This is a genomic window from Methylobacterium goesingense, assembly GCF_022179225.1.
Lineage (GTDB): Bacteria > Pseudomonadota > Alphaproteobacteria > Rhizobiales > Beijerinckiaceae > Methylobacterium > Methylobacterium goesingense.
In genome coordinates this window covers 1-53868 of the sequence record NZ_BPQL01000086.1, presented here as the reverse complement: position 1 = coordinate 53868, position 53868 = coordinate 1, and the positions used below count along the sequence as shown (strand labels likewise).

Annotated in this window: 60 protein-coding genes and 1 riboswitch (1 of these 61 only partly in view); of the genes, 40 read left to right on the top strand and 20 right to left on the bottom strand. The window is 70.0% G+C overall.

Translation table 11 applies throughout. From position 1 onward, the window contains the following. The 21 genes from rpsC to rplQ form a co-directional block, all read left to right on the top strand. Positions 1-492, top strand: partial view of a 30S ribosomal protein S3 gene (gene rpsC, locus MFF30_RS16305; protein WP_056481096.1) — the 3' portion only. The gene continues 249 nt to the left of window position 1, outside the view; 492 of the gene's 741 nt are visible here — the last part of the coding sequence; its start codon lies off the left edge, out of view; its stop codon occupies positions 490-492. Between the two features lie 47 nt (positions 493-539). Next, positions 540-953 (top strand): 50S ribosomal protein L16, encoded by a 414-nt coding sequence (rplP, locus tag MFF30_RS16300; RefSeq protein ID WP_056091591.1) that lies wholly within the window; start codon positions 540-542, stop codon positions 951-953. Between the two features lie 14 nt (positions 954-967). Continuing rightward, a complete protein-coding gene (rpmC, locus tag MFF30_RS16295) occupies positions 968-1183 on the top strand; it encodes a 50S ribosomal protein L29 (RefSeq protein WP_238280533.1) in 216 nt (71 codons plus the stop codon). A gap of 10 nt (positions 1184-1193) precedes the next feature. Continuing rightward, complete coding sequence (gene rpsQ, locus MFF30_RS16290) at positions 1194-1457, top strand: 30S ribosomal protein S17 (protein WP_238280532.1); 264 nt, start codon at positions 1194-1196, stop codon at positions 1455-1457. A gap of 349 nt (positions 1458-1806) precedes the next feature. Further along, complete coding sequence (gene rplN / locus MFF30_RS16285) at positions 1807-2175, top strand: 50S ribosomal protein L14 (protein WP_055949294.1); 369 nt, start codon at positions 1807-1809, stop codon at positions 2173-2175. Continuing rightward, positions 2175-2492, top strand: coding sequence for a 50S ribosomal protein L24 (gene rplX / locus MFF30_RS16280; protein WP_055949297.1), 318 nt, complete (start codon positions 2175-2177; stop codon positions 2490-2492). Before rplN ends, rplX begins: the two co-directional genes overlap by 1 nt. After that, positions 2485-3051 (top strand): 50S ribosomal protein L5, encoded by a 567-nt coding sequence (gene rplE / locus MFF30_RS16275; RefSeq protein WP_238280531.1) that lies wholly within the window; start codon positions 2485-2487, stop codon positions 3049-3051. The genes rplX and rplE overlap by 8 nt, the downstream gene beginning before the upstream one ends. Before the next feature lie 40 nt (positions 3052-3091). Further along, positions 3092-3397: a 30S ribosomal protein S14 gene (rpsN, locus tag MFF30_RS16270; protein WP_056183527.1), complete on the top strand. Its 306-nt coding sequence runs from the start codon at positions 3092-3094 to the stop codon at positions 3395-3397. 12 nt (positions 3398-3409) lie between these two features. Beyond that, positions 3410-3805, top strand: a complete 396-nt coding sequence (gene rpsH / locus MFF30_RS16265) for a 30S ribosomal protein S8 (RefSeq protein WP_055881679.1) — start codon at positions 3410-3412, stop codon at positions 3803-3805. Between the two features lie 24 nt (positions 3806-3829). Continuing rightward, entirely contained in the window at positions 3830-4363 is a 534-nt protein-coding gene (rplF, locus tag MFF30_RS16260) for a 50S ribosomal protein L6 (RefSeq protein ID WP_238280530.1), read from the top strand. Between the two features lie 12 nt (positions 4364-4375). Beyond that, a complete protein-coding gene (rplR, locus tag MFF30_RS16255; RefSeq protein WP_056171336.1) occupies positions 4376-4738 on the top strand; it encodes a 50S ribosomal protein L18 in 363 nt (120 codons plus the stop codon). 93 nt (positions 4739-4831) lie between these two features. Continuing rightward, entirely contained in the window at positions 4832-5419 is a 588-nt protein-coding gene (gene rpsE, locus MFF30_RS16250; RefSeq protein WP_238280529.1) for a 30S ribosomal protein S5, read from the top strand. A 12-nt stretch (positions 5420-5431) separates the two neighbouring features. Beyond that, positions 5432-5623 carry a 50S ribosomal protein L30 gene (rpmD, locus tag MFF30_RS16245; RefSeq protein ID WP_056469605.1) on the top strand — a complete coding sequence of 64 codons (192 nt, stop codon included), beginning with the start codon at positions 5432-5434 and terminating at the stop codon, positions 5621-5623. 11 nt (positions 5624-5634) lie between these two features. Next, the gene (gene rplO, locus MFF30_RS16240) at positions 5635-6138 is read left to right on the top strand and encodes a 50S ribosomal protein L15 (protein ID WP_056183536.1); all 504 of its coding nucleotides are present in this window, start codon (positions 5635-5637) and stop codon (positions 6136-6138) included. Between the two features lie 144 nt (positions 6139-6282). Then, positions 6283-7620: a preprotein translocase subunit SecY gene (secY, locus tag MFF30_RS16235; protein WP_238280528.1), complete on the top strand. Its 1338-nt coding sequence runs from the start codon at positions 6283-6285 to the stop codon at positions 7618-7620. 114 nt (positions 7621-7734) lie between these two features. Then, positions 7735-8334: an adenylate kinase gene (locus tag MFF30_RS16230; RefSeq protein ID WP_238280527.1), complete on the top strand. Its 600-nt coding sequence runs from the start codon at positions 7735-7737 to the stop codon at positions 8332-8334. 267 nt (positions 8335-8601) lie between these two features. Beyond that, positions 8602-8970 (top strand): 30S ribosomal protein S13, encoded by a 369-nt coding sequence (rpsM, locus tag MFF30_RS16225; protein WP_238280526.1) that lies wholly within the window; start codon positions 8602-8604, stop codon positions 8968-8970. A gap of 169 nt (positions 8971-9139) precedes the next feature. Continuing rightward, entirely contained in the window at positions 9140-9529 is a 390-nt protein-coding gene (rpsK, locus tag MFF30_RS16220; protein WP_055949325.1) for a 30S ribosomal protein S11, read from the top strand. A gap of 43 nt (positions 9530-9572) precedes the next feature. Further along, entirely contained in the window at positions 9573-10448 is an 876-nt protein-coding gene (locus MFF30_RS16215; protein WP_238280525.1) for an MBL fold metallo-hydrolase, read from the top strand. Between the two features lie 93 nt (positions 10449-10541). Next, entirely contained in the window at positions 10542-11561 is a 1020-nt protein-coding gene (locus MFF30_RS16210; RefSeq protein WP_238280524.1) for a DNA-directed RNA polymerase subunit alpha, read from the top strand. Positions 11562-11750: 189 nt separating this feature from the next. After that, a complete protein-coding gene (gene rplQ, locus MFF30_RS16205; protein WP_238280523.1) occupies positions 11751-12158 on the top strand; it encodes a 50S ribosomal protein L17 in 408 nt (135 codons plus the stop codon). Positions 12159-12335: 177 nt separating this feature from the next. Here rplQ and MFF30_RS16200 read toward each other — a convergent pair whose 3' ends face one another. The 8 genes from MFF30_RS16200 to MFF30_RS16165 form a co-directional block, all read right to left on the bottom strand. Further along, positions 12336-14189: a response regulator gene (locus tag MFF30_RS16200; protein WP_238280522.1), complete on the bottom strand. Its 1854-nt coding sequence runs from the start codon at positions 14187-14189 to the stop codon at positions 12336-12338. Positions 14190-14191: 2 nt separating this feature from the next. Continuing rightward, the gene (locus MFF30_RS16195; protein ID WP_238280521.1) at positions 14192-15904 is read right to left on the bottom strand and encodes a response regulator; all 1713 of its coding nucleotides are present in this window, start codon (positions 15902-15904) and stop codon (positions 14192-14194) included. Next, a complete protein-coding gene (gene cheB / locus MFF30_RS16190; protein ID WP_238280541.1) occupies positions 15901-16941 on the bottom strand; it encodes a chemotaxis-specific protein-glutamate methyltransferase CheB in 1041 nt (346 codons plus the stop codon). Before cheB ends, MFF30_RS16195 begins: the two co-directional genes overlap by 4 nt. 44 nt (positions 16942-16985) lie before the next feature. Further along, the gene (locus tag MFF30_RS16185) at positions 16986-19334 is read right to left on the bottom strand and encodes a hybrid sensor histidine kinase/response regulator (protein WP_238280512.1); all 2349 of its coding nucleotides are present in this window, start codon (positions 19332-19334) and stop codon (positions 16986-16988) included. 21 nt (positions 19335-19355) lie between these two features. Beyond that, complete coding sequence (locus MFF30_RS16180; RefSeq protein ID WP_238280504.1) at positions 19356-21026, bottom strand: methyl-accepting chemotaxis protein; 1671 nt, start codon at positions 21024-21026, stop codon at positions 19356-19358. Between the two features lie 158 nt (positions 21027-21184). Beyond that, complete coding sequence (locus MFF30_RS16175; protein ID WP_238280502.1) at positions 21185-21730, bottom strand: chemotaxis protein CheW; 546 nt, start codon at positions 21728-21730, stop codon at positions 21185-21187. Next, positions 21727-23253, bottom strand: a complete 1527-nt coding sequence (locus MFF30_RS16170) for a CheR family methyltransferase (protein ID WP_238280500.1) — start codon at positions 23251-23253, stop codon at positions 21727-21729. Before MFF30_RS16170 ends, MFF30_RS16175 begins: the two co-directional genes overlap by 4 nt. 11 nt (positions 23254-23264) lie before the next feature. Next, positions 23265-23888, bottom strand: a complete 624-nt coding sequence (locus MFF30_RS16165; protein ID WP_306424586.1) for a chemotaxis protein CheW — start codon at positions 23886-23888, stop codon at positions 23265-23267. Between the two features lie 148 nt (positions 23889-24036). On the opposite strand from MFF30_RS16165, the gene MFF30_RS16160 reads away from it, so the two are divergent. The 7 genes from MFF30_RS16160 (at position 24037) to MFF30_RS16130 (ending at position 30699) form a co-directional block, all read left to right on the top strand. Then, positions 24037-24330, top strand: coding sequence for a PepSY domain-containing protein (locus MFF30_RS16160; RefSeq protein WP_238280498.1), 294 nt, complete (start codon positions 24037-24039; stop codon positions 24328-24330). 282 nt (positions 24331-24612) lie between these two features. Then, entirely contained in the window at positions 24613-26388 is a 1776-nt protein-coding gene (locus MFF30_RS16155) for an acetolactate synthase 3 large subunit (RefSeq protein WP_238280496.1), read from the top strand. 111 nt (positions 26389-26499) lie between these two features. Further along, a complete protein-coding gene (gene ilvN, locus MFF30_RS16150; protein WP_238280494.1) occupies positions 26500-27042 on the top strand; it encodes an acetolactate synthase small subunit in 543 nt (180 codons plus the stop codon). A gap of 365 nt (positions 27043-27407) precedes the next feature. Next, positions 27408-28046, top strand: coding sequence for a glutathione S-transferase family protein (locus MFF30_RS16145; RefSeq protein ID WP_238280486.1), 639 nt, complete (start codon positions 27408-27410; stop codon positions 28044-28046). Positions 28047-28137: 91 nt separating this feature from the next. Beyond that, entirely contained in the window at positions 28138-28782 is a 645-nt protein-coding gene (locus tag MFF30_RS16140) for a TetR/AcrR family transcriptional regulator C-terminal domain-containing protein (RefSeq protein WP_238280484.1), read from the top strand. A gap of 26 nt (positions 28783-28808) precedes the next feature. Then, a complete protein-coding gene (ilvC, locus tag MFF30_RS16135) occupies positions 28809-29828 on the top strand; it encodes a ketol-acid reductoisomerase (RefSeq protein WP_238280482.1) in 1020 nt (339 codons plus the stop codon). Between the two features lie 217 nt (positions 29829-30045). Then, on the top strand, positions 30046-30699 hold the full coding sequence (locus MFF30_RS16130) for a pyridoxamine 5'-phosphate oxidase family protein (protein ID WP_238280480.1): 654 nt from the start codon (positions 30046-30048) through the stop codon (positions 30697-30699). 10 nt (positions 30700-30709) lie between these two features. Here the strand turns inward: MFF30_RS16130 and tam are convergent, their stop codons facing one another. The 4 genes from tam to MFF30_RS16110 form a co-directional block, all read right to left on the bottom strand. Further along, positions 30710-31492 carry a trans-aconitate 2-methyltransferase gene (gene tam / locus MFF30_RS16125; protein WP_238280478.1) on the bottom strand — a complete coding sequence of 261 codons (783 nt, stop codon included), beginning with the start codon at positions 31490-31492 and terminating at the stop codon, positions 30710-30712. Between the two features lie 25 nt (positions 31493-31517). Then, positions 31518-32216: a haloacid dehalogenase type II gene (locus tag MFF30_RS16120; RefSeq protein WP_238280476.1), complete on the bottom strand. Its 699-nt coding sequence runs from the start codon at positions 32214-32216 to the stop codon at positions 31518-31520. Continuing rightward, positions 32213-33280: a tryptophan--tRNA ligase gene (gene trpS / locus MFF30_RS16115; protein ID WP_238280467.1), complete on the bottom strand. Its 1068-nt coding sequence runs from the start codon at positions 33278-33280 to the stop codon at positions 32213-32215. Before trpS ends, MFF30_RS16120 begins: the two co-directional genes overlap by 4 nt. Before the next feature lie 107 nt (positions 33281-33387). Next, complete coding sequence (locus tag MFF30_RS16110) at positions 33388-34179, bottom strand: endonuclease III domain-containing protein (protein ID WP_238280465.1); 792 nt, start codon at positions 34177-34179, stop codon at positions 33388-33390. A 257-nt stretch (positions 34180-34436) separates the two neighbouring features. Continuing rightward, a riboswitch (glycine riboswitch) is annotated at positions 34437-34545 on the top strand. Positions 34546-34596: 51 nt separating this feature from the next. On the opposite strand from MFF30_RS16110, the gene gcvT reads away from it, so the two are divergent. The 5 genes from gcvT to MFF30_RS16085 all read left to right on the top strand — a co-directional run bounded on the left by gcvT (position 34597) and on the right by MFF30_RS16085 (position 40348). Beyond that, the gene (gene gcvT / locus MFF30_RS16105; RefSeq protein ID WP_238280463.1) at positions 34597-35727 is read left to right on the top strand and encodes a glycine cleavage system aminomethyltransferase GcvT; all 1131 of its coding nucleotides are present in this window, start codon (positions 34597-34599) and stop codon (positions 35725-35727) included. 31 nt (positions 35728-35758) lie between these two features. Next, entirely contained in the window at positions 35759-36121 is a 363-nt protein-coding gene (gene gcvH / locus MFF30_RS16100) for a glycine cleavage system protein GcvH (RefSeq protein WP_108037281.1), read from the top strand. A 196-nt stretch (positions 36122-36317) separates the two neighbouring features. Continuing rightward, positions 36318-39164, top strand: a complete 2847-nt coding sequence (gcvP, locus tag MFF30_RS16095) for an aminomethyl-transferring glycine dehydrogenase (protein WP_238280462.1) — start codon at positions 36318-36320, stop codon at positions 39162-39164. Between the two features lie 129 nt (positions 39165-39293). Beyond that, positions 39294-39728 carry an EamA family transporter gene (locus MFF30_RS16090; protein WP_238280460.1) on the top strand — a complete coding sequence of 145 codons (435 nt, stop codon included), beginning with the start codon at positions 39294-39296 and terminating at the stop codon, positions 39726-39728. Positions 39729-39835: 107 nt separating this feature from the next. Next, positions 39836-40348 carry a methylated-DNA--[protein]-cysteine S-methyltransferase gene (locus MFF30_RS16085; protein ID WP_238280459.1) on the top strand — a complete coding sequence of 171 codons (513 nt, stop codon included), beginning with the start codon at positions 39836-39838 and terminating at the stop codon, positions 40346-40348. Positions 40349-40370: 22 nt separating this feature from the next. Here the strand turns inward: MFF30_RS16085 and MFF30_RS16080 are convergent, their stop codons facing one another. Next, entirely contained in the window at positions 40371-41081 is a 711-nt protein-coding gene (locus MFF30_RS16080; protein ID WP_373320919.1) for a GyrI-like domain-containing protein, read from the bottom strand. A gap of 290 nt (positions 41082-41371) precedes the next feature. Here MFF30_RS16080 and dapF point away from each other — a divergent pair, with 290 nt between their 5' ends. Both dapF and mtaB read left to right on the top strand, forming a co-directional pair. After that, positions 41372-42268 carry a diaminopimelate epimerase gene (gene dapF, locus MFF30_RS16075; protein ID WP_238280457.1) on the top strand — a complete coding sequence of 299 codons (897 nt, stop codon included), beginning with the start codon at positions 41372-41374 and terminating at the stop codon, positions 42266-42268. A gap of 2 nt (positions 42269-42270) precedes the next feature. Further along, complete coding sequence (gene mtaB, locus MFF30_RS16070; RefSeq protein WP_238280452.1) at positions 42271-43515, top strand: tRNA (N(6)-L-threonylcarbamoyladenosine(37)-C(2))-methylthiotransferase MtaB; 1245 nt, start codon at positions 42271-42273, stop codon at positions 43513-43515. 25 nt (positions 43516-43540) lie between these two features. Here the strand turns inward: mtaB and MFF30_RS16065 are convergent, their stop codons facing one another. Beyond that, a complete protein-coding gene (locus MFF30_RS16065) occupies positions 43541-44248 on the bottom strand; it encodes an RluA family pseudouridine synthase (RefSeq protein ID WP_238280447.1) in 708 nt (235 codons plus the stop codon). Positions 44249-44289: 41 nt separating this feature from the next. Here MFF30_RS16065 and ftsY point away from each other — a divergent pair, with 41 nt between their 5' ends. Both ftsY and MFF30_RS16055 read left to right on the top strand, forming a co-directional pair. After that, positions 44290-45771 (top strand): signal recognition particle-docking protein FtsY, encoded by a 1482-nt coding sequence (ftsY, locus tag MFF30_RS16060; protein WP_238280445.1) that lies wholly within the window; start codon positions 44290-44292, stop codon positions 45769-45771. Positions 45772-45842: 71 nt separating this feature from the next. Then, positions 45843-46460, top strand: coding sequence for a septation protein A (locus MFF30_RS16055; RefSeq protein WP_238280441.1), 618 nt, complete (start codon positions 45843-45845; stop codon positions 46458-46460). A 13-nt stretch (positions 46461-46473) separates the two neighbouring features. On the opposite strand, the gene MFF30_RS16050 is transcribed toward MFF30_RS16055, so the two are convergent. Further along, on the bottom strand, positions 46474-47190 hold the full coding sequence (locus MFF30_RS16050; RefSeq protein WP_238280439.1) for a Crp/Fnr family transcriptional regulator: 717 nt from the start codon (positions 47188-47190) through the stop codon (positions 46474-46476). 423 nt (positions 47191-47613) lie between these two features. Between MFF30_RS16050 and MFF30_RS16045 the strand changes: the two genes are divergently transcribed. Both MFF30_RS16045 and MFF30_RS16040 read left to right on the top strand, forming a co-directional pair. Further along, a complete protein-coding gene (locus tag MFF30_RS16045) occupies positions 47614-47844 on the top strand; it encodes a DUF6894 family protein (protein WP_238280438.1) in 231 nt (76 codons plus the stop codon). Positions 47845-48018: 174 nt separating this feature from the next. After that, positions 48019-48735 carry a Crp/Fnr family transcriptional regulator gene (locus tag MFF30_RS16040; RefSeq protein ID WP_238280436.1) on the top strand — a complete coding sequence of 239 codons (717 nt, stop codon included), beginning with the start codon at positions 48019-48021 and terminating at the stop codon, positions 48733-48735. A 40-nt stretch (positions 48736-48775) separates the two neighbouring features. Here the strand turns inward: MFF30_RS16040 and MFF30_RS16035 are convergent, their stop codons facing one another. The 4 genes from MFF30_RS16035 to MFF30_RS16020 all read right to left on the bottom strand — a co-directional run bounded on the left by MFF30_RS16035 (position 48776) and on the right by MFF30_RS16020 (position 51029). Further along, on the bottom strand, positions 48776-49375 hold the full coding sequence (locus MFF30_RS16035; RefSeq protein ID WP_238280434.1) for a DsbE family thiol:disulfide interchange protein: 600 nt from the start codon (positions 49373-49375) through the stop codon (positions 48776-48778). Continuing rightward, positions 49372-49521, bottom strand: coding sequence for a heme exporter protein CcmD (gene ccmD / locus MFF30_RS16030; protein ID WP_373320918.1), 150 nt, complete (start codon positions 49519-49521; stop codon positions 49372-49374). The genes MFF30_RS16035 and ccmD overlap by 4 nt, the downstream gene beginning before the upstream one ends. A 61-nt stretch (positions 49522-49582) precedes the next feature. Next, complete coding sequence (locus MFF30_RS16025; RefSeq protein WP_238280432.1) at positions 49583-50374, bottom strand: heme ABC transporter permease; 792 nt, start codon at positions 50372-50374, stop codon at positions 49583-49585. Between the two features lie 70 nt (positions 50375-50444). Further along, the gene (locus MFF30_RS16020; protein ID WP_238280430.1) at positions 50445-51029 is read right to left on the bottom strand and encodes a DUF2380 domain-containing protein; all 585 of its coding nucleotides are present in this window, start codon (positions 51027-51029) and stop codon (positions 50445-50447) included. Positions 51030-51218: 189 nt separating this feature from the next. Here MFF30_RS16020 and MFF30_RS16015 point away from each other — a divergent pair, with 189 nt between their 5' ends. Next, positions 51219-52208 (top strand): AraC family transcriptional regulator, encoded by a 990-nt coding sequence (locus MFF30_RS16015; RefSeq protein WP_238280429.1) that lies wholly within the window; start codon positions 51219-51221, stop codon positions 52206-52208. A 1-nt stretch (position 52209) separates the two neighbouring features. Here the strand turns inward: MFF30_RS16015 and MFF30_RS16010 are convergent. Continuing rightward, positions 52210-53868 (bottom strand): HWE histidine kinase domain-containing protein (locus MFF30_RS16010; protein ID WP_238280427.1); only part of this gene is annotated, 1659 nt, incomplete at its 5' end.

Here is a 53868-nt window from a genome sequence, read left to right as displayed (position 1 = left end):
ATCGAGAAGCTTCGCAAGCTGGTCGGCACGCTGACCAAGGCCGAGGTGACGATCAACATCGTCGAGGTGCGCAAGCCCGAGATCGACGCCACTCTGGTGGCCGATTCGATCGCCCAGCAGCTCGAGCGCCGCGTCGCCTTCCGTCGTGCCATGAAGCGCGCCGTGCAGTCGGCGATGCGTCTCGGCGCCGAGGGCATCCGTATCAACTGCTCCGGGCGCCTCGGCGGCGCCGAGATCGCCCGCCAGGAGTGGTACCGTGAGGGCCGCGTGCCCCTGCATACCCTCCGCGCCGACGTCGATTACGGCGTCGCCACCGCCTTCACGACCTACGGGACGTGCGGCATCAAGGTGTGGGTGTTCAAGGGCGAGATCCTCGAGCACGACCCGATGGCACAGGACAAGAAGGCGCAGGAAGAGGGTGGCCGTTCGGGCGGCCGTCGCGAGCGCGATGGTGAGGGTGGCCGCGAGCGCGGCCGGCGCGAGCACGCCTAACGGCGTGTTCGTGACCCCGTCACCCAGAAAGGTGTTGAGAGGCTGCCATGTTGCAACCCAAGAAGACCAGGTTCCGTAAGCAGTTCAAGGGTCGCATCCACGGTGCGGCCAAGGGCGGCTTCGACCTCAACTTCGGGACGTTCGGCCTGAAGGCCATCGAGCCCGAGCGCATCACCGCGCGGCAGATCGAGGCGGCCCGCCGCGCGATCACCCGTGAGATGAAGCGCCAGGGCCGCGTCTGGATCCGGATCTTCCCGGACGTTCCGGTTACCGCCAAGCCCACCGAAGTCCGCATGGGCTCCGGTAAGGGTGCACCCGAGTTCTGGGCTGCCCGCGTGCATCCCGGACGTATCATGTTCGAAGTCGACGGCGTGGCCGAGGACGTTGCGAAGGAGGCCCTGCGCCTCGGCGCAGCGAAGCTCCCGATCCGCACGCGCGTCGTTCAGCGTATCGCTGACTAAGGGAGGAGGGGATCATGAAGTCGTCGCAGAGACAGTCGGATCTGGCCGCCCTGTCGCCCGATCAGCTGAACGATGAGCTGTTGAACCTGAAGAAGGAGCAGTTCAACCTGCGCTTCCAGGGCGCCACCGGCCAGCTCGAGAACGTCGCGCGCGTCCGCGAAGTCCGCCGCGATATCGCCCGCGTCCGTACGCTCCAGCGTCGGAAGACGCTGAAGTCCGCGCAGGCCTGAGGAGTACACCATGCCGAAGCGCGTATTGCAGGGCGTCGTCGTCAGCGACAAGGGCGAGAAGACCATCGTCGTCAAGGTGGAGCGTCGCTTCACCCACCCGGTGATGAAGAAGACCGTCCGTCGCTCGAAGAACTACCACGCCCACGACGAAGCCAACGTCGCCAAGGTCGGCCAGACCGTGTCGATCGAGGAGTGTCGTCCGTTCTCGAAGACCAAGACCTGGAAGCTCGTCGAGGGTGCCGCCGCCACCGAGGCTGCTCCGGCCGAGGCCTGAGCTTCATGCACGGACGTTGAAGCGGGTGCTCGTCGGGCGCCCGCTTTTTCGTTGCCCTCTCGGCCCCTGGGCCGAGCGCCACGCCGCGCCCGCGCGTTCCTCGACGAACCCGCGGCGCAGCAAATAGACCTTGCGCGTTGGCGCCGCCCGGTGTAGTGGGCATGCCTTCGCGACAGATGAGAGGGGTGTTCCCACCCTTCGTACGCGGCGACCGCGCCGGGGTCCACGGACACCGATTGCGCGGCGTTTCATATGAGCCGGGGACATCAGATCCCCATCAGGCGTCGTCCGCCGGACAATACCGTCCGCGTGCGGAAACCCGCCTGAAACAATGGAAAGGTCACTGCCCGTGATCCAGATGCAGACGAATCTGGACGTCGCCGACAACTCTGGTGCACGCCGCGTGATGTGCATCAAGGTTCTGGGCGGGTCGAAGCGTAAGTACGCCGGTGTCGGCGACATCATCGTGGTCTCCGTCAAGGAAGCGATTCCCCGGGGCCGCGTGAAGAAGGGCGACGTCATGAAGGCGGTCGTCGTTCGCACGGCGAAGGAAGTGAAGCGTCCCGACGGTTCGGTGATCCGCTTCGACAAGAACGCCGCCGTTCTGATCAACAATCAGAAGGAGCCGATCGGCACCCGCATCTTCGGACCGGTTCCGCGCGAGCTGCGCGCCCGCAACCACATGAAGATCATCTCGCTCGCGCCGGAGGTGCTGTAATGGCCGCCAAGGTCAAGAAAGGCGACAAGGTCGTCGTCCTCACCGGTCGCGACAAGGGTCGCTCCGGCGAGGTCATCCAGGTGCTCCCCAAGGAAGACCGGGCCTTCGTGCGCGGTATCAACCTGGTCAAGAAGCACCAGAAGCAGACGCAGAACCAGGAAGGCGGCATCGTCTCCAAGGAAGCTGCGATTCACCTGTCCAACATCGCCGTCGCCGACCCCAAGGATGGTCAGCCCACGCGCGTTGGTTTCCGCATTCTCGACGACGGCCGCAAAGTCCGGTTCGCCAAGCGCTCGGGGGATCTGATCGATGGCTGAGAAGAACAACGACGGGTACGTCCCGCGCCTGCGCAAGCACTACGACGAAGTGGTGCGCCAGAAGCTGATCGAAGAGTTCGGTTACAAGAACCCCATGCAGGTTCCGGTCATCGAGAAGATCGTGATCAACATGGGTGTCGGCGAGTCCACCGCCGATTCGAAGAAGGCCTCCGTCGCCGCCGGCGATCTGGCCCTCATCGCCGGCCAGAAGCCGGTCATCACCAAGGCCCGCAAGGCCATCGCGACCTTCAAGGTCCGCGAGGGCATGCCGATCGGCTGCAAGGTGACCCTGCGCAAGCAGCGTATGTACGAGTTCATGGACCGCCTCATCACGATCGCGCTCCCGCGCGTCCGCGATTTTCGTGGCCTGAACCCGCGTTCCTTCGACGGCAACGGCAACTACGCACTGGGCCTCAAGGAGCACCTCGTGTTCCCGGAGATCTCGTACGACAAGGCCGAGGCCACCTGGGGCATGGACATCGTCATTCAGACGACGGCCCGCACCGATGCTGAGGCGCGCGCGCTCCTCACGCAGTTCCGATTCCCGTTCCGGCAGTGAGCCCCCGCTAGGGTCTCAGACGCGGACACCGGAGAGAGAAATGGCAAAGAAAAGCTCGATTGAGAAGAACAAGCACCGCGAAGCGCTGGTGAAGCTCTATGCTCCCAAGCGCAAGGCACTGCTTGCCACGGCGAACGACGAGTCCCTCGAGATGGAGGAGCGCTTCGAGGCGCGCCTCAAGCTCGCGGAACTGCCCCGCAACTCGTCCCCCACCCGCATCCGCAACCGCTGCGGCATGACCGGCCGTCCGCGCGCCTTCTATCGCAAGATGGGCATCTCGCGCATCGCGCTGCGCGAACTCGGCAACCAGGGTCTGATCCCCGGTCTCGTCAAGTCGAGCTGGTAAGGAGCAACCACCATGGTCAACGATCCCGTGGGTGATATGCTCACCCGCATCCGCAACGGTCAGCAGCGCCGCCGCAACGTCGTTCAGACGCCCGGCTCCCGCCTGCGCGCCAGCGTGCTCGACGTCCTCAAGTCCGAGGGCTACATCCGCGACTACGCGACCACGGATTACGGCAACGGCCGCACCGAGTTCGCAATCGAGCTGAAGTACTACGACGGCCAGCCCGTCATCCGCTCGATCCAGCGCGTGTCGAAGCCCGGCCGCCGTGTCTACTCGTCGGTTGGCGAGCTGCCGCGCGTCGCCGACGGTCTCGGCGTCACCATCGTGTCCACCCCGCAGGGCGTCATGGCCGACCACGAGGCGCGCGAGCGCAACGTCGGCGGCGAAGTGCTCTGCAAGGTGTTCTGATCTCGGACTTGGAGGAATAAGGCGATGTCTCGCGTAGGCAAGAAGCCCGTTCCCGTCCCGTCCGGCGTGACGGCCACGGTGACCGGTCAAACGGTGAAGATGAAGGGCTCCAAGGGCGAGCTCCAGTACGTCGTTCCCAACGTGGTCGACGTGAAGTTCGAGGACGGCGCCGTCTCGGTGCAGCCCCGGAACCAGACGAAGGAGGCCCGCTCGCTCTGGGGCACCTCCCGCGCTCAGGTGGCGAACCTCGTTGAGGGCGTCTCCAAGGGCTTCGAGAAGAAGCTCGAGATCACCGGCGTGGGTTACCGCGCCGCGATGGCCGGCAAGGCTCTGAAGCTCTCGCTCGGCTACAGCCACGACATCGAGTACGAGATCCCCGCGGGTATCTCGATCGCGGTGCCGAAGCCCACCGAGATCGTCATCACCGGTATCGACCGGCAGGTTGTCGGCCAGGTGGCCGCCGAGATCCGCGACTATCGCGGCCCTGAGCCCTACAAGGGCAAGGGCGTGAAGTACGCGGGCGAGTTCATCTTCCGCAAGGAAGGCAAGAAGAAGTAAGGGCCGCCGAACATGTCACGCAAAATCGATGCACTCGACCGCCGCAAGGCGCGTGTGCGCCGCGCGCTGCGGGCGGCGGCCAATGGACGGCCCCGGCTCTCGGTGTTCCGTTCGTCCAAGCAGATCTACGTTCAGGTCATCGACGACGCGGCGGGCAAGACCCTCGCCGCGGCCTCGAGCCTCGACAAGGATCTGCGCACGGGTCTGAAGACCGGTGCCGACGTCTCTGCCGCTCAGGCAGTGGGCAAGCTTGTCGCCGAGCGCGCCAAGGCCGCCGGCGTCACCCAGGTGATCTTCGATCGCTCGGGCTACCTCTATCACGGGCGCGTCAAGGCGCTCGCCGACGCCGCCCGCGAGGGTGGCCTCGAGTTCTAAGTTTGGCGGAGGCGGGCGACTTCGGGCGCCCGCCATTCCACACGATTCAAGCGAGCGGGTCCGCCACCCGCGCCAGTGAGATGGATAGTCAGTATGGCACGTGAACGTGAAGGCGGGGGCCGCGGCCGCCGCGAAGACCGCGAGGAGCGCGACAGCGAGTTCGTGGACAAGCTCGTCCACATCAACCGTGTCGCCAAGGTTGTGAAGGGCGGCCGTCGCTTTGGTTTCGCCGCGCTCGTCGTCGTCGGCGACCAGAAGGGCCGCGTCGGCTTCGGCCACGGCAAGGCACGCGAAGTGCCTGAGGCGATCCGTAAGGCGACGGAAGCCGCCAAGCGCGGTCTCGTCCGCGTTGCGCTCCGCGAGGGCCGCACCCTGCACCACGACGTCTACGGTCGTCATGGCGCCGGCAAGGTTATCCTGCGCGCCGCCCCCCAGGGCACCGGCATCATCGCGGGCGGCCCCATGCGTGCCGTCTTCGAGACGCTGGGCATGCAGGACGTGGTGGCCAAGAGCCTCGGCTCCTCGAACCCCTACAACCTCGTGCGCGCCACCTTCGAGGCGCTCAAGAACGAAGACAGCCCGCGCGCCGTCGCGGCCCGTCGCGGTCTCAAGGTGTCGGCCCTCCAGGCCCGTCGCCGTGACGCCGATCCGTCCGATATGTCCGAAGCCGCAGTCGCGTAAGGGGAGGGTCCGATGGCACAGAAGACTCTCCGGGTCGAGCAGATCGGCTCGCCCATCCGCCGCGAAGGCGACCAGCGTGCGACGCTGATCGGCCTGAAGCTCAATAAGCTGCACCGTGTTTCCGAGCTGGAGGATACCCCCTCCGTGCGCGGGATGATCCGCAAGGTGCAGCACCTCGTGCGCGTTCTCAGCGACGCGGCCTGAGGGAGGGCATCATGAAACTCAATGAACTCCGCGACAACGACGGCGCCACCAAGAACCGGATGCGCGTCGGCCGGGGCATCGGCTCCGGCAAGGGCAAGACCGCGGGACGCGGCGTGAAGGGCCAGAAGGCCCGCACCGGCGTTTCCATCAAGGGCTTCGAGGGCGGCCAGATGCCGCTGCATCGTCGCCTTCCGAAGCGCGGCTTCAACAACCTGTACTCCACGGACCTGAACGAGGTGAACCTCGGCCGTGTCCAGCAGGCTGTCGATGCCGGCCGCATCGAGGCGGGCGCCACCGTCACCGTCGAGACCCTGATCGCCGCTGGCATCTGCGCCCGCGCCCGTGACGGCGTGAAGCTCCTCGGCGTCGGCGAGCTCACCACCAAGCTGACCTTCGAGGTCACCCGCGCGTCGAAGTCGGCGATCGAGGGTGTCGAGAAGGCCGGCGGCGCGGTGACGGTGACCTACGGCGACGGCGTCTCCACCCGGGGCAAGCCTGCCCGCGTGGTTGCGTAGCCCACCGTCAGACTTTAAGTCGAAGCTCTGAGCGGCGGCCCGTGCGACCTCGCGCGTGGCCGCCGTTCCCGTTTTATCAGGGACCGTCCTCTTCTCGCCCGAGAAGACGATGCCCCGTATGACCCCTCTCCAGGAACCGGTGTCATGGCCTCAGCCGCCGAGCAGCTTGCCGCGAACCTCAATTTCGGGGCCATCGCCAAGGCCGACGAGCTCAAGAAGCGCATCTGGTTCACGCTGGGTGCGCTCATCGTGTTCCGGCTGGGCACCTACATTCCGATCCCGGGCATCGACCCCGACCAGTTCGCGCGGAACTTCCAGCAGCAGGCGGGCGGCGTCCTCGGCCTGTTCAACATGTTCTCCGGCGGTGCCGTCGAGCGCATGGCGATCTTCGCTCTGAACATCATGCCGTACATCTCGGCCTCCATCATCATCCAGCTGCTCACCTCGGTGATCCCGAGCCTCGAGGCGCTGAAGAAGGAGGGCGAATCCGGCCGCAAGGTCATCAACCAGTACACCCGCTACCTGACTGTGGTGCTGGCGCTGGTTCAGTCCTGGGGCATCGCTTTCGGCCTGCAAAGCTCGAGCGCGGCGATCGAGCCCGGCCCGTTCTTCATCCTATCCACGGTGATCACGCTCACCGGCGGCACCCTGTTCCTGATGTGGATCGGCGAGCAGATCACCTCGCGCGGCATCGGCAACGGCTCCTCGCTGATCATCTTCGCCGGCATCGTCGCCCACCTGCCCGTGGCCATCGTGGGCGCCCTGGAACTGAGCCGCACCGGCGCGCTCTCCTCGGCCGTCATCCTCGGCATGGGCGTCGCGGCCATCGCGCTCGTCTACTTCATCGTGTTCATGGAGCGCGCCCAGCGCCGCCTGCTGATCAACTACCCAAAGCGCCAGGTCGGCAACCGCATGTACGAGGGTCAGACCTCGTTCCTGCCGCTGAAGCTCAACACGGCCGGCGTGATCCCGCCGATCTTCGCTTCCTCGCTATTGCTCCTGCCCGCCACCGTGGCGAGCTTCTCGGCCAACAATGGCGGCACTGGTATCCTGGCCACGATCACCACGTATATCGGCCACGGCCGGCCGCTCTATATGGTGCTCTACGCCGCTCTGATCATCTTCTTCGCGTTCTTCTACACCGCCGTGGTGTTCAACCCGCAGGAGACGGCGGACAACCTGAAGAAGCATGGCGGCTTCATTCCTGGCATCCGGCCGGGCGAGCGCACCGCCGCCTTCATCGACAAGGTGCTGACCCGCATCACCCTGATCGGAGCGCTCTACCTGACTTTCGTCTGTCTGGTGCCCGAGATCCTGGCGTCGTATTCCTCGGCCAGCATCGGCTTCGGCGGCACCTCGCTCCTCATCGTCGTCTCGGTGACGATGGACACGGTGGCGCAGATCCACGGGCATCTGATGGCGCATCAGTACGAGGGCCTCGTGAAGAAGGCTAAGCTGCGCGGGGCCACCCGCCGGCGCTGATCGCAGCCCCCTGGCCGCTTTCGGCGGCCGGAGGCCTCGCCTAGACCGTCTCGCGTGCCGGCGTCGCAAGGGGACGCCGGTCTTCCAAGAAACCGGACCTGAGGAAACGACACCATGCGCATCATCCTGCTTGGGCCGCCCGGCGCGGGGAAGGGGACGCAGTCCGAGCGGATCGTGGCGCGCTATGGCATTCCGCAGCTCTCCACCGGCGACATGCTCCGGGCCGCTGTCGCGGCGGGCACGCCGGTCGGGCTCCAGGCCAAGGCCGTGATGGAATCGGGCGGCCTCGTCTCTGACGCCATCGTGGTTGGCATCGTCGCCGACCGCATCGAGGAGGCCGACGCCAAGAACGGCTTCATCCTCGACGGCTTCCCCCGCACCGTCGAGCAGGCCAAGGCCCTCGACGCTATGCTGTCCGAGAAGGGCATCGCCCTCGACAGCGTTGTGGAGTTCGTGGTGGACGAGAACGCCCTGGTCGGGCGCATCGCCAAGCGCGCCGAGGAGACGGCGGCCCGGGGCCAGCCCGTGCGCAAGGACGACACGCCGGACGTCTTCAAGACGCGTCTGGACGCCTATCGCCGGCAGACCGCGCCGCTCTCGGACTATTACGCTGGCACCGGCCTCCTGCAGACCATCGACGGCATGAAGCCCGTGGATGCCGTGTCGCAGGACCTCGTCGCCCTTCTGGACCGGCATACGGCTGCCGCCTCCTGAGGCATCGCGTGTCCGCAGCGTCGCGACGCGCGGCCTTCGCAAATTCGGTGCTCTCGACGTCCACACGTCGCGACGCCTGGCATTGACACACGGACCGGTCCGCGCTAGTGGGCCGGTCTTCGTTCAGAGGAAATGGGTCCGGGTCGCCTCTCAAGAGGCCGATGCGGGCCGATTTGTCGTTTTGGACGGCGCGCAGGGACCGGTCTCCACCGGACGCGCGTCACACCCCCGGCACCGATGGATTTCGGCGCCCCATGGAGAGACACCTTGGCTCGTATCGCTGGCGTTAACATCCCGACCAACAAGCGCGTCGTCATCGCGCTGCAGTACATTCACGGCATCGGCCCCAAGAAGGCCGAAGAGATCACCGGCAAGGTCGGCATTCCCGCCGAGCGCCGCGTAAACCAGCTCACCGACGCCGAAGTGCTGTCGATCCGCGAGACCATCGACCGCGATTACCTCGTCGAGGGCGATCTGCGCCGCGAAGTCTCGATGAACATCAAGCGCCTGATGGATCTGGGCTGCTACCGTGGCCTGCGCCACCGCCGCAACCTGCCGGTCCGCGGACAGCGCACGCACACCAACGCGCGTACCCGCAAGGGTAAGTCCAAGCCGATCGCCGGCAAGAAGAAGTAAGTTTCTGGCATTGGGAGGCCGTGCTTCGCGCGGCCTCCTTTTCGTCGCGCTGGGTGTCCCGCATTGGGGCCCGCGTGGCGGCACGGCGATCCGGAACCGCGCCGCCAACATCGCAAAAAATCCCGAGCGCCTGGAATGACGGGCGCGTTTGAAGGACGAGAAGGTACAGATGGCCAAGGAAACCACCCGCGTTCGTCGCCGCGAACGCAAGAACATCGTCTCGGGCGTGGCGCACGTGAACGCCTCGTTCAACAACACGATGGTCACCATCACGGACGCGCAGGGCAACACGATCTCGTGGTCGTCCGCCGGCGCCATGGGCTTCAAGGGTTCGCGTAAGTCGACCCCTTACGCCGCTCAGGTCGCAGCCGAGGATGCCGCCCGCAAGGCCGCCGAGCACGGCATGCGCACCCTCGAAGTCGAGGTTTCGGGCCCCGGTTCGGGCCGTGAGTCGGCGCTCCGCGCTCTTCAGGCCGCTGGTTTCACCGTGACGTCGATCCGCGACGTGACGTCGATCCCGCATAACGGCTGCCGCCCGCGCAAGCGTCGCCGCGTCTGAGCGGAGGCCGTCGCGAATCCCTGGATCGTTCACGGAGACACGCGTGTCGAATGCTCGGAATCCGCTCGCCGGTGTGCTGCGGTGGAGCTTGGGTGATCTGACGATCACGGTGATGAACGACGGCTACCTGCAAGGGTCGCTCGACCTCGTCACCGGGATTCCCCGCGACGAGGCCGGCGCCCTCCAGGCCGCCGGCTTTCGCGCGCAGGATCCCCGGATCACGCTGAACGCGTTTCTGATCACCGGTCCGGGGCGCAAGCCGCTTCTGATCGATTCGGGGATGGGCAGCTTCGGCGGCCCCACCCTCGGCCGCGTCCCGGCCGCCCTCCAGGCGGCGGGCGTCGCGCCCGAATCCATCGAGACCGTCTTGCTGACGCACTTGCACCCCGACCATGCCGGCGGCCTGCTCGCCGGCGACGGGGTCGCGGCCTACCCGAACGCCGAACTCGTGGTGCATGCCGACGAGGCGGCGCATTGGCTCGACGATGGTGCCCTGGCGCGGGCGCCGGAAGAGGCCAAGCCCTATTTCGACATGGCCCGCAAGGCGACTGCTCCCTACGCCGGGCGCCTGCGGACCATGACCGGTGGCACCGTGGCGCCGGGTATCGAGGCCATACCGCTGCCCGGGCATACGCCTGGGCATACAGGCTACCGGATCACCTCGGGCGACGCGTCGCTTTTGATGTGGGCGGACATCGTCCATCTACCGGCGATCCAGTTCAAGCAGCCGGAAGCCGGTATGGTGTTCGACACCGACGGCGACCAGGCACGGGCCGTGCGTCGGCGCATGCTCGACATGGTGGCCAGCGACCGCACCTTCGTGGCGGGCGCACATCTCGAATTCCCCGCCCTGGGCTACGTCGCCCGGGACGGTGCCGCCTACAGTTTCGTTCCGGAACTCTGGGTCGCGGCACAGTAACCCTGAGCCCGACCGGCGCCGGAGGCGCGGTGTCGACGGGCAATTGCGTGGGCCGCTCTTGTGGCTCGCGCCGATCTTGCGAGAGGTAGCATCGTGGTCATTCAGAAGAACTGGCAAGAGCTCATCAAGCCGAACAAGCTCCAGGTCTCGACCGGACACGACCCCAAGCGGGTCGCCACCGTCGTCGCCGAGCCCCTGGAGCGCGGCTTCGGCACCACGCTCGGCAACTCCCTGCGCCGCGTGCTGCTGTCCTCGCTGCAGGGCGCGGCCGTGACCTCGGTGCAGATCGACGGCGTGCTGCACGAATTCTCGTCAATCCCCGGCGTGCGCGAGGATGTCACCGACATCGTCCTCAACATCAAGACCATCGCGATCCGCTCGCAGACCGAGGCCCCGAAGCGGCTGACCCTGCGCAAGACCGGCCCCGGCACCGTCACGGCGGGCGACATCGGCACGGTGGGCGACGTCCAGATCCTCAACCCTGACCTCGTCATCTGCACCCTCGACGACGGCGCCGAGATCCGCATGGAATTCACGGTCGCGACCGGCAAGGGCTACGTCCCGGCCGAGCGCAACCGCCCCGAGGACGCCCCCATCGGCCTGATCCCGGTGGACGCCCTGTTCTCGCCCGTCACCAAGGTCAGCTACCGCATCGAGACCACCCGCGAGGGCCAGGATCTCGACAAGGACAAGCTGACGATGACCATCGAGACCAATGGCGCCGTGTCGCCGGAGGATGCCCTGGCCTACGCCGCGCGCATCATCCAGGACCAGCTCCAGGTGTTCGTGAACTTCGAGGAGCCCCGCAAGGAGGAGGCGCAGCCGCTCGCGCCGCAGCTCCCCTTCAACCCGGCGCTGCTCAAGAAGGTCGACGAGCTCGAGCTTTCGGTGCGTTCGGCGAACTGCCTGAAGAACGACAACATCGTCTACATTGGCGACCTCATTCAGAAGTCGGAGGGCGAGATGCTGCGCACCCCGAACTTCGGCCGCAAGTCGCTCAACGAGATCAAGGAAGTGCTCGCCGCCATGGGCCTGCACCTCGGCATGGACATCCCCGGCTGGCCGCCGGAGAACATCGAAGACCTCGCCAAGCGCTTCGAAGAGCACTACTAAGCCGAAGCCGGCTTGGGCTGAACTTTTCGGCGCGTCTCGGCGCCGTTTGTTTGGCCGATCCATCGGGAGCTCGCGGAACGCGGACTCCCAAAAGAATCCCGCCGCGGGGTCATGCGGAATGAACAGCCCCGTTCCGGGGCGCTTGGCCGTACCGTGGCACGGCGGCCATTAGAGCAAGGACCAGCCATCATGCGTCATGGATTTCGCGGTCGTCGTTTCAACCGCACCACCGAGCACCGCAAGGCGATGTTCGCCAACATGTCGGCCGCGCTGATCAAGCACGAGCAGATCGTCACGACCCTGCCCAAGGCCAAGGATCTGCGTCCGGTCATCGAGAAGCTGATCACGCTGGGCAAGACCGACACCCTGCACGCCCGCCGCCTCGCCATGTCGCAGATTCGCGACGAGGACATGGTCCGCAAGCTCTTCGCGGTGATCGGCCCGCGCTACAACACCCGTCCGGGCGGCTACTGCCGCATCATGAAGGCCGGCTTTCGCTACGGCGACAACGCTCCCCTCGCCGTGATCGAGTTCGTCGACCGTGACGTCGATGCGCGCGGCAAGGATTCCGGCCAGGTCGTGGACGAGGCCGCGTAAGCGGTTCGATCTTCGGGACTTCAGGAAGGCGGCCTCCGGGCCGCCTTTTTTGTGTCCGGACCGGATGGCCGGTCATCCCGTCCCTCGTCAATCGCTTCGGCGGACACAGTCGCCCTCATTCGATGTCGGAAAGGGGCTCCCGCTTGCTCCGAGCCTGAGGGTCGATCGGAGAAAGCGTCAGGCCGCTCGGTCGAGGAGGCGCGAGACCTCGGCTGCCAGATCCACGGATTCGAAGGGCTTGCGCAGGACGGGCAGGTCGGCCGGGATCGGGATCGCCTCGGCATGTCCGGTGACGATGAGGACCGGCATCGTGGCCCAGCGCGCGCGCACGATCTCGGCGAGTTCCACCCCGGTCATACCCGGCATGGCGAGGTCGGCCACCACCAGGTCGAACCCCTCGCGCTCCAGCAGGGACAGAGCGGAGGCGCCATCGGCGGCCTCGCTCTCGGTGTAGCCGAAGCTCGACAGGAACGAGGCGGTCACGTGCCGGACCTCGGCGTCGTCGTCGACCACGAGGATGCGGGCGGAACGGGCGGCGGGGCGGGCGGCCGGCGCGCGGGCGGCCTCGGCCGGGCTCGCGGCGTCGGCGCGCGGCAGCACGATCTCGACGCGGGTGCCGGTGCCGGGCGCGCTCGCGATGCGCAGACGCCCGGCGGATTGCTGGGCGAGGCCGAAAACCATGGCGAGGCCGAGTCCGGTGCCTTGGCCCACCGATTTGGTGGTGAAGAAGGGCTCGCAGACCCGGGCTAGGATCTCGGGGGCGATGCCGGTTCCTGAATCGGCGATCTCGACGCTCATGTAGTCGCCGGGCACAAGGTCCGGATCGTCGTCGATCCGCAGGACGTGAGTCGCGACGCGGATCGTGCCGCCCTCCGGCATCGCGTCGCGGGCATTGATGCAGAGGTTGAGGATCGCGAGTTCGAGCTGGTCCGGGTCGACGCAGGCGGCCGGCGCCTCCGGGGCGAGCCGGGTCTCCACGCTGACGAGGCCGCCGAGGCTTCCCCCCAGCAGGTCGTGCATGCCCTCGATCAGGCCGTTCACGTCCACCGCCCGCGGCCGCAGGTCCCGCGAGCGGCTGAAGCTGAGGAGGCGGCGGGTCAGGGTGGCGCCGCGCTGGGCCGCCTGCGTGGCGTTGGTGACGAGGCGCTGGACGCGGGGCTGGTCGGCGATCTTGGGGCCCACGAGTTCGAGGCTGCCGAGGATCGCCGTCAGCAGGTTGTTGAAGTCATGCGCGATGCCGCCCGCCAGGGTACCGAGGGCCTGCATCTTGTCGGACTGGCGCAGGCGCGCCTCAAGGGACTTCTGCTCGGTGACGTCCCGCTCGATGGTGGCAAGGTGGGTGATCGCGCCCGCGCCATCGCGGATCGGCACGCGGGTGACGTGGCGCCAGCGCTCGGCGCCGATCGCGCCCTGGGCCACCAGGGTGTCGGCCGGCTCGCCGCGGGCCACAGCAGCCGCGTCCGCCGCCAGCACCGCGCCGTCGCCGGTGAGGAAATCCTCGGTCCGCCCGAGGCAGGCGGCGACGCTCTGCCCGAGGCCGGCCGCTTTGCGTGCGTTGAGGCGCACGAAGCGCCCCTCCGCGTCCTTGAAGGAGATCGCGTCCTCGGCATTGTCGAGGAGGCCGCGCAGCAGGGCGCGCTCGGTGGCGAGTTCGCGGCCGAGCGCGTGGCGCTCGTAGGCCTGGCGCACGGTGTTGCGCAGGAGGGCGGCGTCCCAGGGCTTGGTAGCGTAGCCGGTGATGCCGCCCTGATTGAGGGCCGCCACCACGGCGCTCATGTCGGCGTAGCCGGTGAGCAGGATCGCCTGGGCGTCGTGGATCTTGCGGGCCTCGGCCAGCATGGCGTCCCCGGTCATCCCGGGCATGCGCTGATCGGAGAGGATGACGGCGATCTCGGGCGTGGCCGCCAGGATCGCCAGGGCCTCGGCCGGCTTCGTCGTGGTGAGGACGCGGTACTCGTCCTCGAACAGGTCCTCGAGGGCGATCAGGATGTCCGGCTCGTCGTCGACGGCCAGGATCGTGCCTTGTGACATGCTCAACCCGTCTGCCGTGGAATACCGATCACGAAGCAGGCTCCGCCCCCGGCCGCGGCTTCGACGCTGAGCGAGCCGCTATGCGCCTGTACCACGCTGTAGGCAATCGCGAGGCCGAGGCCGGTTCCGGACCCCACGGGCTTCGTCGTGAAGAAGGGCTCGAAGATCTTTTCGCGCAGCACCTCGGGGATGCCAGGCCCCGTGTCGCTGATGCGGATGAGGTCGGTCTCGGGGGCGGCCCGGGTCTCGATCCGGATCGTGCCGCCCTCCGGCATCGCGTCGGCGGCGTTGCCTAGGATATTCATCACCACTTGGTTGAGCAGGGCGGGGGTGCAGTGGATCTCGGTCCGGCCGGTGAGGTCGCGCTCCACGACGATCCGGTCGCCGAGCTTGTGCTGGATGAGCGCCAGCACGGTCTCGATCGCCTCCGGCACATGGACGCGGGTGCGCTCCCCCTCGTCGAGGCGGGAGAACTTGCGCAGGTTGAGCACGAGGTCCTGGATGCGGGTCAGGCCCATCCGCATCGCCCCGACCCGGTCACCGCACTTCTGCAGACGGCGGGTGCTGTCGGGGGAGGCCGGGTCGGCGGCGACCTCGCCAAGGATGCGCTCGACGGTGCCCTGATGCGCCAGGATGAAGGCCAGCGGATTGTTGATCTCGTGGGCGATGCCCGCCACCAATTCGCCGAGGGAAGCCATCTTGGCCGCCTGGACGAGCTTGGCCTGCGCGTCGGTGAGCTTGCGGTTGGCGGTGGCGAGGTCCGCGTTAGCCTGTTCGAGGGCACCGGCCAGGGCCGCGCGGGCCTCGGCGGCCTCAGCCTCCGCACGGGCGCGCTCCAGGGCGCGCTCGCGGGCGCCGAATTCCCCGGCGATGCGCCGATCGTCCTCTTCCAAGAGCTTGCGCCGCACGAGGCTGCGCACGCGCATGACGAGGATCTCGCCGTCGGATTTCGAGACGACGTCGTCGGCGCCGGCCGCGAAGGCGTCCACCAGGAAGTCCTTGGCCGGCTGCGTCCCGGCGATTCCGACCACCTGGAAGGTCGGCGCGCCCGCCTCCCGGCCGGCGAGCCCCGCGACCCGGCGTGCGTCGATGGCCCGACAGAGGGCAAGGCCGTCGTAGCCGGTGCCGAGGAGGTCGATGGTCACGCAGTCGAAGGCGGCGCCCTCGGTGTCGAGGGCGGCGAGCGCCGCGTCGTGGCCGTCGGCGGTGGCGACCGCGTGGCCCTCATGCGCCAGGAGACCGGCCAGGAAGGTGCGGTAGGTCGCGCTGGCATCCACCACGAGGACGCGCCCGCGCCGGAAGGCCGAGCTTCCCGGCCCGTCGCCGCTGCCCCGGCGCTCGCGCAGCAGCGCGCGGATGCGCAGGACGAGAAGGTCGCGGTCGGCGGATTTCGCCACGTAGGCGTCGGCCCCGCTCTCGAGGCCCTGGCGCTCGCCGTCGCGGGCGCCGGTGAGCATGAGCAGGGGCAGGGCGCGCGTGCGCAGGGAGAGCCGGAGCTGGCGGGCGAACTCGTCGCCGTTCATGCCGGGCAGGTGGTGGTCGGCCACCACGAGGTCGGGCAGGCGGGTGTTGAGGTGGTCCAGGGCCGCCTCGGCGGTCGCGCAACGCTCTACCGAAAAGCCCTTCGATTCGAGGAGCAGGCGCAGTTCGAGGGCCTGCGTCTCGGAATCCTCGACGAGGAGCAGGCGGGGCAGGGCCTCGGGGGTCTCGCTCATGGGCCGCCCTCCGCGAGGCGCGCGAGGTGGGCGGCGATCCGGTCGAGGGGCAGCACCGTGCCGGCGGCCGACAGGCGGATTGCGGCCGCCGGCATGCCGAACACCACGGCCGTGCTCTCGTCCTCCGCGATGGTGAGGCCGCCGGCCCGGCGCATGTCGAGCAGGCCGGTGGCCCCGTCCTCCCCCATCCCGGTCAGCAGAACCCCGACGCCGCGCCCACCCGCGTGCCGGGCTACCGAGCGGAACAGGGCGGTGGCCGCCGGGCGCTGGCCGCCCACCGGGGCGGCATCGGTGATGCGCAGATGGCCGGCCGGGCCGAGTTCGAGGTGGCGGTCGCCCGGCGCCACGTAGACATGCCCGGCCTCCGCCCGCCCCCCGTCGCGGGCGACGGACACCGCGAGGCCGACGACGCTGTTCAGCCAGGCGGCGAAGCCCTCCATGAAGGCGGGGCCCATGTGCTGGACCACGAGGACGGGCAGGGGATAGTGCGCCGGCAGGCCGCCGATGACCCGGGCCAGTGCCGGGGGGCCGCCCGTGGAGGCGGCGATCGCGAGCACGCTGGCAGCCTCGGGTACCCGGAGGGCGGCCGAGACGGGGGCCGCCGCGGTGCGCCCGGCCCATTCCGAGCCGATCGGGCGGCGCCGGATGACCGGCACCGCCGCCATGATGCGCAGCTGCGTGCAGATCTCGGTGGCGACCGCGTCGTAACCCGCGTGCGTCGTCGCCACCGGCTTCTCGACCACCGAGAGCGCCCCGGCCCGCAGGGCGTTCATCGAAATGCGCAGGGACGAATCCTCGATGGAATCGGCGATGACCACGATCGGGGTCGGACGCTCGGCCATGATCCGCCGCGTCGTCTCCAGGCCGTCGATGCCGGGAAGCCGGATATCCATGGAGACGACGTCCGGCCGGGTCTGCCCAATGGTGGCCAGGGCCTCCTCGCCGGAGGCGACCGCCGCGACGACTTCCAGGCGCGGGTCGCGGCCGACGATGTGGATGAGGAGCTGGCGCACCACGAGGGAATCCTCGACCAGCATCACCCGGACCCGCGCGGGCGCGGGCTTGTCCTGCTCGTGTCCGGTCACAGCAACTGCCCGATGGTGTCGAGGAGCTGGCGCTGGTCGAAGGTCTGCTTGGTCAGGTAGGCGTCGGCCCCGAGTTCGAGGCCGCGCGCCACATCCTCGGCGTCGCCCCGCGAAGTCATCAGGATGACAGGCAGGCGGGCAAAGGCCTCGTCGGCCCGCAGGGCCTGCACCAGCCCGAAGCCGTCGAGGCGCGGCATCTCCACGTCGGCGACCACGAGGTCCACGGGCTCGATGCCCGCCCGCAGGCGGTCGAGCGCATCCTGGCCGTCAACGCAGACGACGACGCGGTACCCGGCCGCTTCCAAGATGCCCTTCTCCAACGTCCGCGTGGTGATCGAATCGTCGACAACGAGGATCGTCGAACGTGGCGCCTGGGCGATCGTTCCGCGCGGGGCTGTGGGTTCCGGCGCCGCACCGCGCCCCGCGTCCCCGGCGCGGGCCACCAGACCGTCGGCATCGAGCACCAGGGCCGGCCGGTCGCCCGCCAGGATCACGGTTCCGGAGACGAGGCGCGGATCGGCGCCGATGGGCGGGGCCGGCAGCACCCGCAGGGTGCGCACGTCCGAGAGCCCGTCCACCGCCAGGACGCAGCGCCGCCCGGCGCCCCGCAGCAGGATGGCGGGGCGCGTGCCGCCCGCTTCCGGCTCGGCCCCGGCGAGGCCGAGCAGGCTGCGCAGGTCGAGGACCGGCAGGGTCGCGCCCACGCCCTCGATCTCCAAGCGAGTGACGAGGCGGCCCATGGCCGGGGTCAGGTCGGCGGGAGCCAAGCGCAGCAGGCGCTCGGCGGCGGCGCTCGGCAGGGCGTAGGTGACGCCCCCCGCCTCCACCAGCAGCATCGCCCGGCGGGCCGCCGAGAGCGGCAGGCTCATGGTCAGCTCAGTGCCGAAGGGCGCCCGGGCCGCGAGCCGGACGCTGCCCCCGAGGCGGCGTGCGGCATCCGCCACGACCGAGAGGCCCATGCCCCGGCCCGACAGGGTGTCGACGGCCGCGGCCGTCGAGAAGCCGGGCTCGAAGACCAGGGCGAGGAGCGCCGCGTCGTCCGGCTCGGCACCGGGATCGAGCAGCCCCCGGCGCCGGGCGGTCTCGGCGATGGCGGCGAGGTCCGGCCCGCGCCCGTCGTCGTGGATCCGGATCAGGAGGCGCGCGCCCTGCACGCTCACGTCGAGGCCGATGGCCAGCGCGCTCGGCTTGCCCTGGGCCTGGCGCGCCTCGGGCGCGTCGGCCCCGTGGCTGAGGGCGTTGCGCAGGGCGTGCAGCACCGGGTCCTTGAGGACCTGGAGCATGGCCCGGTCGACCGGCAGTTCGAGGCCGCGCGCCGTGACCGCGATCTCGCGGCCAGCCTCGCGGGCCAGATCGCGCAGGGCCCGGGGGAAGCCGCCGAAGGCCGTCTCGGCGGGGACGAGGGCGAGGCGCTCGGCCTCCCCGGAGACCCGCGCCATCGCGCCCTCCACGGATGCGGCGACGGCGCTGCGCAGCCGCGACACCTCGGCGGCGTCCCGCGACAGGGCGAGGAGGCCGGCCTCGAGGCCGCGCCACTCCGCATCGGACCGGGTCTCCGTCCGCTCGGTCGATTCCGTCGTCGATGCTGGCGTCGATACCTTGGCCGAACCCGACCGGCGGCGCGCGGCCGCGCCACCCCGCAGGCCCTCTGCGAGGCGGGCGAGGTCGGCAGCGCGGCGCGCGAGGCGGCCGAGGCCCTCCGCCACCTGGGTCTCGCCGCCGAGCGCGCTGGCGAGGTCGTGCGTGGCGCGTGTCAGGGCCTCGATCGCCTCCGCCGGCACGCGCAGGAGCCCCTGCGGGCCCTCGGCGGGACCGGCCTGTGGCGCTTCGGTAGGACCGGCCTGCGGCGCTTCGGTAGGACCGGCCTGCGGCGCTTCGGTAGGACCGGCCTGCGGCGCTTCGGCGGGCTGGTCCAACGGGCCGGGCCGGGCCGGCGCGGGGTTCTCGGGGAGTGCCGGTTCGGGCGGGGCGTCCGGGTCGAGGGTCCGGTCCAGGGCTGCCAGCGCATCCTCCGGCATGTCCGGCCCGGCCCCGTCGGTGAGGCCGGCGACGTAGGCCTCGATCCGGTCGAGGGCGAGGTGGACGGCGGCCGTGTCGGTCCGCGACAGGCCCGCTTCCTGAGCGGCCACGCGCTCGAACAAGGCCTCCAGGCGGTGGGCTACGGCCTCCACCGCCGGCAGGTCGACGGCGCGCGAGGCGCCCTTCAGGCTGTGGGCGCGCCGGAAGACGTCGTTCCAGTCCGGCCCGGATTCGGCCGTACCGCCGGCCAGGGCGTCACGGATCGCGTCGATGTGCTCGCGATGCTCGACCTCGAAGGCCGCGAGGAGCAGCTGGCGGATGTCCATTTGGCGGATGTCCTTGCCGCCTCAGTGCCGGTAGCGCTCGGCCAGCGTCATCAGGGCCTGGGCCAGCTCGGTGAGGTTGGCGGAGGCCGCCTCGACCTCGCGGGTGCCGGCCGCCGTCTGCTGGCTCGCCTGCCGGATGTTCTGGAGGGCGCCCATCACCTGCTCGATGCCGAGCTGCTGCTGGTTGGTGGAGGCCACGATCTGCTGGAAGGTCTGAACGCTCTCCTCGACCCGGGCGGTGATCTCCTCGATCGTGCGCTGCGTGGTGTCGGAGCGGGCCTTGCCGGTGGCCGCGCGCTTGACCGCCTCCTCGGTGAGCATGACCGAGGTGTTGATGCCCCGCTGGATCTCGCCCAGGATCGTGCGGACCTGGCCCGTGGCGGCCTTGGCCTGATCGGCGAGCAGCTTCATCTCGGAGGCCACAACCGCGAAGCTGCGTCCGCTCTCGCCGGCCGCCGCCGCCTCGATGGCGGCGTTCAGCGCCAGGAGGTGAGTGCGCTCCGAGATATCGTTGACGGTGGTGATGATGTCGCCGATCGCCTGGGTCTTCTCCGAGAGGGCGACGATGTTGCCGGCCACGGCCTCGGCCTGCTCGCGGATCGAGTCCATGGCGCGGGCCGTGTCCGCCACCGCGCGCAGGCCGGCGCGGGAGGTCTGGGCGGTGGATTGCGCCGTGGCGATGACCTCGCCGGCCCGCTTGCCGATCTGCGCGCCCGAATGAGTGATCTCGTCGACGGTGGCGGCCGTCTCCTGCACGGCGGCGAACTGCTCCTCGACGCTGGCCGCCTGCTCCTGGGCGGAGGCACGGATCTCGGCCGCCGCCGCGTTGAGATCGGCGGTCGCCGCCCGGTTAGTGCGGGCGAGGTCGGCGAGGCCCGCGACCATCCGGTTGAGGGTGCGGCCGAGGCGGCCGATCTCGTCCTTGCCCCGGGCGTCGAGGGTGCCCGAGAGGTCGCCCTCGCCGACGCGCTCGGCGAAGGCCATCACCGCCTCGAGGGGCCGCACCACGGCCCGGCTGATCAGGATGGTGACGAGGATGCTGAGGAGGACGCAGGCGGCCAGCGTCCCCAGGATGGAGAGGCGGCTGCGCTCGTAGAGGTCGGCGACGCTGCGCTGGCCCGCCGCGATCCCGTCGTCGAGGGCGCTGCGCGTGCGCTCGATGTCTGCCAGGAACATGTCCTGGCTGCGGTTGAGTGCGTCGTTGCGGGCCTCGACGGCGTCGATGTCCTTGGCGGCGATGGCGGCGAACTGGGCTTCGCTGGCGGTGCGCAGCTCGCGGAACTCGGCCAGGGCCTCGATCGCGACGCCGTTCAGCTTGCGCCAGGTCTGGCTGCGCTCCTCGGATGCGGAGCGCGCGCGGTAGCCGTCGCTGGCCCGGATCAGCTCCGCCAGGATCGCGTCGGCCTCAGTGGCGGTCCGGCGCCAGGCACCGGAGGCGTCGTCGCGCTCGGGGCCGCCCCGGGCGCGGGCCAGCAGGGCGATGATCGCGTTGCGCCGATGGAGGCCCATGTCGCGGGCCTTGTTGGCAAGGTCGTCGAGCTGGCGCGCCACCGTGAGGTCGCGGCTGACGATGGCGTCCGTGGTGTCGCGCACCACGCCGATCTGCCCGAGGGCGTAGAAGCCCAGCGCCACCACCACGAGGGTGATCGCCACGAAGCCGAGGAGGATGCGTTTTCCGATCGAGATCGACACAGCTGGCTCAACGCTCCGCAAACCGGCCGGCCCCCGCGGCGCGCATCGCCCCGGAAGCCGGTCTCATGGCAGGTTTCGCCGCCATAGGGGCGGCCTCATCGCAGATTTCGCCGCCGTAGAGGCAGCGTCGACAGGTCTCGCCGCCGGGGGGGGCGACGTCAGGCATGGTATCGCCGCACGAGGCGGGGCAGGTCGATGATGACAAACGCGGATTCGGCACCTGGCCCGGCGCCGGCCGGGGCATAGCCCGAAACGGCCTCGGCGCTCAAACCGGCCTCCGCGTAGGCCGTGTCGATCGCCGCCTCGGGGATCTCGGCGACGCCCAGGACACGGCTGACGGACAGGGCCACCGGAATGGCGACGCCGCGCACCAGCACCACGTGCCCAGCCTCCTCATCCGGATCCGCCCTCCGCCCAAGGGCGGGCGCCAGGGCCAGCAGGCTGACGACGCGGCCCGCCAAGGCGATGAGGCCGAGGATCGCCGGGGCTGAGCCGGGCAGGGCTGTCACGGGCCGAGCGGGCAGGACCTGCGCCACCTGGGCCAGCGGCAGGCCGAAGCGGTCGGCCCCGCAGGCGCAGACGAGGTATGACCGGGTCGTGACCGCCGCCTCCGCCTGTCCGCGCCGGGCGAGCGTCCGGGCGCGCTCCGCCCGGAGGGCGTCGAGCCGCACGGTTTGCCCGACGCCGGAACGGGTCTGGGTCACGGAACATCTCCTGTCAGGCCGTCGCGGACCGAGGCGGCGCTTCGGGTCGAGGCGGTACTTTGGGCCAGGGCAGAACTTCGGGCCAGGGCGGTACTTCGGGCCAGCACGGCGCTTCGGGCGAGATCGCCCGGCGCGATCCCGCCGCCCTCCGCCACCACTGCGTCCGGGGCCAGGGCTTGGGCGAGACGGATCGCGTTGTCCAGCGCCCGGTCCGCTTCCCCAGCGCGGCCGAGGCCGAGCATCAGCAGGCCGAGCTGGTAATGGGCCATCACGAAGTCCCGGTCGAGGTAGAGGGCGCCGCGCAGGGCGCGCTCCGCCTCGGCATCCCGCCCGAGGGCACGGGCCAGCAGGCCGTCGTAATAATGCAGGGTGGGGTCGGTGGGCGCGGCCCAGATCGCGATCCGCAGCGCCCGCCAGGCCGCGCCGGTCTCGCCGGCATCCGCGAGGGCCCGGATGCGCGCGAGATCCGGCATTGCCTCGGCCACGTCCGCGTCCTCGGGCAGCGGTTCGACCGGCGGGGCGGGCCGCGCCACCGGCGCGCCCGGTGCGGGCGAGGGAACGGAGATGGGAACAGGAATGGGCGCGGGATCGGGGAGGAAGGCCGGGCTCCAGGCCAACGGCGCCGGGGCGGGCCCGACCGCGCCCGACGGCCGGTAGGCGACGGTCCCGGGCAGGTTGACCGACTCGAACAGGGCGGCGATGGCCGGGTTCGGCTCGGCATGGCCAAGGAGCAGCCAGCCCTCCGGGCGCAGGCGCCGGCCGAGCCCGCGCACGATGCCGAGCACCGCGTCCGCCTCAAAGTAGATGAGCACGTTGCGGCACAGGATCAGGTCGAACTCCGCCTGAGGCAGGGTGCCCCGGCCGTCGAGAAGGTCCACGAGGTTGCGCCGCTCGAACCGGACCATCCGGCGGAATTCCGGCCGCAGGGCGTAGGTGCCGTCGCGCCCCGCCCCGGCCACCGGGGGGCCCGGCACGAAATGGCGCAGGCGCTCGCCCGGCGGCAGGGTGCGCAGGGCCCAGCGACCGTAGATTCCCGCCCGCGCGGTCTCCAGCGCCGTGCTGCTGATGTCGGTGCCGAGGATCGAGACCCGCCAGTCGGGAAGCGCCGGGCCGAGGAGCTCGTGCAGCAGGATAGCGATGGAGTAGGGCTCCGCCCCCGTGGAGCAGCCCGCGCTCCAGACCCGCAAGCTGCGCTCCGCCGCGCGCGCGGCGATCAGGGCGGGCAGGATCGTGGCGCGCAGGGCGGTGAACTGCTCGGCGTAGCGGAAGAAGAACGTCTCCCCGATGGTGATCTCGGCCTCCAGGGCCGCCCATTCGGGCCCGCCCGCCGCGCGGTCGTCGAGGAGGGCCCCGTAGGCGGTGGCGTCCGCGAGGCCCTGTGCCCGGAAGCGCTTGCGCAGCCGGTCGAACAGCAGGTCGTCCTTGTCGGCATAGTAATGGTGGCCGGTGCGGGCGATGATCCGCGCCTTGAGGGACGCGAAACCCGGATCGGCCTCCGGTCCGGAGCGCGGCGGACGGCTCAACGACGGCGCGCTCAGGCCGCGGGCAGCGCGGCGAGGCGGCGGGCCGCCGCGTCGGCGAGCGCCGACAGGCGGTCCCGCTCCTCCGCCGAGAGGAGCTCGCGCAAGCCCAGCACATGAACCAGGGCGTCGCCGCGGGCGATCTCCGCAACGACGCATCCGTTGAGGGTCCGCTCGGGCGAGACCGGGCGGATCGCGGCGGTCGCGACGATGACGAGGTCCTCGACCCGGTCGACCAGGAAGCCGGTCTCGCCCGGAGCATCGAGCAGGATGTGCCGGTAGAGCCCGTCGGCTTCCGGCGCGCCCGCGCGCAGGCCGAGGAGCCGGGCGAGGTCGAGGACCGGAACCGGCCTGCCGCCGAGGTTGAGGAACCCCGCGAGGGGACCGCCGCCAGCCGGCGGCGCGTGCAGTTCCGGCAGCGGCAGCACCTCGCTCACCGAGGCCCGCGCCAGGGCGCAGGCGACCCCCGCCACATCGAGGAGGAGGAAGGATTCGGGGGGAAGAACGGCATCGGTCTCGGACAGGGCCGGGGGTCCTCGCTGGCGGGATCGCGCTGGCGGGATGCGGGCCGGGAACGCGATCCCCGTCCGGCATCCCCGGCGTGGACCTAGATAGGACGGCGGCGCGCGGGCAGGCAAACCCGAATCCGGGCGCGCAAATCGCCGCCGTGACACGGCGCACCGGGCCGGCGCACCAGACCCGCCTCGCGGGCCGGGGATTTCTCGGCTAAGCCTCTGTCCCGCCCGCCATGCATGCCGCTCGCTTTCCGCTCACAGGATCACCTCCATGTCCCGCCTTGCCCGGCCCCGTCTTGCCCGATCTGCGATCCTCGCCCTCGCGACCCTGCCCCTGGCTCTCGCGGCGCTGGCGCCGTCGGCCCGGGCCGAGACGCCCGGCCCCGACTGGCTGACGCCGGCCCAGGTGACGCAGGCGCTGAAGGGCGCGGGTTATTCCGAGATCACCAAGCTGGAGGCCGATGACGGCCACTGGGACGGAGAGGGCCTCAAGGACGGGCGCAGGATGAAGTTCGATGCCGATCCGAAGACCGGGATGATCCTGGGCGAGGTTCCGATCGAGTAGATCGGCGATATCGTGCCTTCGCCGTTGACCGCCTGCCTTCCCTTCGGTAAGACACGCGACACGATTTTCGATTCGTCCGACGCATCCCGCGCCGGCCGAACAGGATAAGATCTCTACCGATGCGTGCCATCCTTATCGTAACGGAAGCGCCACTGACGGGGCGGGCCTGACACCAGGGTCCGCGATCCGGATGGTGGCGCATGCAGGGTCCCTCGGGGCCCTTTTTTATTGCCGCGACGAGCCGACGACACGAACACGCACACAGTTTCAAGGAGCAGGACGATGGGCGGCGAGGTCATGACCGGGGCCGAAATGGTCATCCGGGCGTTTCAGGATCAGGGTGTCGATACGCTGTTCGGGTATCCCGGCGGCGCGGTGCTGCCGATCTACGACGCACTCTTCCACCAGGAGACCCTGAAGCACATCCTCGTGCGCCACGAGCAGGGCGCCGTCCACGCCGCGGAGGGCTATGCCCGCTCGTCCGGCAAGGTCGGCTGCGTCCTCGTCACCTCGGGGCCCGGCGCCACCAACATCATCACGGGTCTCACCGACGCGCTGCTCGATTCGATCCCGCTGGTCTGCATCACCGGCCAGGTCCCGACGCACCTGATCGGCACGGACGCCTTCCAGGAATGCGACACGGTCGGCATCACGCGCCACTGCACGAAGCACAACTACCTCGTCAAATCGATCGACGACCTGCCGCGCATCCTGCACGAGGCGTTCTACGTTGCCGCCAACGGCCGCCCCGGCCCGGTCGTCATCGACCTGCCGAAGGACGTCCAGTTCGCCTCCGGCGTCTACGAGCGTCCGACGCAGAACGGCCACAAGACCTACAAGCCCGCCTTCAAGGGCGACGCGGCCCAGATCCAGGCGGCGATCGAACTGATGGCCTCGGCCCGCCGGCCCATCCTCTACACCGGCGGCGGCGTCATCAATGCCGGCCCGCACGCCTCGGCCCTGCTGCGCAAGCTCGCCGCCGAGACCGGCTTTCCCGTCACCTCGACCCTGATGGGTCTCGGCGCCTTCCCGGCCTCGAACGACCAGTTCCTCGGCATGCTCGGCATGCACGGGACCTACGAGGCCAACCTGGCGATGCATGATTGCGACGTCATGGTCTGCATCGGCGCGCGCTTCGACGACCGCATCACCGGCCGCCTCGACGCCTTCGCGCCGTTCTCGAAGAAGATCCACATCGATATCGACGCCTCCTCGATCAACAAGGTCGTCAAGGTCGATGTCGGAATCGTCGGCGATTGCGGCTCGGTGCTCGAGGACATGCTGGCCGCCTGGAAGGCGCAGCCGCGCCAGCCGGACAAGGCCCGCCTGGAGGATTGGTGGACCAAGATCCAGGCCTGGAAGGCGCGCGACTGCCTCGCCTACTGGCCGTCGGGCACGATCATCAAGCCGCAATACGCGGTGCAGCGTCTCTATGAGGCCTGCAAGGGCCGAGAGACCTACGTCACCACGGAGGTCGGCCAGCACCAGATGTGGGCGGCGCAGTACTTCAAGTTCGACGAGCCGAACCGCTGGATGACCTCCGGGGGCCTCGGCACCATGGGCTACGGCCTGCCGGCGGCCATCGGCACGCAGCTCGCCCACCCGGACGGACTCGTCATCGATATCGCCGGCGAGGCCTCGATCCTGATGAACATGCAGGAGCTGTCCACGGCGGTACAGTACCGCCTGCCGGTCAAGATCTTCATCCTGAACAACGAGTACATGGGCATGGTCCGCCAGTGGCAGGAGCTGCTGCACGGCTCGCGCTACTCGCAGAGCTACTCCGAAAGCCTGCCGGACTTCGTGAAGCTGGCGGAAGCCTACGGCGCCAAGGGCATCCGCTGCGAGAAGCCGGGTGACCTCGACGCGGCGATCGCCGAGATGCTCGACTACGACGGCCCCGTCGTCTTCGACTGCATCGTCGACAAGAAGGAGAACTGCTTCCCGATGATCCCGTCGGGCAAGGCGCACAACGAGATGCTGCTGTCCGACTACCTCGGCGAGACCGGGGTCGAGCTCGGCGACGTCATCTCGGAAGAAGGCAAGATGCTGGTCTGAGCCTCCGGACCCATCCGGGCCGGGCGCCAATCACGCCCGGTCCTTTCTCCATCGGCCCGGCCGGGCCTCTCACACCACACGCCATCGCAGACGAAGATCCGGGGCCACGCCATGAACGCCATGAACACGCACTATCCCGATGCCGGCCGGGTCGAGCCGATCAACCGGCACACCCTGGCGGTCATCGTCGACAACGAGCCCGGCGTGCTGGCCCGAATCTCGGGCATGTTCTCGGGCCGGGGCTACAACATCGAGAGCCTGACGGTGTCGGAGACCGAGGTGGCGCGCCACCTCTCCCGCATCACCATCGTCACCGCCGGCACCGACGCGGTGATCCAGCAGATCAAGGCGCAGCTCGACCGCCTCGTGCCCGTGCACCGGGTCGTCGACCTGACCCTCCAGGGCAAGGCCCTCGAGCGCGAGCTTTGCCTCGTCAAGGTGGCGGGCACCGGCGAACACCGGACCGAGTCGCTGACCCTCGCGGCGGCCTTTGGCGCCAAGACCCTCGACGCGACCCTGAATTCCTTCGTGTTCGAGGTGACCGGCACCACCGAGGAGATCGACCGCTTCATCGGCCTGATGACGGTGATCGGCCTCGTGGAGATCTCCCGCACGGGCATCGCCGCCATGGGGCGCGGCGCCGAGGCGATGTAGGTCCTGGCGGCGAGACCGCGCTATGATGTGATGGCGCCGGTCTGCGACGGAGCCGAGCGAAGCTGGAGCGGGAGGGGTCGGACTACGCGGTCCATCTGTTGGCCGATGAGGTCCGGCGCCTCGGTCGGTTCGAAGGCCAGACCGTGGAGGTCCTTCCGAAGGCACCGCGCGAGGACGCCGCCATCCCGGCGCTCTGGCCAGGCCGGCGCGGTTCTCGTCGATCAGGTCCGCTCCATCGATCGCCGTGCGCGAACGCTCCGATGACTGGGAACGGTCCCAGCCCAGACCCTCTCGGAAGCCTGCTCCAAACTGGCGGCCCTCATCGGCATACCGGTGGGCGACGCGCCGAAGGAAAACGAACCGCCATGACCACACTCTACTACGCCCCCGGCGCCTGCTCACTCGCCTCCCACATCGCCCTGGAGGAGACGGGCGCGCCCTACGAGACCGTGCGGCTCGACCTCGCCAAGGGCGACCAGCGCGCGCCCGAATACCTCGCCGTCAACGAACGCGGCCGCGTGCCGGCGCTGGTGGAGGGCGACTGGGTGCTCACCGAGAACACCGCGATCCTGCGCCACATCGCCCGCACGCACCCGCAGGCCGGTCTCTGGCCGGAGGCCCCGCGCGACCAGGCCCGGGTGGACGAGTGGCTGGGCTGGCTCTCGACCAACCACCACCCGGCCTACGCGCATATCCGCCGGGCCGGGCGCTACACCAACGACGAGTCGGCCTTTCCCGGCATCCAGGCCAAGGGGGCGGAGACCTGCGGTGATCTGTTCACGATGACCGAGGTCAAGCTCTCCAACGGCGGCTGGGCGCTGGGCGAGCGCTATAGCGTCGTCGACCCCTACCTGCTGCTGTTCTGGACCTGGGGGCGGGGCCCGGCGCTGGGTTTCGACATGGCCGAGCGCTTTCCCGCCTGGACACGCCACGCCCGCGCCATGGCCGCGCGCCCAGCCGTGAAGGCAGTGTTCGCCCAGGAAGGTCTGACGCTGCCCGAATAAGGATTCGGGAGGGGAACGCCCCCTTGTTCGAGGCGCCGAATCGGACTAGGAAGCGGCGTACCGTACGGTACGGTACTGGTTTTCGACAGGCATGACCGCGACGGCCACACGCGAAGAGACCGGGCACGAGGCGCCTTCGGCCCGCCAGCAGGCGGTGCTCGATGCCGTGCTCGCCCTCCTGGTCGAGGAGGGGGACCAACTCACCATGGACGCGGTGGCGCGCCGGGCGAGTTGTTCGAAGGAGACCCTCTACAAGTGGTTCGGGGACCGCGACGGCCTCCTCACCGCCACGGTGCGCTGGCAGGCCTCGCGGGTCCATGCGGGCCGCGACGCGGGCGGCCCCCTCGACGCCGAAACCCTGCGCGAGCGCTTGCTCGACTTCGCCGTGAGCTGGCTCGACGTCATCGCCGGCCGCACCTCGGTGGTGCTCAACCGCATCGCTATCGCGCATGCCGGTTCGCGCAAGGGCAACCTCGGCGCCATCGTGCTGGCGAACGGGCGCCTGGCCATCGGCGCTCGGGTCAAGCCCGTGCTCGAGGCGGGACGCGCGGCCGGGCTTCTGGCCTTCGACGATGGCGAGACCGCCTTCCGGACCTTCTTCGGTCTGGTCGGCCGCGACATCCAGATCCGACTTCTTCTCGGCGATGCCCTCGAGCTCGACGCCGCCGAGATCCGACGCGACGCGGCCCGCGCCGTCGACCAGTTCCTGGCCCTCTATGGCCAGGCCCGACCCTGACACCCCACGAAGAGAGGAACCAATCCATGCGGGTCTATTACGATCGCGACGCCGACCTCAACCTGATCAAGGGCAAGAAGGTCGTCATCGTCGGCTACGGCAGCCAGGGCCATGCCCACGCGCTGAATCTCCGCGATTCCGGTGTGAAGGGTATCGTCATCGCGCTGCGCGAGGGCTCGGCCACCGCCAAGAAGGCTGAAGCCGAGGGCTTCACGGTGATGAACGTCGCCGACGCCGCCAAGCAGGCCGACGTCGTCATGATGCTCACCCCCGACGAGCTGCAGGGCGACATCTACAAGGAGTCCCTGGAGCCGAACATGAAGCAGGGCGCCGCCCTCCTGTTCGCCCACGGACTCAACGTGCACTTCAACCTCATCGAGCCCCGCAAGGATCTCGACGTGCTGATGGTCGCCCCGAAGGGCCCCGGCCACACCGTGCGCGGCGAGTACCTCAAGGGCGGCGGCGTGCCGACGCTCATCGCCATCGCGCAGGACGCCTCCGGCAACGCCCACGATCTCGGCCTCTCCTACGCTTCGGCGAACGGTGGTGGCCGCGCCGGCATCATCGAGACCACCTTCAAGGAAGAGTGCGAGACGGATCTCTTCGGTGAGCAGGCCGTGCTCTGCGGCGGCCTCGTCGAGCTGATCAAGGCCGGCTTCGAGACCCTCGTCGAGGGCGGCTACGCCCCCGAGATGGCCTATTTCGAGTGCCTGCACGAGGTGAAGCTCATCGTCGACCTCATCTACGAGGGCGGCATCGCCAACATGAACTACTCGATCTCGAACACCGCCGAGTACGGCGAGTACGTCACGGGTCCCCGCATCGTCACGCCCGAGACCAAGGCCGAGATGAAGCGCGTCCTCAACGACATCCAGTCGGGCAAGTTCACCCGCGACTGGATGCTGGAGAACAAGGTCGGCCAGACCTCGTTCAAGGCCACCCGCGCCAAGCTCGCCGCCCACCCGATCGAGGAAGTCGGCGCCAAGCTCCGCGGCATGATGCCGTGGATCTCCGAGAAGGCCCTGGTCGACAAGGCCAAGAACTGATTTTGCACGTTGCAGCCGGGCTTCGCTCGGCTGCGCGTCGCGGAGGAAGCCGGCGTCGCGCGAGCGGCGCCGGCTTTTTCGTGCGCGGACGACAGGTCGCCTCGCCCTCGCCATGGCGAGAGATGAAGGGATCGAATGTTGTGCTCGGAGAGGTTTCCCGCGATCATCGCCGCCAACGGCTGCCCGGTTGAGAGCGGCCGAAACGCAGAGGACCCCCATGGCATCGCTCTATTACGACGAGCATCGCGCGCTTCAGGAAGAGTTCAACACCGTCAAGCTCGCGGAGCGCCTGGACACCGGATGGGTTCAGGAGCAGATCGGCGAGACCGAGGCCGCCTTCATCGGCAGCCGGGATATGTTCTTCCTGTCCACCGTCGACCCCGACGGCATGCCGACCGTCTCCTACAAGGGCGGCAGCCCCGGCTTCGTGAAGGTGCTCGACGGCAACACGCTGGTGTTCCCCGGCTTCGACGGCAACGGCATGTGGTACTCGATGGGCAACATCGAGGGGCAGTCCAAGGTCGGCCTGCTGTTCATCGACTTCGAGACTCCGCACCGGGTCCGCGTCCAGGGCCACGCCCGGATGCTGCGCGACGATCCCCTGATGGCCGAGTACACGGAGGCCAAGTATCTCGTCCGGGTCGAGGTCACGAAGGCCTGGGTCAACTGCCCGCGCTACATCCACAAGTACCAGAAGGTGGCGCAGAACCGGTACGTGCCGACCCCCGAGAAGGAGACGCCGCTCGCCCTCTGGAAGCGCCTCGACATGGTCGGCGACGTGATCTCGGAGGAGGACAAGGCTCGGGTGGAGAAGGAAGGCCGGATCGAGCTGCCCGAGTACGAGGCCCGGGTCGCCCGCGGCGAGAGCTGAGCCGCGATCCTCAGGGCGCTCGGCGCGCGACGATGAAGACCCGCGGAAAGGCGAGCAGACGCCGTCCGTCGCTCCGTGGGGGATACGCTTCGTCGATCGCGGCCGTGTAGGCTTCGAGGAACGCAGCCGCCGCATCGGGCGCCAATGGATCCAGGAAGGGCCGCAGCCCGGTCGCGCTGACCCAGGCGACGATGGCGCCCGCATCCGCCATCCGGTGGTGATAAGCGGTGCGCCAGACATCCACGTCGGCGGCGAGCGGCGCCAGGAGATCGTAGTAGCCGTTGGGCTCAAGCATGCGTCCGACCCGACCGGCCACGGCCGGGTCGCCGATGGCCTCAGCCCAGGAGCCGGCCGCCGCGGTCTCGCGCATGAGGCGGTGCGAGGGTTCCGCGAGGTTGTCGGGCATCTGCACCGCGAGCACTCCGCCCGGCGCGAGCAGGCCGAACAGGCGGGGCAGCAGCACCGGGTGGTCGGGCAGCCATTGCAGCACGGCGTTGGCATAGATCAGGTCCGGCGCCCGCTCGGGCCGCCAGCTCGCGGCGTCGCCCTGCGCGAAGACGAGGCCGGGCAGGCGGGTCCGGGCGCTCTCCAGCATCGCCGGAGAGGTGTCGAGGCCGATCACCTCCGCGTTGGAGTAGCGCGCCGCGATCAGGGCCGTGGAATTGCCGGGCCCGCAGCCGAGATCGTAGACGAGGCGCGGCGCGTCGAGGGGGATGCGCGCCAGGAGTTCGGCCGCCGGGCGGGTGCGCTCGTCCTCGAAGCGGACGTAGAGGGCGGGATTCCAGTCGGTCATGCGCGCCCTCGCCCCTGTTCCGCCTTCAGCACCCGAGTTGGTCGGCCAGATCGGCCAAATCCCGCGCCGCGTAGGTGACCGGCCCGGCGGGCGCGGTCTCGCCACCGCCCGGCCCGTGCTCGCGGGGGCGAGCGATGTGGGCGGTGGACAGGCCGTGATGCGCCGCCGCCGCAAGATCGGCCGAGTGGGCGGCGACCATCAGAGTTTCCGCCGGGGCGAAGCCGAGGGCCGTCACCGCGTCGCGGTAGAGGGCCGGCTTCGGCTTGTAGTCGCGGGAATGGCCGGCGCCCAGGATCGCGTCGAAGATCAGCCCGTTGCGGCGGGCGAGATCGACCATCAACCGAACATGGCCGTTCGAATTCGGCGCCAGGAGGTGACGCGTCCGCAAGCGCCGCAGGGCGTCCGGCACGTCGGGCCAGGCGTCGAGCCGGTGCCAAGCCTGGACCAGGTCCCGCCGCACGGCATCCGGAACGTCGGCGATGCCGAACTCCGCCAGCACCCGGGGCAGGGATTCCGCCTGGAGCGTATCGAGGTCCACGAAGGGACGGGCGCCGGAGCGCACGGTCTCCATCGCGGGCTCGTACCGACGCCGCCACGCATCCGCGAAGGCACCGGCATCCAGGGACGGGTCGGGGCCGAGCAGGCGCGCGGCCTCGCGGGCGATTCCGGAGCGCCAATCGACGAGCGTCCCGAAGACGTCGAAGACGAGCGCCCGGATCATCACCGCACCGCGTGCAGGCGCGTCCGCCGGACGAAACCCACGATGTCCTTGACGGCGTCCAGGGTCGGGGCCGCGATGGCCTCGGCGCGCTCGGCGCCGTCGGCCAGCACCGCGTCGATCTCGGCCGGATCGGCCACGAGGCGCTTCATCTCGGCTCCCAGCGGCGCCAGGGTCTCGACGGCGAGTTCGACGAGCGCGCCCTTGAAGGCCGAGAACTGCGCGCCGCCGTAGTCGCGCAGCACATCCTCGCGCGAGACGTCCTTCAGCGCCGCGAAGATGCCCACGAGATTGTCGGCCTCGGGGCGGCCGGAGAGACCCGCCACCTCGGAGGGGAGGGCGTCCGGGTCGGTCTTGGCCTTGCGCACCTTGGCCGCGATGGCATCGGCGTCGTCCGTGAGGTTGATCCGCGAATTGTCGGAGGCGTCCGACTTCGACATCTTCTTGGTGCCGTCGCGAAGGCTCATCACCCGCGCGGCCGGGCCGCCGATCAGCGGTTCGGTGACGGGGAAAAACCCGTCACCGGCATCGTGTCCATGCGCCGCGATGGAGTCCGAAAAATCGTTGTTGAACTTCTGGGCGATGTCGCGGGTCAGTTCGAGGTGCTGCTTCTGGTCCTCGCCCACGGGCACGTGGGTGGCGCGGTAGGCCAGGATGTCGGCCGCCATCAGCACCGGATAGGCGTAGAGCCCGACGCTTGCGTTCTCCCGGTCCTTGCCGGCCTTGTCCTTGAACTGGGTCATGCGGTTGAGCCAGCCCAGCCGCGCGACGCAATTGAAGATCCAGGCGAGTTCGGCGTGCTGGGGCACCTGGCTCTGGTTGAAGACGATCGAGCGCTTCGGGTCGATCCCGGCGGCCAGGAACGCGGCGGTGACCTCTCGGATCTGGCCTTTCAGCGCCGCCGGGTCCTGCCACAGGGTAATCGCGTGCATGTCGACGACGCAGTACAGGCACTGCGCATCGCGCGCCTGCATCTCGACGAAGCGTTTGATGGCGCCGAGATAGTTGCCGAGATGCAGGTTCCCGGTCGGCTGTACGCCCGAGAACACCAGTTCCTTGAACGCGCTCATCGCGGCGGGGTCCTCGTGCGGATAGGATGCGGCGGCCGCCAGCGAAAATCCGCGCGGCCAGGCGCCGGTTTCTGGACGCCGCGCCGGGACCGGTCAAGACGCGCCGCTCACGGCTCGCGGATCGCGCCGCCCCCGCCCGTGCGGGCCTGCCCCTCCGGGCAGAGGTCGAGGAGGACGCAGCGCCCGCAGGCAGGGTTGCGGTGGTGGCAGACGTGCTGCCCGTGCAGCATCAGCACTTCGTGATTGTCGTAAAGGGCCTGTGCGCTCCAGTCGGCGGGCAATTGCGCCCGCAGGATCGGGTGCGATGGCCCGACATCGACGCGGGGGCCGATGAGCCCGGTGCGCTGGGCAACGCGGTGGTGATGGCTGTCCACCGGCAGGGCCGGCATCCGCAGGAGGCTGAAGGAGAGCACCGCCGCGCTGGTCTTCGGCCCCACCCCGGGGATCGCCTCGAGCCAGGCCCGGGCCTCCTCCACCGCCATGTCCTCGAGGAAATCGAGGCTGAGGGCGCCCTGGCGTGCCTTCACGGCCGACAGGATCGCCTGGAGGCGCGGTGCCTTCAGTTCCGGCCAGGTCACCCCTGCGATTGCCGCCTCGATCTCGGCGACGGGGGCGGCCAGCATCCCCTCCCAATCGGGATAGCGGGCCCGCAGCGCCTTGAAGGCGCGGCCGGATTCGGCGTTGCGCGTCCGATGGGAGAGGAGCGAGGAGACCAGTTCGCTCAACGGATCGAGGCTGTGGAAGTACGGGATCGGGCAACCGTAGACCGGGCAGAGGCGCGCATGGATCGCCAGGGCCTTGTCGCTGAGGGCAGGGTCGACCGCGGTCGCTGCGGACTTCGCGGGTCGGGTCCGGCGGGGGCGGGGGCCGGCGAGGTCGTGCCCTGATGCGATCGGCATGCTGGGTGAATCCGCGCGCGTCGGCGCGGTTCCCCGACGCGGCATTGGTTCACCTCCGGACTGACGGATTTGGCAAAGCGTAACGCGCTGCCCCGGCGGGGTGCCTTGCATGACGCAGTGCACTGTGAAACCCTGGGCAGGTCATCAAAGACGGTACGGGAGAGCCCAGGTCGAGCGTTTCACGCGAGCGAAGCCTTCGAACCATGGCGCCGACGGAGCAACCACCCCCGGAAACTCTCAGGCACAATCACCGTACCGTTGGACAATCTGGAGAGAGGCGCCTGACGGCGTCCACCGAAGGAGAAATCCCGGACCGCATCCGCGGTCGGGGAGAAGCTCTCAGGTAACCGCGACAGATGGGGGCAACCGGAAACGCTCAGCCGAGCTTCCGGAAGCTGCTTGTCGTGGAGTGATCCGATGTCCCCCGATGTTGCCCGCACGCCCCTGCATGCCTTCCACCTGCGCCACGGCGGCCGGATGGTCCCGTTCGCGGGCTACGCCATGCCTGTGCAGTACCCAGCTGGCCTGCTGAAGGAGCACCTGCACACGCGGAGCGGCGCCGGCCTGTTCGACGTGTCGCATATGGGCCAGATCCGGCTCACCCCGCGCTCGGGCGACGTCGACGACGCGGCGCGCGCCCTCGAAACCCTGCTGCCCATCGACGTGCTCGGCTTGACGCCGGGCCGCCAGCGCTACGGGCTCCTCCTCGACGCGTCGGGCGGCATCCGCGACGATCTCATGGTTGCCCATTGCGGCGACAGCCTCTTCCTCGTGGTCAACGCCGCCAACAAGGTCGCCGACGAGGCCTACCTGCGCGCCCACCTCTCCGACGTCTGCACCGTCACCGTGCTGGCCCGGGCCCTCGTCGCCCTGCAGGGGCCGGGCGCGGAGGCGGCACTCGCGCGCCTCGCGCCGGAGGTGGTCGGGATGCGCTTCATGGACGTGCGCATGCTCGGGCTCGTTGGCGCCTCCGCGTTCGTCACCCGCTCCGGATATACCGGCGAGGACGGGTTCGAGATCTCCGTGCCCGAGGACCGGGCCGAGGCCCTGGCCGAGGCGCTGCTGGCCGATACCACGGTGCTGCCGATCGGGCTCGGCGCCCGCGATTCCCTGCGTCTCGAAGCGGGCTTGTGCCTGCACGGCAACGACATCGATCCCGGCACCGACCCGGTGGAGGCCGGCCTGTCCTGGGCGATTCCCAAGGTGCGCCGGCGCGGCGGCGCCCGGGCCGGTGGCTTTCCCGGGGCGGCGCGCATCCTCGACGCCCTGGAGTCCGGCCCGGCCCGCAGGCGCGTCGGCCTTCGTCCGGAGGGTCCCACGCCCGTGCGGGCGGGGGCGCCGCTCTTCGCCGACGAGACCGGAGACGCCATCGGGCAGGTCACCTCCGGCGGCTTCGGGCCGAGCCTGCAGGCGCCGATCGCCATGGGCTACCTGCCGGCCGCGCTCGGTGCCCCCGGCACCCGCGTCTTCGCCGAGGTGCGCGGCAAGCGCCTGCCCCTGGTGGTGTCGGGACTGCCCTTCGTTCCGGCGGGCTTCAAGCGCGCCTGACCCCCTTCCATCCAACACCCAGGAGAGAGCGATGCGGAAGTTCACGGACGAGCACGAGTGGCTGGACTGCGCCGGCGACGTCGCCACGGTGGGCATCACTACCCACGCGGCCGAGCAGCTCGGCGACCTCGTCTTCATCGAGTTGCCGAAGGTCGGCGCCAAACTCACAAAGGGCGAGGCCGCGGCCGTGGTCGAGTCGGTGAAGGCGGCATCCGACGTCTACGCGCCGGTCTCCGGCGAGGTGACCGAGGTCAACGACGCGGCGGTGGCCGACCCGTCCAGCGTCGGCGCCGATCCGCAGGGTGCCGGCTGGCTCTACCGCATCCGCCTCGACGACCCCGCCAGCCTCGACGGCCTGATGGACGAGGCGGCGTACGCGGACTTCGCGAAGTAGCTTCAACACGTAGGACGCCCGCCCGTCCGATCCGCGCGGCGCTCTCCTCCCCCCTGCGGGGAAGAGTTGGAGGTGGGGGTGGCTCCGCCAGCCTCCGCAGCCTGAGGGTCGCTCAACCACCCCCACCCTCGATCCCTCCCCGCAAGGGGGAGGGAAGCGCGCCCTCATTCCTGCCCCAGCGACTTCCGAGGCCCCCATGCCCCACGACCGCTACGACCCCTACGACTTCGCCAACCGCCGGCACATCGGCCCGACGACGCAGGAAATCGACGCGATGCTCGGCGTCGTGGGCGCCGAGAGCCTGCACGCCCTGATGGACGAGACCCTGCCGGCCGACATCCGCCAGGAGGAGCGCCTCGACTTCGGGGTCGCGATGACCGAGCGCCGGGTGATCGAGCACATGCGGGGCATCGCCGACAAGAATCGGCTCCTCGTCTCGCTGATCGGCCAGGGCTACCACGGCACCACCATGCCGCCGGTGATCCAGCGCAACATCTTCGAGAACCCGGCCTGGTACACCGCCTACTCGCCCTACCAGCCCGAGATCAGCCAGGGCCGCCTCGAGGCGCTGCTGAACTTCCAGACCCTGGTCTGCGACCTGACCGGCCTCGACATCGCCAACGCCTCGCTGCTGGACGAGGCCACCGCCGCGGCGGAGGCCATGGGCATGGCCCAGCGGATCGGCGCGAATGGGAAGACCGCCTTCTTCGTGGATGCCGAGTGCCTGCCCCAGACCATCGCGGTGCTGCGCACCCGCGCCGCGCCGCTGGGCTGGACCATCGTGGTCGGAGATCCGGCGACCGACCTCGATCCGGCCCAGGTCTTCGGCGCGATCTTCCAGTATCCCGGCGTCTGCGGCGGCATCCGCGACCTGACCGGCGCAATCGCCGACCTGCACGCGGCCGGCGCGGTCGCGGTGGTGGCGGCCGACCCCCTGGCGCTCACGCTCCTGACCTCGCCGGGCGAGATGGGCGCCGACATCGCCATCGGCTCGATGCAGCGCTACGGTGTGCCGATGGGCTATGGCGGCCCGCACGCGGCCTACATGGCCACCCGCGACGCCCACAAGCGCACCCTGCCGGGCCGCCTCGTCGGGGTCTCGGTGGATGCCCGCGGCAACCGGGCCTACCGCCTCGCGCTCCAGACCCGCGAGCAGCACATCCGCCGTGAGAAGGCGACCTCCAACATCTGCACCGCGCAGGTGCTGCTCGCCGTCATCGCCGGCATGTACGCGGTGTTCCACGGCCCGCGCGGGCTCAAAGCCATCGCCGCCCGAGTCCACCGCGACGCCGTGCGCCTCGCCGGCGGGCTGGAGGCACTGGGCTTCACGGTGGAGCCGGAGCACTTCTTCGACACGATCACCGTGCGGGTCGGTGCCTTCCAGGGCCTGATCCTCGGGCAGGCGGTCGCCAACGGCGTCAACCTGCGGAAAGTTGGCGCTGACCGCATCGGCATCACGGTGGACGAGCGCACCCGCCCCGACATCCTCCAGGCGGTGTGGCGCGCCTTCGGGTCGACGGACCCGGTCTACGACGAGGCCTGGCCGGAGAGCCGACTGCCGCAGGCGCTGATGCGGACCTCGCCCTACCTCACCCACCCGATCTTCCACATGAACCGGGCCGAGAGCGAGATGACGCGCTACATGCGCCGCCTCGCCGACCGGGACCTGGCGCTGGACCGGGCGATGATCCCGCTGGGCTCCTGCACCATGAAGCTCAACGCCACCGCCGAGATGCTCCCCGTTTCCTGGCCGGAATTCGCCGAGATCCACCCCTTCGTGCCGGCCGATCAGGCGCTGGGCTACCGGGCGCTCATCGACGACCTGTCCGAAAAACTCTGCGCCATCACCGGCTACGACGCGATCTCGATGCAGCCGAATTCCGGCGCGCAGGGGGAATATGCCGGGCTGCTCGCCATCCGCGCCTATCACCTGTCGCGGGGGGACGCGCACCGGACCGTCTGCCTGATCCCGTCCTCGGCCCACGGCACCAACCCGGCCTCGGCGCAGATGTGCGGGATGAGCGTGGTGGTGGTGGGCGCGGATGCGCAGGGGAACGTCGACCTCGACGATTTCCGCAAGAAGGCGGAGCTGCATTCCGGAAAGCTCGCCGCCTGCATGATCACCTACCCGTCGACCCACGGGGTGTTCGAGGTCCAGGTGCGGGCGATCTGCGACATCGTCCACGGCCATGGCGGACAGGTCTATCTCGACGGGGCCAACCTCAACGCCCTGGTGGGCCTGGCGCGCCCCGGCGACATCGGCGCGGACGTCAGCCACCTCAACCTGCACAAGACCTTCTGCATTCCCCACGGCGGCGGCGGCCCCGGCATGGGCCCGATCGGCGTCAAGGCGCACCTGATTCCGTTCCTGCCCTCCGACCCCCGCACGGGCGAGGAAGGTGCGGTCTCGGCCGCGCCCTACGGCTCGGCCTCGATCCTGCCGATCTCCTGGAGCTACTGCCTGCTCATGGGCGGGCGCGGCCTGACCCAGGCGACCCGCATCGCCATCCTCAACGCCAACTACATCGCGGCCCGCCTGAAAGGGGCCTACCCGGTCCTGTATTCCGGCGCCCAGGGGCGGGTCGCGCACGAGTGCATCATCGACGTGCGGCCGTTCCAGAAGAGCGCCGGCGTCAGCGTCGACGACATCGCCAAGCGCCTGATCGATTGCGGCTTCCACCCGCCGACCATGTCCTGGCCGGTGGCCGGCACCCTGATGATCGAGCCCACCGAATCCGAGACCAAGGGCGAAATCGACCGCTTCTGCGACGCCATGCTGGCGATCCGCGAAGAGATCCGCGCCATCGAGGATGGGCGGATGGACCGGGCGAACAACCCGTTGAAGCACGCCCCCCACACGGTGCGCGACCTCGTGGGGACCTGGGAGCGCCCCTATTCCCGCGAGGCGGCCTGCTTCCCCTCCGGAAGTCTCGGGATGGACAAGTACTGGCCCCCGATCAACCGGGTCGACAACGCCTACGGCGACCGCAATCTCGTCTGCGCCTGCCCGCCGGTGGACGCCTACAGCGAGGCGGCGGAGTAGGTGCATCGCGCCGGCCGCTTTCACCCCCATTCGGGGTGGGAGCGGCCGGCGCGGGTCTCTATACCCGGCTCAACCCCCGATCCGGATCGGCCGCAGTGCCATGCGGGGGAAGTCGCGAGAGGAGACGTGGTGGGACAGATCACATCGTCCTGGCTGTTCTGGGCCGTGCTCTCGGCCGTATCCGCGGCCCTCACGGCGATCTTCGCCAAGGTCGGCGTCGAGAACGTCGGTTCCGATTACGCCACGTTCGTGCGGACCCTCGTCATTCTGGCGGTGATCGCCGGCATCCTCGCGTGCACCGGCGGCTGGCAGGCGCCGGCCTCGGTGTCGGGGCGAACCTACGTCTTCCTGGTGTTATCCGGCATCGCGACGGGCGCATCCTGGCTCTGCTACTTTCGGGCGCTCAAGCTCGGCGAGGCGGCCCGCGTCGCACCCATCGACAAGCTCAGCGTCGTGCTGGTGGCCGTGTTCGGCGTGCTGTTCTTAGGCGAGCGGCTCTCGGCCCTGAACTGGGCCGGCGTCACACTGATCGCGGCCGGCGCCGTTCTGGTCGCGTTCCGGTGATGAGGGACGGCCGCTGCAACGCTTCGGCCATCTTCGCAGCGGAGGATCGCCCATCCACCCGACAGGGGCCTGCGCGGTCGATCGCGACCGCCACACCGGAGCATGCCATGCCGGAGACGCGCTACACGATCCTGCCCAGCCCTATCGGGCCCCTCGTTCTGGCGGGCATCGACGCGCGGCTGGCCTGCATCGGCTTCCCCGCCGGCAAGGGCGCGGTGACGCCCAAATCCGACTGGCAGCGAGACGACACAGCCTTCGGACAAGCGCGGGCGCAGCTCGATGCGTATTTCGCCGGGCGCCTGACCCGCTTCGACCTCGAACTCGCCCCGCGCGGCACGCCGTTCCAGCTGGCGGTCTGGCAGGCGCTCACGGAGATCCCGCCGGGCGAAACGATCAGCTACGGCGAACTCGCCCGGCGCATCGGGCGCCCCAGCGCCAGCCGGGCGGTGGGGGCGGCCAACGGGGCCAACCCGCTGCCCATCGTGGTGCCCTGCCACCGGGTGATCGGCGCGGGCGGGGCGCTGACGGGCTTTGCCGGCGGCATCGAGACGAAGCGCTTCCTGCTGGCCCTGGAGCGCGGGCAGGGCGCTGCGGCCCAGGCGCAAATGAGCCTGCTCTGACCCGAGCGGCTCAGGCCCGAACCTATTTCGGCAGAGCGTAGATGTTCACGTCCAGCTTCTCGTCGGCCTTGTCGTTGAGGTCGGTGACGTATTCCTCGATGAACCGGTCCTGCACCACGACGTCCTTGGCGTCGAGATAGGCGGTCAGGGTCTCGTAGGTGCCGTCGATCTCGTCGTAGGAGCCCTTGTGCGGGAAGCGCAGGGCGCGCCCGCTCGGCGTGGTGCCGAAGCGCAGGCCGTCCGCCTCGGCGTGTTTGGGGTCCGGCATCGCGGCGATCGGGATCATGGCGTCGTACTGGAAGCCGTCGTCGTCCGTCTTGGCGAAGACCGCGAGGGGGCGGCCCACCGCCTGGATGCCGGCCTTGGCCAGATCCGCCTCGATGCGCTGGAACGCGGCCTTAAGGCTCGGTACCGCCTCCTCCCACTTCGCGCGGCCCGCCAGGATGGCGGCGGGCTTGGCCGGCAGCGAGACCTCGTCGACGTCGTTGGCATCGCCGGGCGTGGCCACCAGGGTTTGGCGCGGTCCGGTCGTCGGCGTGGCCGAGGGCGCCGCACCGGCTTGGGCCGGCACCGGGATGTCGGCCGTGCCGGGATTCTTCGGGTCGGGATTGGTGGTGGTCGGCAGCGGGTTGGCCGCGGCCGGCGGGGTCGCGGGTGCCGGCTGGGCGAGGGCGGCACCGGGGAGCGCGAGACACCCGGCGAGCAGGATGACGAGCGACTGGGAACGGATCAAGGCGGTGGCTCCGGAGCGTCGCTGAGGCGCGGGTGACATCGAATCGCATGACCCGGACCCAGGGCCAGGAACCTAGGGGCGATGGGGTCGCCCGGCGAGAGCGGATGCGTGCCGCGACGCACGAAGCGCGCGCAGCGCGGCGCTTCTGCAACGCAGCCGCGCCCCGAGCGCGCTGCCTGCCCCCGTGCGTGCGCCGGCGCTTTGCCCTATAGCCCCACCGGATCGAACACCCGTCACGCGGGGCACGCAGACGAGGCGGCAATGGACATGACGGCAACGGACACGACGACATGAGTGAGCTGGCCCATCGGCGGTTCCTGAAGATGCACGGGGCCGGCAATCGGATCGTGGTCCTGGACCTTCGCGGCACGTCCGTGCAGGTCACGGCCGGGGAGGCGCGCGCGATCGCGGCCGATCCGCGCTCGGCCTTCGACCAGCTCATGGTCATCCACGATGCCCGGAACCCCGGCACCGACGCGTCCCTGCGCATCTACAACACGGACGGCTCGGAGTCGGGCGCCTGCGGCAACGGCACTCGCTGCGTCGCCTACGCGATGTTCGACGACCCCGCCATGGCGCGCCCCGCCGAGAGCGGCCGCCTCACCCTGGAGACCCGGGGCGGCCTGGTCAGCGTCAAGCGGGTGGCCGAGCGCTCCTTCACTGTCGACATGGGGCGGCCACGATTCGCCTGGGCCGAGATCCCCCTCGCCGAGCCGTTCCAAGACACCCGGCGGATCGAGCTCCAGATCGGCCCCATCGACGATCCCGTCCTGCACTCGCCCAGCGTCGTGAACATGGGGAACCCGCACGCGGTCTTCTTCGTGGACCGCGATCCCGAGACCTACGACCTCGCCCGCATCGGACCGATGCTGGAGAACCATCCCGTCTTTCCCGAGCGCGCCAACATCTCGGTGGCGCAGGTGCTGGGGCCGGACCGGATCAAGCTCCGGGTCTGGGAGCGCGGGGCCGGGCTGACGCTGGCCTGCGGCACCGCCGCCTGCGCCACCCTGGTGGCGGCCGCGCGCCTGCGCATGATCGGCCGGGGCGCCACGGTGAGCCTGCCCGGCGGCGACCTCGTCATCGAGTGGCGCGCCGACGACCACGTGCTGATGACGGGCCCGGTGGCGCTGGAATGGGACGGCACCTTCCCGCCCGAGATCTTCCCGGCGGACGACGGCGCGGCCTGACGATGGCGGTCGAGACCCTGACCTTCGGCTGCCGCCTCAACACCGTCGAGTCCGAGGTGATGCGCGGGCACGCGGAGGCCGGGGCCGCATCCGCCGACCTGGTCATCGTCAACACCTGCGCGGTGACGGCGGAGGCCGGGCGCCAGGCCCGCAAGGCGATCCGCCGGCTCGCCCGTGAACGGCCCGGGGCCGAGATCGTGGTCACGGGCTGCGGCGCGCAGGTCGAGACCGAGGCCTACGCGGCGATGCCGGAGGTGGCACGCCTCGTCGGCAACGACGCGAAGGGCCGGGCCGAGACCTGGGCGGGGCCGGCGCGCCCGGAGGCGCGGGCCGCCATCGACGACATCATGGTGGTGCGAACGGCCACCCCGACCCGGATCGCCGGCATCGCCGGGCAGACCCGCGCCTTCGTGCCCGTGCAGAACGGCTGCGACCACCGCTGCACGTTCTGCGTCATCCCGTTCGGGCGCGGCAATTCCCGCTCCGTACCGGTGGCCGACGTGGTCGATCAGGTCGCCCGGATCGTGGAGGCCGGCGGGCGCGAGGCTGTGCTCACCGGCGTCGACCTCACCGCCTATGGCCGCGACCTCGCGGCGGCCTCGAGCCTCGGGCGCCTCGTCCGAGCGATCCTCGCACAAGTGCCGGACCTGGCCCGCCTACGCCTCTCCTCCATCGATTCCATCGAGGCCGACGACGCCCTGATGGCGGCGATCGCCGGCGAACCACGGCTGATGCCGCATTTCCACCTCTCCCTCCAGGCCGGTGACGACCTCGTCCTGAAGCGGATGAAGCGGCGCCACACGCGCGCCGACGCGGTCCGGTTCTGCGACGCGGTCCGAGCGCTGCGCCCCGGCGCGGTGTTCGGGGCCGACCTCATCGCGGGCTTTCCCACCGAGACCGAGGCCCAGTTCGCCCGCTCCCTCGACCTCGTGGCCGAATGCGGGCTGACGCACCTGCACGTCTTCCCCTACTCGCCCCGCCCCGGCACCCCCGCCGCGCGGATGCCGCCGGTGCCGGGCGAGATCGTGCGGGAGCGGGCCGCCCGTCTGCGAGAGGCGGGCACGGCGGCGTTGACCGCGCATTTGGCGGGGGAGGTGGGCCGCACGCACCGGGTGCTCACCGAGCGCGGCGGCCTCGGGCGCACGGAGGGCTTCACCCCGGTGCGCCTGGCGCCGGAGCCCCCGCCGGGCGTCTTTCGCGAGGTGACGATCACCGGGCATGACGGGCGCGTGCTCATCGCCGCCTGAGATGCCGGCATGGTCTCGGCCGCGATTATCCTAAGCCGCCGAATCCGCAGGCCTGCAGCCCCACCAGCATATGCGCGGGGGCCGGCGCCTCGACGCGGATCGGCGGCTTCTTCGGGTAGAGCGGCAGGGCGAGGGCGCGGGCGTGCAGTTGCAGGCCGGGCCCGCCGTTTCGGGGGGCGGTGCCGTAGATCGGATCGCCGAGGATCGGGAAGCCGAGCGCGGCGCAGTGGACGCGCAGCTGGTGCGTGCGTCCGGTGACCGGCGAGAGGGCGAGCCAGGTCAGGCCGCCGCCGCGCCCGAGGACCGTGAAGCGGGTCAACGCGGGGTCGCCGGCCGGGTCGGCCTTCATCCACCAGGAGCGCGGGTCGTCGGAGCGCCGCGCCAGCGCCAGGTCGATCACGCCGGCCTCCGCCTCGGGGCCGCCCTCGACCAGGGCCCAGTAGGTCTTCTCCACCATGCCGCTGGCGGCGAAGAGCTTGTTCAGGCGGGCGAGCGCCTTGGCGTGTCGCCCCAGGGCGAGGCAGCCGGAGGTGTCGCGGTCGAGGCGATGCGCGGCCTCCGGCCGGCGCGGCAGACCGAAGCGTAAGCACTCGAGATGGTCCGTGAGGGTCTCGCCACCCTTCGGTCCAGGATGCACCGGCAAGCCGGCCGGCTTGTCGATGACGAGCACAAGGGCATCGCGGTAGAGGAGGCGCGCGCCTATGTCTGTTAGGAGGGCATCGGCTGGGGGCATACCCTCGCGCTAACCATGCCGGGTCCGGGGAGCAAGCGGGAATGAGCGAAGACAAGAGGCCGGGCTGGCTGCTGCGCAAGATGTTCGGCACCAAGGAGGAGCCGCGTCCCGCGCCGGTGCCGGTGCAGCCGCCGGACCCGAAGCCGGGCCAGACGCCCGCTCCGGAGCTCGAGCCGGTCTCCGCGCCGATCACGCCGCCGCCGGACTCCCCGGCCTCGTTCTCCGAGGGCCAGCCGGACTTCGCCACCGCAGCGACGGACGTCGCCCACGTGCCGCCCCCGCCGGGCGAACCCGCCGCCGGCACGCCCGACAAGAACGCGGTGCCGGACGAGCTCGAAGGGGCCGACCTGCAACCCGTGGAGGGAGCCGCGGAGCGCCCGCCCGCCGGCACGGCCGGCGACGACCCGGCCCGGGGCGCCGAGGCCGCCGACACGACGAGCCAAGCTTTCGTTACGGAGTCTGCCTTCGCGCCCGAGCCCGTCTTCGTGCCCGAGTCGCTCCCCGAGCCCGAGCCGGACCCCGCCTCCGTGCCGGAACCCGAGCCCGAGGTCTCGACGCAGATCTTCATGCCCGAGCCCGAGGCGGCGGGCGAGGAGCCGAAGCGCGGCTGGTGGAGCCGCCTCACCGGGGGCATGAAGCGCACCTCCACCGCGCTGACCGAGCGGGTCACGGGGCTCTTCACCAAGCGCAAGCTCGACGCCGACACCCTGGAGGAACTCGAGGACGCCCTGATCCAGGCCGATTTCGGCATCGAGACCGCGACGCGGATCTCGGAAGCGGTGGGCAAGGGCCGCTACGAGAAGGGCATCTCGCCGGATGCGGTCCGCGAGATCCTGGCGGCGGAGGTGGAGCGCGCGCTCACCCCCGTGGCGATCCCGTTCCGCATCGACACGTCGAAAAAGCCCTTCGTGATCCTGATGATCGGCGTCAACGGGGCCGGCAAGACCACCACCATCGGCAAGCTCGCGCTCAAGCTCAAGGCGGAGGGGCACTCCCTGATGCTGGCCGCCGGCGACACCTTCCGGGCGGCGGCGATCGAGCAGTTGAAGGTCTGGGGGCAGCGCACGCAGACCCCGGTGATCGCGCGCGCGCAGGGGGCGGACGCGGCGGGTCTGGCTTACGATGCCTACGAGGCGGCCAAGGCCCAGGGCACCGACGTCCTCCTCATCGACACCGCCGGCCGGCTCCAGAACAAGGCCGGGCTGATGGCCGAACTCGAGAAGATCCTGCGGGTGATCCGGAAGATCGACCCGCAGGCGCCCCACGCCGTCCTCCTCGTCCTCGACGCCACGGTGGGCCAGAACGCGCTCAGTCAGGTCGAGCTGTTCTCGAAAGCGGCCAACGTCACCGGCCTCGTCATGACCAAGCTCGACGGCACGGCGCGCGGCGGTATCCTGGTGGCGCTGGCGGCCAAGTTCGGTCTGCCCGTGCACTTCATCGGTGTGGGCGAGGGGGTGGAGGACCTGGAGCCCTTCGCGGCCCGCGACTTCGCCCGTGCCATCGCGGGCCTGGACGCAGGCTGAGGCGTGGCCCTCGCCCCCTGAAGCGCCGTGTCGCGGCGGGCCGCCGCCCGGAACCCTCTATGATGGACCCCATGCAGATCGAAGCCGTCCCCCCGCACCGTCACCTGCCGCCCCTCGTGAAGCTCGCCCTCGAGCTCGGGCCGCTGATGGTCTTCTTCTTCGGCAATGCCTACGCGGAGCGCCTCGGGGTGCATCCCGACCAGAAGCTGTTCGTGGCCACCGGCGTGTTCGTCGTCGCCACGGTGGTGGCGCTCGGCATCCACTACGCGCTGGTGCGGCGCCTGCCCATCATGCCGCTCGTGTCGGGCGTGGTGGTGGTGGTGTTCGGCGGCCTCACCCTGGCGCTGCAGGACAAGACCTTCATCATGATGAAGCCCACCATCGTGAACACCCTGTTCGGCCTCGTGCTGCTGGGCGGGCTTGCCTTCGGCAAGTCCCTGCTCTCGGTGGTGCTCGACTCGATGTTCACGCTAACGGAGGATGGCTGGCGCAAGCTCACCTTCCGCTGGGGCGTGTTTTTCCTCGTTCTGGCGGCCATCAACGAGGTGGTGTGGCGCACGCAGACGGAGGATTTCTGGGTCAGCTTCAAGGTGTTCGGCATCATGCCGCTAACCATCGCCTTCGCGCTGGCTCAGACGCCCCTGTTGATGCGCCACGAACGCAAGGAGCCCGGGGCGGGCTCGGCCTGAGCGACGGGGCCCCTCACGGACCGCCGAGGATGCGGGCGTACTCGGCCTCGGGCACCCCGTAGGAGGCCCCCGCGATCGTCCTGAGGACGGCGCGGTCGCGGATGCTGATGCCGCCGCGCCGGGTCTTCAGGGCACCGGAGAGTTCGAGGACGCGCAGGCCCGTGGTTACGCCTGCGCGGCGCACGCCGAGCAGCTGCGACAGCAGTTCGTGCGTGAGCGGCAAGTCCTCGCGGTCGGACCGATCGTGACACATGAGGAGCCAGCGGGCCAGGCGCTGCTCGATGGTGAACTGCGCGTTGCACAGGGCTCCCTGGGCCAGTTGCACGGAGAACACCTGGGCGTAGCGCAGCAGGTGCTCGCGCAGGGTGCGGCTGGCGTCCAGCGCCTGGCGAAAGGGGCCGGCCTCGATGAGCAGGGTCCGGCAGGGCACCTGGACCAGGATGGTGTGCGGCGTGGCATCCACCCCATTGAGGAGGGCGAGGCCCGTCATGCCCTCGGGGCCGATGATGCCAGCCTCGGCGCGGGTCCCGTCGCCCGCATGGGCCACCAGCGACAGCATGCCGGGCTCGGGGAAGTGGACCGCCGCCACGGATTCCCCCGGGCTTTCCAGGACCGCGCCCTGCTCGAACGAGCAGCGGACGAGATGCCCTCGCAGCCGGTCGAAATCGGCCGCGCAGAGCGTCCGCAGCAGGTGGTTGCGGATGTCAGTCTGAATGAGGAACGACGTCACGACTCCGCAGATCTCACGGGCGGGACTCCGAACGCATCATCACCCGCGGCCCGATCCGTCTCGGGCGACGCAGTGGGCATGACACATCGGCTCAGCGTTGTGAAGAGAATGCTTTAGTACACTTTAGTCCGTTAGCGTACGAAACAAATCTGCTCAACAAGATCGTCACAACCGTAAGGTTCAATACTGGGGCAACTTAAAAAGATACCTGCGACGGTGATGCTGGCACCGGTCGCGCCGCCCCACGGCACTCCCGCTGGCATAGGCTGGGGCCTGGCATACTGGGCCGAACGCTTGAGCCGCTGGGTCTTGCGGCTTATGATCGGCGCGGGGACGAAGGAGAGCGGCGCCTGCCGCTCGAGCGATGCCGTTCGGCGTGCGCGCGAGGCGGCATCGCCCCGGGACGCGCCGGACGAGACGCTCATGCCTCGATACTTCCTCAACATCAGAGACAACGACGCCCTGATCGCCGACCCCGACGGAGACGATATCCCGGACCTCGACGAGGCCCGGACACTCGCCCTGGAGATCATCCACGACATTTTGGGACGCCCCAACGTCTACGGTGCGCCCGGCCCCTGGCAGGCCCGCAGCTTCGAGATCACGGACGAGTCCGGCACGGTCCTCCTCACGATCCCGTTCGCGAGTGTTTGATCACGTACGGATGCGTTCAGGACTGAACCGAGTTCGATCTGCGCGATTGTACGACTCAGTACAGACCGGCCGGTCTCCGGTTCCCCGAGACGTCGATCCGGTTATGAGGGACATCCGTCCCTTTCATCGAGCAGCAGAACATTGCGCGGCTGCTCCCTTGAGCCGCGATGTGTCATGCCGGTGCCGTCACAGCGATTCATTCGAAATACGCTTCTGGGCGCGCTGGATCTGCGGGACTACGAGGCCGTCCGTGCGGTGGCCGAGCCGGTCTCCCTGGCACGACGAGACGTACTCATCGCCGCCGGCCAGCCGATCACCCATGTCCACTTCCTCGAATCCGCGGTCGTCTCGGAAGTGACCGCCGCCACGGCGGGCCGGCGGATCGAGGTAGGCCTCACGGGCCGGGAGGGGTTCGTCGGCGTGCCCCTCCTCCTCGACGTCGACCGGACGCCTTACGAGTCCTTCGTGCAGATCGAGGGGCAAGCCCTCCGGGTGGAGAGCGCGGCCTTCCTGCGGCTGATCCAGGCGCACGACGGGTTGCGGCGCTGCCTGAGCCTCTATGCCTACGTGGTGCATCTCCAAACCGCCGACACCGCTCTCTCGAACGGCACGCACACCCTCGAGGAACGCCTCGCCCGCTGGCTCCTGATGTGCCACGACCGGGTCGTGGGGAACGCGCTTCCCGTCACCCATGCGTTCCTGTCGACGATGCTCGGGGTGCGCCGGCCGGGCGTGACGACCGCGATCCACAGCCTGGAGGGCGATGGCGGGATCAGGGCGCGCCGCTCGCAGGTCGAGGTCATCGACCGCGAGAAGCTGAAGGCCGCGGCCGGCGGCAGCTACGGAATGCCCGAGAGCGAGTACCGGCGCCTGATCGGCGTCGCCCCCTGAGGCACGGTCGTCCCGAGGCATGGTCCCCGGACAATTCGGCTCAACGGGCGGCCGGGATCCCGGCGGCGCGGATCTTGTCGAGGACGCCCGCATAGTTTTCCGGCGTGACGATGCCGACGAGCTTGTCGCGGATGGTGCCGTCCGGACCGATGATGAAGGTCTCGGGCACGCCGTAGACCCCGAAATCGATACCGGCGCGGCCCTCGGTATCCATTCCCACCGCCGCGAACGGCACGCCGTTGCGGGTGAGGAACCGGCGGCCGTTCTCCGCCGTGTCCTTGTAGTCGATACCGACCAGCCGCACGCCCGGCTCGCGCGCAAGCCGCATGAGTTGCGGATGCTCGATCTGGCAGGGCGCGCACCAGGAGGCCCAGAAATTCACCACCGTGACCCGGCCCAGGAGGTCGTCGCGGCTCAATCCCGGCACCGGGGCGCCGTTGGCATTAAGGCCCGGCATCGCCGCCAGGGCGAAGGCCGGGGCGGGCTTGCCGATGAGTGCTGAGGGAATCGCCGCCGGGTCGGCCCCTGAGCGCAGGCGCAGGAAGAAGATCCCCGCCAGCAGCGCGAAGGTGAGAAGGGGCAGCACGAGCAGCAGCGAGCGCCGGGCCGGGGCCGGCGCCTCCGTCAGGGGCCCGCTCACGGGCGCTCCCCCGTGCCGTCCTGCAGGGCGGCGAGCGCCCGCGCCTGGGCCCGGTGGTCGCGCAGGGCGTGCAGGATCAGACCGCCGACGACGAGGGCGGTGAAGGCGTAGGCGCCGAGGATGAAGCCGGCATGGGGTCCGAGCATCAGGGTGCGACTCCCGTGGATCGGGCGAGGGGGTGGAGCATCGGCGGTCGCGTGGCCGGTCTCACAGGCCCGGGACAGCCCGGCCGAGGGGCGCCGCCGACCGGCGCTGGGCCGGGGCGGCGTCGTTGTCGAGCCGCTCGGCCTCGCGGATGGTCAGGGTGCGGACCCGGCGTCGCAGGATCTCGGTGCGCATGCCGGCGAGGTGCAGGGTCACGCCGAGCACCGTGAAGGCCAGAATCATCTCCAGAAGCGGATAGAGCATGCTCGGATCGATCGCCGAACCGCCCATGCGCATGATCGAGGCGGGCTGGTGCAGGGTCGACCACCAGTTCACCGAGAACTTGATAATGGGCAGGTTCACCGCTCCCACCAGGGTCAGGATCGCGATGGCGCGGGCGGCCCGGTTCGGGTCCTCGATGGTCCGCCACAGGGCGATGATGCCGCAATAAATCAGAAACAGCACCAGCATCGAGGTCAGGCGCGCGTCCCAGACCCAGTAGGTGCCCCACATCGGCTTGCCCCAGAGGGACCCCGTCACGAGGCAGATGAGCGTGAAGGCCGCCCCCACCGGGGCGGCGGCGCGCTGTGCCACGTCGGCCAGGGGATGCCGCCAGACCAGGGTCCCGAGGGCCGAGATCGCCATGGAGCCGTAGAAGAACACCCCGAGCCAAGCCGCCGGCACGTGGATGTACATGATCCGCACGGTCTCGCCCTGCTGGTAGTCGGGCGGGACTACGAACCAGGTCAGGTAGAGACCGATTGCCAGCAACAGGGCCGACACCCCGGCGAGCCAGGGCATCGCAGGCTGCGTCCAGCGTAGGAAGTGGCCGGGATGGGCGAGACGAGTCCACATGGTCCCGCCCTCTACCCCAGGGTGCGGTGCAGCGGCAATGCGGGGCCGGTGCGCAAGGCGCCGCAGTGGGTCAGTTCTTCGTGCGCTCCGCCGCGGCGATCTCACGGGCGAGGAACGCCGTCATCCGCTGCCAGGACGCGTCGTTGTCGCCGCGAAAGTTGAGTTCCCGCGCGATCCGGGTCTCACCGGAGACGGTGTCCACCACCCGGGCGAACATCTGCATGATGAGCGTGCTGCTCTTGTGGACGACGCCCACGAAGGCGAGCCGCGCCCCCGTGGCGCGGGCCTGCGCCAGGATGCAGGCGGCGTCTGTCTCCGGGCAGGCCCTGGCGAGCGTCTCGGCGGACATTTCGACAACGCCAAACCGTCTCGCTTCCCCAAGTCGGCTCGCATCTCCAAGTCGGCTCATATCGCCGAGCCGTTTCGCGAGGTCCCGTGCCATCGCGGCGAGGCGCTCGGCATGGGCGGCGGATTGATCCCGGGGTTCACCGGAGGTGTCGAGCAGGCGGATCGGCAGGACGACGAGGTCCGGCCCCGGCACGGGCTGCGCCCAGGCGGGCGCGGGGGCCGCGAATCCGGCGAGCGCGGCCAACAGGAGGATCGGGCGGACGCGGCGACGGCGAGCGATCGGCGGGATGGCGATCTGCGAAATCATGGCGTTCATCACTCCTGCACCGGCCACTGACGCTTCGGTGCGCTTCCCGGCGACCCGCACGATCATGCCGCTCGGACGCCGGACCGGTCTTGCCATTCGGTGCCAGGGGATCGAGTCTGGTTGAGGGACGGGCCTTGCCGGCGGGACGGGCCATCCGGTCATGGGAGCGGTCGTCATGCGGATCGGGTCATGCGGATCGGCTTGACCAAGGCGCGCTCGATGGGCTCGGTCGCGGAGGCCGTCGAACGGGGCGGCGGGTCGGTGGCACGGGTGTTCGCCCGCGCCGACCTGCCCCTCCGGCTGATCGAGGAGCCCGACCGACTCATCCTGCTCTCCGATCAGCTTCGGATCGTGGAGAGCGCGGCGCGCGAGATCGGCGACGCGGCCCTGCCGGCGCGCCTGTCGCTCGGCGCCGGCGTGGCGAGTCTCGGGCCCTACGGGAGGAGGGTCTGCGCCTCGGACAGCCTCGGGCTCGCGCTCAATCTCGGTACGGCGCTGATCGTCCGGCACCTCCAGACTGCCACCGCCATGGCGGTCACCGTCCGGGACGGGCGCGCTCACGTGAGCTATGCGGTGACCGACGCGAGCGCGGTCGGGCGCCAGAAGAACGAGATCCTCGCCCTCGGCTACATCCTCGACGTCCTGCGCCGCTTCCTCGGGACCGATTTCGTACCCACGGAGGCCAGCGTCTCGGGCGCAATCCTTCAGGACCGCGGCGCCATCGAGGCCGCCCTCGGCTGCGCCCTCAGCCTGCGCAGCGGAGCCGGAATCACCTTCGACGCCCGCCATCTCGCGGCCGCCAACCCGGGCACGATGGCCGGAGGCGATCAGCAGGACACGGCTCCGGTGCCCGACCCGGCGGATTTCATCCTCTGCATCGGCCACCTGATCCGCCTCGGCCTGCTCGAGGCCCGGCCGCCGATCGACTGGCTGAGCCGACGGCTCGGCCTGTCGCGCCGCTCGCTCCAGCGCCGCTTCGAGGCCCACGGAACCACCTTCCTGTCTTGCCTGACCTCGGTCCGGACGCAGGATGCCAAGCGGCTGCTGGCGACGACGGATCGTCCGATCGGACAGATCGCCCTCGATCTCGGCTACGCGGACCCGGCGCATTTCAGCCGGGCCTTCCAGGACTGGACCGGATGCCCGCCCAGCGCCTGGCGGCGGGGCGTCCGGTCCTGACTCAGCCGTTCGCCTGGAACCCCGCCAGGGGGGCCGCCACCCGGCAGACGAGGCCGGTGGGGGCGTAGTCGAGCCGGATCGTGCCGCCGACGGCGCCCACGAGGCCGCGCTCGATCAGCCGGGAGCCGAAGCCCTTGCGGGCGGGCGCCACCACGGGCGGGCCGCCCGCTTCCGACCAGACCATCCGGACGGACGGTCCGGCGGGCTCCAGGACGTGGCTCCATTCCAGGGAGACGCGGCCGTCCGGGACCGAGAGGGCGCCGTACTTGACCGCGTTGGTCGCCAGTTCGTGCAGCATCAGGGCCAGCGACAGGGCGGCCTTCGCGCCGAGGACGATGGGGGGACCGGCGAGATGGAAGCGCCCGGGCTGACGGTCATCGTGGATCGAGAGGGCGCCGCGCATCACATCCTTCATCTCGGCGCTCTCGTGCACGCCGGCCAGCAGGATATCGTGGGCCTTGCCCAGGGCGATGAGGCGGGCCGCCAGGGCTTCCTTGGCCGCCTCCATGTCGGTGACATTGCGCAGGGTCTGCGAGGCGATGGCCTGGACCATCGCCAGGGTGTTCTTGAGCCGGTGGCTGAGTTCGCGGTTGAGGATGCGCTGCTGTTCGTCGGCCTCGATCCGGGTCAGGCCGCCCCAGGCCCGCTCGGCCACTTCGCGGGCGAAGGTGATCTCGCCCACGCTCCAGTCGCGGGGGACGCGGTCGAGGACGTAGAGGATGCCGACGAGTCGGCCGCGTCTCAGGACCGGTACCTTGATCACTGCCCGCAGGCCGAGGCGCGCATAGGCCGCCGGATCGTCGATGCCCTCCGGATCGGCGGCGATATCGGGCACGCTGAGGACGGTGCCGCGCGTGAGGCGGCCGACGCTCGCGGCGAGGGGCGAGCGTGCGGCCGCGGGCAGCCCCCCGGCGCCGGATATCACATCGATCCCCTCGGCGACCCAGTCCGGGGTGATCGAGGCGATCTGCCCGCCGGGATCGACCTGGACGTAGCCCGCGCGGACGACCCCGAGGGTCCGACCCAGGCTCTCGGCCGCGGCCGCCACCACGTCCGCATGGGTGTGCAGGTCGCGCAGGCGGTCGCTCAGGGTGATCAGCGCCTCGCGGCGGGCATCGCTGCGCTTCTCCTCGGTAATGTCCTCGATCATCGCGGTGGCATGGACGTCGTTGCCCAGGCGCTGCGAGACGAGGTTGACCCGAGCCCAGATGATGCGCCCGTCCAGGCGCCGGTAGCGCTTCTCGAGGCGCAACTGCAGGGTCTCGCCGGAGGCCAAGCGCGCGTGCAGGGCCTCCCGCTCGGGATCGTCATCGGGGGGCGTCCAGCGGGCGAGGGAATGGGCGAGGATCTCGGATTCCGACGCGCCCCAGATCTCGCACAGCTTTGCGTTGACGGCGAAAGCCCGCACGCTGCGGGGATCGAACTGGACGATGCCGATATTGGCGCCCTGGAACACCGCCCGGAACTGGGCGGCGGCCCGGTTCCGCTCCGTCAGGTCGAGCATGGCGCCGACCATCCGTACCGCCGCGCCGGAGGCATCGCGCAGGAGGTGGCCCCGGTCGAGCACGTCCGCATAGGTGCCGTCGGCCCGCAGGAAGCGGTACTCCTGGCTCCAGGCGTCACCGCTGCCGGTGATCGCCGCGTGGAGGCCGGCCTCCAC

Excerpts from the sequence above, each read along its gene's own strand:
- rplP (WP_056091591.1), top strand. The coding sequence starts at position 540 with ATGTTGCAACCCAAGAAGACCAGGTTCCGTAAGCAGTTCAAGGGTCGC.
- rpmC (WP_238280533.1), top strand. The coding sequence starts at position 968 with ATGAAGTCGTCGCAGAGACAGTCGGATCTGGCCGCCCTGTCGCCCGAT.
- rpsQ (WP_238280532.1), top strand. The coding sequence starts at position 1,194 with ATGCCGAAGCGCGTATTGCAGGGCGTCGTCGTCAGCGACAAGGGCGAG.
- rplX (WP_055949297.1), top strand. The coding sequence starts at position 2,175 with ATGGCCGCCAAGGTCAAGAAAGGCGACAAGGTCGTCGTCCTCACCGGT.
- rplE (WP_238280531.1), top strand. The coding sequence starts at position 2,485 with ATGGCTGAGAAGAACAACGACGGGTACGTCCCGCGCCTGCGCAAGCAC.
- rpsN (WP_056183527.1), top strand. The coding sequence starts at position 3,092 with ATGGCAAAGAAAAGCTCGATTGAGAAGAACAAGCACCGCGAAGCGCTG.
- rpsH (WP_055881679.1), top strand. The coding sequence starts at position 3,410 with ATGGTCAACGATCCCGTGGGTGATATGCTCACCCGCATCCGCAACGGT.
- rplF (WP_238280530.1), top strand. The coding sequence starts at position 3,830 with ATGTCTCGCGTAGGCAAGAAGCCCGTTCCCGTCCCGTCCGGCGTGACG.
- rplR (WP_056171336.1), top strand. The coding sequence starts at position 4,376 with ATGTCACGCAAAATCGATGCACTCGACCGCCGCAAGGCGCGTGTGCGC.
- rpsE (WP_238280529.1), top strand. The coding sequence starts at position 4,832 with ATGGCACGTGAACGTGAAGGCGGGGGCCGCGGCCGCCGCGAAGACCGC.
- rpmD (WP_056469605.1), top strand. The coding sequence starts at position 5,432 with ATGGCACAGAAGACTCTCCGGGTCGAGCAGATCGGCTCGCCCATCCGC.
- rplO (WP_056183536.1), top strand. The coding sequence starts at position 5,635 with ATGAAACTCAATGAACTCCGCGACAACGACGGCGCCACCAAGAACCGG.
- secY (WP_238280528.1), top strand. The coding sequence starts at position 6,283 with ATGGCCTCAGCCGCCGAGCAGCTTGCCGCGAACCTCAATTTCGGGGCC.
- MFF30_RS16230 (WP_238280527.1), top strand. The coding sequence starts at position 7,735 with ATGCGCATCATCCTGCTTGGGCCGCCCGGCGCGGGGAAGGGGACGCAG.
- rpsK (WP_055949325.1), top strand. The coding sequence starts at position 9,140 with ATGGCCAAGGAAACCACCCGCGTTCGTCGCCGCGAACGCAAGAACATC.
- rplQ (WP_238280523.1), top strand. The coding sequence starts at position 11,751 with ATGCGTCATGGATTTCGCGGTCGTCGTTTCAACCGCACCACCGAGCAC.
- MFF30_RS16200 (WP_238280522.1), bottom strand. The coding sequence starts at position 14,189 with ATGTCACAAGGCACGATCCTGGCCGTCGACGACGAGCCGGACATCCTG.
- MFF30_RS16195 (WP_238280521.1), bottom strand. The coding sequence starts at position 15,904 with ATGAGCGAGACCCCCGAGGCCCTGCCCCGCCTGCTCCTCGTCGAGGAT.
- cheB (WP_238280541.1), bottom strand. The coding sequence starts at position 16,941 with ATGCTGGTCGAGGATTCCCTCGTGGTGCGCCAGCTCCTCATCCACATC.
- MFF30_RS16185 (WP_238280512.1), bottom strand. The coding sequence starts at position 19,334 with ATGGACATCCGCCAGCTGCTCCTCGCGGCCTTCGAGGTCGAGCATCGC.
- MFF30_RS16160 (WP_238280498.1), top strand. The coding sequence starts at position 24,037 with ATGTCCCGCCTTGCCCGGCCCCGTCTTGCCCGATCTGCGATCCTCGCC.
- MFF30_RS16155 (WP_238280496.1), top strand. The coding sequence starts at position 24,613 with ATGGGCGGCGAGGTCATGACCGGGGCCGAAATGGTCATCCGGGCGTTT.
- ilvN (WP_238280494.1), top strand. The coding sequence starts at position 26,500 with ATGAACGCCATGAACACGCACTATCCCGATGCCGGCCGGGTCGAGCCG.
- MFF30_RS16145 (WP_238280486.1), top strand. The coding sequence starts at position 27,408 with ATGACCACACTCTACTACGCCCCCGGCGCCTGCTCACTCGCCTCCCAC.
- MFF30_RS16140 (WP_238280484.1), top strand. The coding sequence starts at position 28,138 with ATGACCGCGACGGCCACACGCGAAGAGACCGGGCACGAGGCGCCTTCG.
- ilvC (WP_238280482.1), top strand. The coding sequence starts at position 28,809 with ATGCGGGTCTATTACGATCGCGACGCCGACCTCAACCTGATCAAGGGC.
- MFF30_RS16130 (WP_238280480.1), top strand. The coding sequence starts at position 30,046 with ATGGCATCGCTCTATTACGACGAGCATCGCGCGCTTCAGGAAGAGTTC.
- tam (WP_238280478.1), bottom strand. The coding sequence starts at position 31,492 with ATGACCGACTGGAATCCCGCCCTCTACGTCCGCTTCGAGGACGAGCGC.
- trpS (WP_238280467.1), bottom strand. The coding sequence starts at position 33,280 with ATGAGCGCGTTCAAGGAACTGGTGTTCTCGGGCGTACAGCCGACCGGG.
- MFF30_RS16110 (WP_238280465.1), bottom strand. The coding sequence starts at position 34,179 with ATGCCGATCGCATCAGGGCACGACCTCGCCGGCCCCCGCCCCCGCCGG.
- gcvT (WP_238280463.1), top strand. The coding sequence starts at position 34,597 with ATGTCCCCCGATGTTGCCCGCACGCCCCTGCATGCCTTCCACCTGCGC.
- gcvH (WP_108037281.1), top strand. The coding sequence starts at position 35,759 with ATGCGGAAGTTCACGGACGAGCACGAGTGGCTGGACTGCGCCGGCGAC.
- gcvP (WP_238280462.1), top strand. The coding sequence starts at position 36,318 with ATGCCCCACGACCGCTACGACCCCTACGACTTCGCCAACCGCCGGCAC.
- MFF30_RS16085 (WP_238280459.1), top strand. The coding sequence starts at position 39,836 with ATGCCGGAGACGCGCTACACGATCCTGCCCAGCCCTATCGGGCCCCTC.
- dapF (WP_238280457.1), top strand. The coding sequence starts at position 41,372 with ATGAGTGAGCTGGCCCATCGGCGGTTCCTGAAGATGCACGGGGCCGGC.
- mtaB (WP_238280452.1), top strand. The coding sequence starts at position 42,271 with ATGGCGGTCGAGACCCTGACCTTCGGCTGCCGCCTCAACACCGTCGAG.
- MFF30_RS16065 (WP_238280447.1), bottom strand. The coding sequence starts at position 44,248 with ATGCCCCCAGCCGATGCCCTCCTAACAGACATAGGCGCGCGCCTCCTC.
- ftsY (WP_238280445.1), top strand. The coding sequence starts at position 44,290 with ATGAGCGAAGACAAGAGGCCGGGCTGGCTGCTGCGCAAGATGTTCGGC.
- MFF30_RS16055 (WP_238280441.1), top strand. The coding sequence starts at position 45,843 with ATGCAGATCGAAGCCGTCCCCCCGCACCGTCACCTGCCGCCCCTCGTG.
- MFF30_RS16045 (WP_238280438.1), top strand. The coding sequence starts at position 47,614 with ATGCCTCGATACTTCCTCAACATCAGAGACAACGACGCCCTGATCGCC.
- MFF30_RS16040 (WP_238280436.1), top strand. The coding sequence starts at position 48,019 with ATGCCGGTGCCGTCACAGCGATTCATTCGAAATACGCTTCTGGGCGCG.
- ccmD (WP_373320918.1), bottom strand. The coding sequence starts at position 49,521 with ATGCTCGGACCCCATGCCGGCTTCATCCTCGGCGCCTACGCCTTCACC.
- MFF30_RS16025 (WP_238280432.1), bottom strand. The coding sequence starts at position 50,374 with ATGTGGACTCGTCTCGCCCATCCCGGCCACTTCCTACGCTGGACGCAG.
- MFF30_RS16020 (WP_238280430.1), bottom strand. The coding sequence starts at position 51,029 with ATGATTTCGCAGATCGCCATCCCGCCGATCGCTCGCCGTCGCCGCGTC.
- MFF30_RS16015 (WP_238280429.1), top strand. The coding sequence starts at position 51,219 with ATGCGGATCGGCTTGACCAAGGCGCGCTCGATGGGCTCGGTCGCGGAG.